Source organism: Pelotomaculum propionicicum (assembly GCF_004369225.1).
In the GTDB taxonomy this organism is placed as follows: Bacteria; Bacillota; Desulfotomaculia; order Desulfotomaculales; family Pelotomaculaceae; genus Pelotomaculum_B; species Pelotomaculum_B propionicicum.
The window spans coordinates 1-44278 of sequence record NZ_QFFZ01000031.1 but is presented as its reverse complement, the minus strand read 5'-3'; the positions used below and the strand labels follow the sequence as shown (position 1 = coordinate 44278).

The window sequence follows — 44278 nt, the reverse complement described above, 5'->3', positions numbered from 1 at the left end:
GGTTGATCGCCTCCTATAAGTGACCGCCTTCTTGGTTGCCCAGTTATTACCAGTTGAGTATCTGGGATCAGTTTTTTATTGCCTTTTTTGCTTTCCCAGGACAAAATATTTTCCAGTTTTCTCGAAAATGGTGCTTGACATTTTACCGCTGGGCTTTTTAATTGAATATAAAGAATAATTATGCGGGAGGGAGTGATTTTATTTTGGAAATAAAAAAACCTCTGGCGTGAGGTTTTTTAAGTACGATCTTCTTAGTTACGCGCAAAATCCCTGCGCCTGGGCGTCCGCGGGCGGTCTTCTCTGGAGGCCTGCCCTTCAGGCGGCGGCGCCACGTCCTTCTTGGAAAGCTTCAGGCGGCCTTGATTATCATAGCCAATAACCTTGACCAGAATCATATCGCCTTCCTTGACAACATCTTCAACTTTATTGACCCGGTGGTGCTCAAGCTGTGATATGTGCACCAGGCCTTCTTTGCCCTGCAGTCCAAGCACGCCAGGTATAATCTCCACAAAACAGCCGAAATCGGTTACTCTGGTAACCTTGCCGTTGTATATCTCTCCGGCCTGCACTTCTTTGGTCAGCACCTCGATGATCTGCAGCGCTTTCTTCCCTTTTTCCTGATCAACAGCGGCGATAAATACTCTGCCGTCATCTTCTATGTCTATATCCGCCCCTGTTTCTTCCACTATCTTCTTAATTATTTTGCCGCCCGGTCCTATGACATCCCTGATTTTATCCGGATCAATGGTGGTATGGATAATTCTTGGAGCATTCGGGGACAGTTCCGGCCGCGGCGCGGCGATCACATCGAGCATCTTGCCAAGAATATGCATTCTGCCTTCATGGGCCTGGGCCAGCGCCTGCTCAAACACCTCCTGGGTGATTCCCGGGATCTTTATATCCATTTGGAGCGCGGTAATTCCTTTGGCGGTACCTGCGACCTTAAAGTCCATGTCTCCCAGATGGTCCTCATAACCTTGAATATCTGTCAAAACCGTGAATTTATCTTCCTCCGAGATCAGTCCCATGGCCACCCCTGACACCGGCGCGCTGATCGGCACACCCGCGTCCATTAGGGCCAGGCAGCTGCCGCAGACGCTCCCCATCGAGGTCGATCCGTTGGACTCCAGAGCTTCTGAGACAATCCTGATCGTGTAGGGGAATTCTTCCTCCAGTGGAATCACCGGCGACAGGGCCCTTTCCGCCAGAGCGCCGTGGCCGATTTCACGCCGTCCCGCCGAACGCAGCGGCCTGGTTTCACCTACGCTGAAAGGCGGGAAGTTGTAATGGTGCATAAAACGCTTCGATTCCTCAACACCCAGGCCGTCAAGTATTTGCTCCTCTGAAATCGTCCCCAGGGTTACCACAGATAGAATTTGGGTTTGCCCCCGGGTAAAAAGGCCGGAGCCATGCGGGCGCGGCAGCACGCCAACTTCAACTGATATGGGGCGTACTTCTCTCAGTGAGCGGCCGTCTATACGTAGTCCCTCCACCGCGATCATGCGTCTTACCAGCTTCTTTTCCACCGCTTCAACTGTTTTCTTGATAGCAGCCTCTTCATCAGGGTTTTCTTCAAGAAACTGCTGCACCAGTTCAGTCTTTATTTCTTCCAGGTAAGACTCTCTCTGTTTTTTGGAATACTTATCGCTGACACATTGACGCAGCGCCTGGTCGAGTTTTTCTGTGGCCGCTTCTGTCACAGCCTGCTCCAGTTCCTGGGCGGGCTCCGCAATCTCCGGAGTTATCTTTTCCTTGGCCAGGCCCAATTCCAGCGCCTCTTCCCGGTACCTTTCAATGAAATCAACTATCTCCTTAACCACTCCGTGCCCATACTGGATGGCATCCAGCATCACACTTTCGGATACTTCGCGCGCCCCGGCCTCAACCATCATTACAGCTTCCTTGGTCCCGGCAACCACAAGGTGCATGTCGCTCTTTTCAGCTTGAGACAAGACAGGGTTAATTACTAACTCCCCGTCCACGCGGCCTACGATCACGCCGCCGATTGGGTATTTCAAAGGTATTTCTGAAATATGCAAAGCTGCCGACGCGCCTACCATAGCTGCAATTTCCGGTGCGTGGTCCTGGTCCACAGACATGACCGTGGCGATTACCTGAACCTCATTGCGCATCTCTTTCGGAAAAAGTGGCCGTATAGGCCTGTCTATCAGCCGGCCGGAAAGAATTGCTTTTTCACTGGGCCGGCCTTCCCTTTTGATAAAACCGCCGGGTATTTTTCCTACAGCATAAAACCTTTCCTCATAGTCAACTGTTAAAGGGAAAAAGTCTATCCCAGCCCTGATATAGCCGGCCATCGTGGCAGTCACCAGAACCGTTGTTTCTCCATAACGGACAAAAACCGCTCCACCGGATTGTTTGGCCAGCCTTCCCGTTTCAAGGATCATTGGGCGGCCGCCAACCATAATCTCTCTTTTTAAAACCTGATTCTCCAACATTTAAAGGCTATCCCCCTGTTGTTTTTGGTAAAATTTAAAAAACTTATATTAATTCGTTATTCCTAATATTATCTCCTTCTTCTAAAATAAAAAATACATTACAATACATAACAAAGAAGCGGGTAAAACCCGCTTTCTTCAAGTATTATTTTCTCAATCCAAGCTTTTCAATTATAGAACGATACCTGTCAAAATGACGATCTCGCAAATAATTAAGCAGTGCCCTCCTTTGACCAACCATCTTCAGCAAACCCCGGCGTGAATGGTGGTCTCCTTTGTGAAGCTTCAGGTGTTCAGTGAGGGTGTTAATCCTCTCTGTTAATATGGCAACCTGAACTTCAGGGGAACCGGTGTCATTTTCGTGAAGTTTGTACTTGGAAATAACCACCTGTTTCTGTTCTGTGGTCAAGGCCATGCCGCTCACCTCCTTTATTCAAAATCGCCGCAGGCCAAGCAAACCGCTGGAGAACATGTTCCCTAGCCTGCAGTTCACCGGAAATTTATTTTCCGATTATAGTTATTACCAGACGACCGCCTGGTATATCTTTGGCAACCAAATCAAAAACTCTTCCTGACTTGGAAAAGAAACCTCGAAAACGAGTGGCTGTCGGTATTCGTCCAGGCAACCCGCTGGCAGCGTTGACTATATCGGTTACCGTGATCTTTTCCTGCCTTAAATCCCGCAAACGTTTACGGGCATGTTCGGTGATAATCACCTTCATTAGAACTTAATACCTAATAGGCATGGAGCTTATTCGCTCTTTCGTCATCGTCCTGGTTGAGGAAAGCGTAAAGAGCGTCCTGAAAGGCCGTCAACCTGACATTCTCAACATTCGACTCAAGATAGATAGTCTCAAGCTCTTTCTTCAGAGACTGAAACTCTTCACTAAGGCAGATAAAAGCGATCTGATTCAGCCACTTTTTGACCTGCTCTTCTGGAAAGTCGAATTTAGGAATACCCATGTTAACGTCTCCTTTATGGTTATTCGGGACTGTTAACGCGTTAATTGTAGCATAATCCGGTAACAGTGTAAACGCTGCCTATAGAAAAATATATTGGGCCGTATGCTTTTTTATTCCCTGGCCTTCGACCATTCCGCCCTGACCTTGTGAATATCTCGCTCAATCTGTTTCATTAAATCTGAGGCGGAGGCAAATCTCTTTTCACCCCTGATCCGGCTGGTAAAACTGACTTTAATTTTCTGCCCGTAGAGATCCTGGCAAAAATCCAGCAAATGGACTTCAATATTTCTTTTTTCGTCCTGGAAGGTAGGTTTTACTCCTATATTCGCAACACCCAGGTAGGTGTCCTGATCTAAATACACCTTGGCCGCGTAAACCCCGTTGGCGGGGACCAGGATACCATGGTCCAGTTCCAAATTGGCGGTGGGGAAACCAAGAATGCTTCCGCCGCGGCTTTTCCCCGCCACCACCTGACCTTCCGTAAAAGGATAGTACCCCAGGTACTTGGCCGCCTGTGACACCTCTCCCTTAATCAGCAGGTTCCTGACCAAAGTGCTGCTTACCGCTTGTCCCTCTACCATAACCGGGGGTATAACTTTAAGCTGATAGCCGTAAATGGTGGAAAGCTCTTCCAGCAGGGCAGGGGTGCCGCGGCCGCGGTGCCCAAATGTATAGTTATAGCCGACCACTATCCCTTTGACGTCCAGTTCCTCAATCAGTATGCTCTTAACAAAGCTTTCAGGAGACACACCCGCCAGCTTGAGGTCGAAAGGCACCTGTAGAAGTATCTGTACACCCATTTTAGCTATTAATCTTTGTTTGGCATTTTGAGACAGGAGCTGGGGCGGGCAGTTTTCCGGGTTTAACACCGCCAGAGGATGAGGGTGAAAAGTGAACACAGCCGGTGTGCCCTTGATTTCTTTGGCCTGATTAACAAGTTCAAGGATCAGTTTTTGATGTCCTACATGCACACCGTCAAAATTGCCGAGACCGACAACCAGTTTTTTATGTTTGTATTTAAGATCATGCCAATGGCTGTATATCTGCATTAACAAAGACCCCCTAAATCACCTTGGCAATACACAAACAGGCCTGAATAATATTCTCTCATTATCCTGAGGATCAAAAGCTGTTTCTGCCACTGCCAGAAACCCTTCCGGTCCGGTCAGGCGAACCTTGTCGCCTGCGGATAGAGATCCGGGCAATTGGGCTACTCCCGGTAAATACAGTCTTGCTCCTGACTTAACCGCCTGAACAGCCCCGCTTTTTACAAGCACCTCGGGCAGGAAGTCCAGCGCTTTGTCTATGGCAATGACTTTTTCGGCCAGTTTACCTGTATTGTTTAAAACTGCAATTTCTTCAAGCGTTAGTGCGTCGGAGATACAATAGGGCCCGGCACGGGTTCTTACCAGAAAAGACATATAAGCGCCGCAGCCTAAACGAGTGCCCATATCGGTACAAAGCGCCCGCACATAAGTACCCTTGGAACAGGACAGGTGCAGCAGCGCCCTCGGGCGGGGCGTACCCCAACCGGTTCCACTGATATATTCTAGGGAATGTATACTTACAGCCCTCGCCGGACGTTCCACAACAAGCCCTTGCCTGGCTAACTGGTACAGTTTTTTGCCGTGCAGTTTTATTGCGGAAGTCATCGGAGGTACTTGTTCTATGCTTCCCGTGAAAAATGGTAAAACAGCCAAAACTGCGTCTCTATCTAAATGTGAAGCGTCCGCCTCACTGATAATTTCACCAAATGCGTCACCAGTGTCAGTCGCTTGCCCAAACACCATTTCAACCCGGTATTCTTTATCCGCATCGATTAGAAAACCCGCGAGCCTGGTTGCCGCACCCAGACAAACTACCAGCGCACCGGCGGCGCCGGGATCCAGTGTCCCGGTATGACCTGCTTTTTTTATGCTCAGGGTCCGGCGAACAAAATTGACAACGTCATGCGAAGTCATCCCGGGAGGTTTTAGTATATTAATAAATCCATTCAATTATTAATTCCCCCGGCCGCTAATACCGCCGCACTTACTATTTTCTCCTGAATATCCGCCAAATTGCCGCTCATGACACACCCTGACGCACGCGGGTGTCCGCCGCCGCCAAACATTGCCGACAGGCGGTTTACGTCAACGGTTCCTTTTGATCTGAAGCTTATCTTAAAATCGCCGCCCTCAGTTTCGCGAAAAAGTATTCCTACTTGAACACCCCTGATCGACCTGGCATAATTAACCAGACCCTCAGTATGTTCATCCTCTGCTCCGGAAATGTTGAGAAGTTTACGGGTCACGGTCATCCAGCACACTCGACCGCACGGACTTAAAGATAGTGTACCCAGGGCCAAGCCCAGCAGGTCAAGCACCGCTTTCGGTTTCTCTTCATAAAGTTCCTGGTTTATCTGGGCCGCCGGAACACCAAGCTCCAGCAATTCTGCCACCCGCCGGTGTGTATCAGGCTGCATGTTTTCATATTGAAATGAGCCGGTATCCGTAACAATAGCAGTATAGAGACATATGGCGGACTCCAGAGAAATATCCACCTTCATTAAATTAAACAGGTCGAAAATAATCTCACCTACTGCCGCAGCCGCAGGGTCTATATACCTGTAAGTGCCAAAAGACTTTGAACCGGCATGGTGGTCCAGGTTGATAACCACCACACCGCTTGACAACATTTCTTGATAGCCTTTACCAAGTCTTTCCGGCACCGAGCAATCAAGCACAATGAAAGTATCATATTCACCCGCCGGTGGCGCACCTTCCACGTATCTGTCCACACCCGGCAAAAAACCGTATATTGCCGGTACCCGGTCAGCACCGCCCATAGTTACCTTTTTACCCAGTTTCTCCAATGCCAGTCCCAAAGCCAGCATTGAACCCAGGGAGTCTCCGTCGGGCAGCACATGCCCGCATATCAGAACACTATCCGCGCGATCTATAGCCAGAGCTATGTCTGCCAGATTATTCATCAGATAATCCACCTTTGCCCTTAACCTCTTCCATCAGGGCAATTAACCTTGAGCCCTGGCTTATGGACCGGTCCAGTTTAAAAGTTATCTCAGGCGTGTATCGCAGGCGGATTCTTTTGCCAAGTTCACCCCGGATAAAGCCTTGCGCTTTTTGCAGGGCTGCCATAGTAGCCTTTTGATCTGACGGATTACCTAACACACTGGCAAATATGTTAGCATAACGCAAATCTTTTGAAATTTCAACAGCAGTGATAGTAACAAAACCTATTCTAGGATCTTTTAATTCTTCTCTTAGCAGTTCCGAAATTTCTTTCTTAATTGCTTCTGCCAACCTTTCAGGCCGGTAAGACATGCCGAGCACCTCATATCAGTCGTCAGACGCCGGACGTCAGACGTCGGACATCTTAAATTTATGATCCTTTCGTAAGTGCGAATACATTCGTACAAAAACCCAGCTAATTTTGCTGGTGTCGACTGAAAATCGAACTTTTATCCTGCTGCCGGGCTGCTTTAACCAGCCTGGCATCAGGAAAGCTGGCGTTTAATAGTCTCTATGTTAAAGGCTTCGATAATATCGCCTTCTTGGATTTCATTGAATTTTTCCAGGGCCAGGCCGCACTCGTAACCCTGTAATACTTCTTTGACATCGTCTTTAAAGCGTTTAAGCGAATCAAGTTTGCCTTCGAATATCACGATACCGTCACGTACCACTCTTACCCCGGCGTCCCTTTCGATTTTTCCTTCAACTACATAGCACCCTGCGATAGTGCCAATCCGGGAAGCCTTGAAAACCTTGCGGATTTCTGCCCGGCCCAGTGTTACTTCGCGATATTCGGGATCTAAGAGACCGCTCATGGCGGCTTTTACATCTTCTATAGCATCGTAGATGACCCGGTAAAGACGGATGTCTACTTTCTCATTCTCAGCCGCTTTTCTGGCGTTTACATCAGGCCGCACGTTGAAGCCGATGATAATGGCATTTGACGCTGATGCGAACATAACGTCAGTCTCGCTGATTGCGCCTACGCCGCCGTGAATTATGTCAACTTTTACTTCACCTGTGTTTAATCTTTCCAGGGCCTGACGCAGTGCTTCGACAGAACCCTGCACATCAGCCTTGACGATAATTCCCAACTCTTTGATTTGACCTTCCTGAATATGCTTAAACAGGTCCTCTAAGGATACCCGTGTGGTATTCTTTAATTCTTCCTCACGTTTTCTGGTCTGCCTCCTGGAGGCAATACTCCTGGCCAGCTTTTCATCTTCCGTGACGATAAATGTATTTCCCGCATGGGGCACTTCAGAAAAGCCAAGCACTTCAACCGGTGTAGACGGGCCAGCTTTTTTAATCCGGCGGCCTTTGTCATCCATCATCGCCCTGACTCGCCCGTAGGCCGGTCCGGCTATGATCGTATCGCCGATATTGAGTGTTCCGCTTTGTACAAGCACGGTTGCCACGGGACCGCGCCCTTTGTCCAGCTCAGCCTCTATCACAGTTCCTCTTGCCGGCCGGTTTGGATTGGCCTTTAGTTCACCCACCTCGGCTACAAGTAAAATCATCTCAAGAAGCTCTTTTAGGCCTTCTTTTTTGAGGGCGGAAACATTTACACAGATTGTATCCCCGCCCCATTCCTCAGGCACCAGCGCGTGTTCGGTCAGTTCCTGCTTGACCCGCTCAGGGTTGGCATCCGGCTTATCTATCTTGTTAATGGCAACAATGATGGGGACACCAGCTTCTTTAGCGTGGTTGATCGCTTCAACGGTCTGCGGCATTACACCGTCATCGGCAGCCACCACCAGGATCGCGATGTCGGTTACCTGGGCGCCGCGTGCCCGCATGGCTGTAAAAGCTTCATGGCCCGGTGTGTCGATAAAAGTAATTTTCTTGCCGTTGTGTTCAACCTGGTAAGCTCCGATATGCTGGGTAATCCCGCCCGCTTCGGTAGCAATAACGTTGGTCTCCCTGATGGCGTCCAGCAGTGAGGTTTTGCCGTGGTCAACATGGCCCATTACGGTAACCACACTGGGTCTGGGCTTCAGCAGTTCAGGAGGATCTTCCGGTTCCTGCATGAACAGCGCCTCAATGTCGACCGGCAGTTTTATTTCAACTTCATACCCAAACTCACCAGCCAATATTGACGCTGTATCCGTGTCAATCTCCTGGTTAATGGTAGCAAGCACACCAAGAGTCATCAGTTTCTTGATTAATTCCGCGGGGCTTTTATGAATTTTTAACGCCAACTCCTGGACAGTTACTGACTCTCCCAGCACGATAGGCTTTTTCTCAACAGGTTTCGCTGGTTTTTGAACCTGCTCCTGTGGTTTGGCTGCTCCCTTTTTACGGTGAGCAACAGCGCGAAGCCTTTCTTCCGCATGGTCCGCGATAGCGCTGCGCTTTTCAAAGCGGCCTTTTGATTCAGGCTTTTTGAAACCAGGCTTAGCCTGTTTGACTTTATCAGTACTTTTGGTTTTGTCTGCCGGAGCGCGGCCTTTATCAATGACTACAGGTTGGGGACGAATAACGGCTTGATCGCCTCTTGCTTTGAAACCAGCCCCTGCGCCAGTATACTGCGGGCGGTCCACAGGTTTTGGCCTCATGCCGGGTGCACCGCCGGGGCGTGCGCCTCTCTCGCCCTGTTGTGGCCTTGGTCCTGCCGCAGCGCCGCCGGTCCTCGGAGAAGGCCCCTGCCTTTGTTCTATTGGCCGGGAGGGATGGCTCGCAGCAGGCTGCTGTCTCTGTCCATAAGGCCGGGCATGCCCTGTGCCGGGCTGCTGCCTGTGTTCAATTGGCCTGGCCGGGCCGCGGTCCGGACGCTGTTGTTCCGGCTGAGGCCTGTCAAACTGAGGTCTGGCCTGCACCGGGGGGCGTTCATATTGTGTCTTTTCCGGGCGGGAAATATCCCTTGGGGGTGCTTCCTGACGAGGTCTTTCCTGCACCGGACGTTCCGGGCGTGGTTCAGGATGCACGCGCTCCTGAGGCGGACCAGCTGCCGGTCTCGCCGCAGGCTGGTCCATTTTCACCGGGCCCCTGGGCCTGTCTGTTTGTTTTGGCTTCTCCTGAAAGCGCCTGTCAGGGGGACGTGACGGCACCCGGTCAACCAGACCCGGGCCGCGGAAATACTCAGTCCTGCCTCCGGCTGTCTCTTTCTTGGGTTCATTTGGCCGGGGCTTATCTGACTTTTGGACCGGTTCTTTTTTCTTCTCAACTTTCTTCTCGCCGGCAACAGCGGGGGTTTTTGGCTCAGCCGCGGTGCCCCGGGCAGGCTTGGGCGCAGGTTTCTCCTTATTCCGGTAAATCTGCATCAACTGCCCTATTTCGCTGTCCTCCAGGGTACTCATATGAGATTTGACTAAAATCCCCATCTGACTCAGTTTACTGATTATTTCTTTACTTTCTATGTTAAGTTCTTTGGCAAGCTCGTGTACGCGTTTTTTTACCATTCAATCACCTCCAAAATAATTTTGACTCACAAATTTTAACCTCTCCCCTTTCTGAAGCCCGGAAAGATCCAGGCCGAGCATTTCACCAATTACTTTACCAGCCCCTTTTTCAGATCTTCCACTAATTCCTGCCCTATAGAACGCTGCAGGGCTTTATCCAGGCGTTTACCTTTAAGCGCTTTAGCCAGGCAATCCAATTCCGGGCAGATATATGCGCCTCGTCCGGACCGCTTTCCAGTGGGGTCAATCTCTATTTTATCTTCAGGTGTACGCACAACCCGGATCAGCTGCTTCTTGGGCTTCATCTCCTGGCATCCGACACACATGCGCTGGGGTATTTTTTTTACCTTAGGCACCGGCGTATCCCCCCTATTCATATTCAGACTCAAAGAGAACACCGTACTCATCAGGATAAATCTCTCTCATTTGAGATTCGCTCTTAATGTCAATTTTCCAGCCGGTTAATTTTGCAGCCAGGCGCGCATTCTGTCCTTCTTTGCCGATAGCCAGGGATAGCTGGTAATCTGGCACAATAACTCTAGCCACTTTCTCTTCTTCCCATATTTCAACAGCGACAACTTTAGCGGGGCTGAGCGAACTTGCCACAAACTTGGAAGGATCGGGATTCCATTTTATAATGTCTATTTTTTCACCGTTAAGCTCGTTGACAATATTCTGCACCCTCATTCCCTTCGGCCCCACACAGGCTCCGACAGGATCAACATTGTCATCCTTGGAGAAGACCGCCAGCTTGGAACGGGCGCCGGCTTCCCTGGCGACACCTTTAAGCTCCACAATGCCTTCCAGCAGCTCGGGCACTTCCAGTTCAAAAAGCCTTTTCAGTAAGCCCGGGTGAGTGCGTGAAACCAGGATCTGGGGGCCTTTGGTGGTTTTTCTGACTTCTATGATATAAACCTTGATGCGCCCTCCCTGCCGGTATTCTTCACCCGGCATTTGTTCTGAAGGGGCAAGGATTGCTTCCGTTTTTCCCAGTTCTATAAAAACGTTCTTTTGTTCCAGCCGCTGCACAACACCTGTGACTATATCACCCTCACGGTTGGCAAACTCCTCAAAAATTATGTTTCTCTCAGCTTCCCGGATACGCTGGACCACCACCTGTTTAGCGGTCTGAGCGGCAATCCGTCCGAAATTCCTGGGCGTAACTTCTGTTTCAACAATGTCACCCGGTTCATAACTCGGATTAATTTTTTGCGCATCTTCAACTGTAATTTCCTGCCGTTGGTCTTCCACTTGCTCCTTAACAACCCTCTGCGTGTAAACCCTAAAATCCCCGGTTTCACGATCTATGTGGACACGGGCATTTTGCAGCGAGCCAAAATTCCGCTTGTAAGCTGATAATAACGCTGCTTCAATAGCCTCCAGCAGTACGTCGACCGAAATGCCCTTTTCTTTTTCCAGATCCCTCAGGGCTTCCAAAAATTCGGCATTCATTATTTTTCCTCCCCGAAACTATTAAAATTCCGCTTTCAACCGTGCGGACGCTACTTGCTTGTAGGGTATGGTCATTTCAGTTCCTGCCACGTCAAAAGTTATGCTGTCCCCCTGCACAGATGTGATCCTGCCTGTAATATTCTTTTTGCCTTCTACTGCCGCATAAGTGCCGATCACAGCAAGCGAACCTTTAAAGCGCTCGAAGTCAGATAGTTTTTTTAACGGCCTTTCCATCCCAGGTGAAGAAACTTCCAAAAAATATGATTGGGGGATGGGGTCCTTTTCGTCCAGCAATTTATCAATTTTTTCTGAAATCAGGCGGCAGTCCTCAATGCCTATGCCTCCCGGTTTATCTAAAAACACGCGCAGGTACCAGTTGCCGCCCTCTTTTACAAACTCGACATCCACCAACTCCATACCGGATTCTGAGATGCAGGGGCTTACTAATTTCTCAACTATCTCTACAACTCTCATTTTAGTCAACAGCGCGTCCTCCCGGACAAGATTTAGTACTTAGGTGGTTTTAAAGAAACCTTTGGCGCATGATAAGACGAAAGAGTGGGCGTTACCCACTCCTTTACACAAAACAAAATCTCCCTTGCCATAAACCATGTAAAGTATATCACAGAAGATAATTGTTGACAAGGGCAAAATGGGGCTAAGCCCTGTGTTCAACCCTGTAAACTCCGGGTAATGTGGTCAGATGATGCAAAATATCTATCATATTAGCCTCAGGCGACGGTTTGATATAAACCTCAAGCAGCACCTTGCCGGCCTCCATCATTTTGCTCACTTCAACTTTTTGGACTATCCCCAGCCGCTCTTCGATATAAGTCCTGACTACCTTTACTTGTTCAGTTTGATCCGAAACTACTATACTTAGAAGGTCATATTTGCTTTTGCCGCGGATTAAATCCTCAAATGCCCCCAAAAGCACGAGAGTAAATAGGACTAACAGGGTGCCCAGTGTTGCCGCGAGGTAATAACCGGCGCCGCAGGCCAGCCCAACAGAGGCGACGACCCACAAACTGGCGGCTGTAGTCAGGCCGCGGATCAGCAGGCCTTCCCGCATGATCGCGCCGGCGCCCAGAAAACCTATGCCGCTTACTACCTGAGCGGCTATACGGGCCGCATCACCCTTGAATTGATAATGAAGCCCCTCGGAAACCACCATACAGACGGCTGCGCCTACAGCTACCAGGATATGCGTCCTGAAACCGGCGGAATATGTGCGGTAACCAACAAGCAGCCTCTCCCGCTCCAGGCCGATAAAGCCTCCAAGAATTACCGACATAACCAGTCTTAAGATTAAATCACCCTCGCTAATCCCAGCAAACATGGCAACACCCTCTTATTTTGGATGTGAGTCGTGGGAAGTGGGACGTGGGATACAGGCATTCCTCTCAAGTCTTAAGCTTTTTTAATTGCCTCATACTCTCACATCACTGCGATTTTTATTGTGTATGCAAGCTCCATTAATTCCTAAACATCGCGAGAGCGGTATACACCATAGTAAGACCCAATAGGAATACCAGGATCTCACGGCTCATGTCTCACGGCTCACGTCTCAAACTGCTCTTGCTTTTTCAATCGCTCTAGCAATAAAATCTACCGCGTCGCGGGCGGCGTCCGGCTTGCCCAGAGCAGCCGCGGCTTCAGCCATTTTTTTAATTTTATCCGGCTCGGCCAGGCAGGACTGGATGACACCGGTCAGGTTCTTTTCTTCTACTCTGACTCCGGCGCCCGCGGCTGTCATAAATTCTGTGTTTCTTTCTTCCTGACCCGGCAGCGGGTCGATGATGAATATCGGCAGCGCCTGTGCCATTGCCTCGGCGCAGGTCAGCCCCCCGGCTTTGCCAACCATAAAATCGGAAGCAGCCATGAGCTGGTGTATATTTTCAACGAAACCATAAACCTTGACCAGGCATGAAAGGGATTGCGCCACCCTGCTTAGTTTTTCATGCAGCGTTTTATTCGAACCGGCTACACAGATTAACTGGTAATCCATGCTGTCGCCAAGGGTTTTAAGCGAAGATTCCAACGGCCCCATGCCCAGACCGCCGCCCATAAGCAGTATGGCCGGCAGTTCGGGGTCAAGCCCCAGCTGCTCTTTCAACTTTCTTTTATCGCACCTGACACCGAACTCCGGGTTGATTGGAATGCCTGTGGGGCAAACCTGTTGAGGAGCGATGCCGTAATCGACACACTGGTCAACCAGCTTTTCAGATCCAACGATATAGTAGTCTACTTCCGGAAAAATCCAGAAAGAGTGGATAGTATAATCAGTTATCACCCCAAAAACAGGACCTTTAAAAGTACCCTTCTTTTTCATGTAAGAAACAATTCCCAGAGGAAAAGGGTGAGTGCATATAATGCTTTCCGGCTTAAAGTCACCTATGTATTTAACCAGCCTGGGAGCGGCTAAAATGTTCAAAATCCTGTTAAATTCAGTTTTCCCTCTGCCTGATAAGGGCCGTCCATGCTCTGCCTGACGGTACAGGTAACCATATATGACCGGAGACATTTTCAGCATTTCCATGTAGGTCCCCAGAACTACTCTTTCCAGGAACGGGCTGGCATAGCGAAAAGTGTCAAGTATTACCACTTCAGCTCCGGGATTAGCAGACAGCGCCGCTTTCTTCACCGCCTCGGCAGTGCGCATATGGCCCGCGCCTACAGTAACGGATAAAATCAGAACCCTGTTTAGCTTGCTTATTTTCGATACCCTCTTCCAGATTTCACGCTGGGAATAATAGCTGAGCTTACAGTTTGCCCAACAACTCCCGCACCACTGACTCAACTTGATCCAGGGGGACTAAGTACATTTCGCCTGTTTTGCGCACCCGCACCTCAACCTGCTTTTCGGCAACGGCTTTCGAGCCGATGGTTATGCGCAGCGGGTAACCAATCAAGTCGGCGTCCTTAAATTTGACTCCGGCCCGTTCAGCCCTGTCGTCCAGAACTGTTTCAACACCCCCGCTCCACAGCCGGCCGTATATTTCTTCCGCCAGATCAACCTGGCTGCTGTCCCTGGTGTTGACAGGTATGATCACTGTGTGGAACGGCGCAATTGAAGCCGGCCAGATGATCCCGTCCTGATCGTGATTTTGCTCGACGGCCGCGGCCATCGTCCTGGTTACGCCAATACCGTAACATCCCATAATAATGGTTTTGGACGTCCCATTTTCGTCTGAATAGGTGGCGCCCAATATTTTGCTGTATTTGTCACCGAGTTTAAAGACCTGGCCGACCTCAATGCCCCTGGCCTCTTTAAGCTCACTGCCACAACTGGGACAGGGCTCGCCGGCCTGTACCATCCTAATGTCCGTTAAGAGATCAATGGTAAAATCACGCCCGGGATTGACATTAATTATGTGAGCATCACCCTTGTTGGCGCCGGCCACAGCGTTGACCAGTGCCGCTACTTCCAAATCGGCAATGATCTTGATGCCCTTTAAGCCAACCGGACCGGCAAAGCCGACCGCGGCGCCGGTTGCCTTTTTCACAGTGTTTTCACCGGCTAAATCAAGCCGCAGGCAGCCCAGCGCGTTCAAAAGCTTTATTTCATTGACCTCCCTGTCCCCCCTGACCAGGGCTGCGACGACTCCATGCTCATTTTCGTAGAGTATTGTTTTAATAATTTTTTGCGGCTTTATATTTAGAAAAGTGCTTACCTGCTCTACAGTGCGCATGTTTGGAGTTTCTTTTACTGATAGAGGTTTTAATTCTTCTTTTTCTTTTTCGTTTTTAAAGACCTGGGCCGCTTTCTCTACGTTAGCGGCATATTCACAGTCTTCATTGCCGCAGAAAAGGACCGCTGCCTCACCTGAATCAGCCAGCACCATAAACTCGTGCGTATCGCTTCCCCCGATGGCGCCCGAGTCCGCCTCCACCGGCCTGAAAGTCAGGCCGCAGCGCTTAAAAATCTTGGTGTAGGCATGGTACATCTTCATATAGCTTACATCCAGACCTTCTTGGTCCCGGTCGAAGGAATAAAGGTCCTTCATAATAAACTCTCTGCCCCGCAGCAGGCCAAAGCGGGGGCGCCGCTCATCCCTGTATTTGTTCTGGATCTGGTACAAAAGCAGCGGCAGCTGCTTGTAAGAGCTGACTTCCCCTTTTACCAGGCTGGTGATAATCTCTTCATGTGTGGGGCCTAAAGCGAAATCGCGGTCATGCCTGTCTTTAAGCCGGAACAGTTCAGGGCCATACACGTTCCAGCGGCCTGAATCCTGCCACAGTTCCGCCGGCTGTATAATCGGCATCAGCAGTTCCTGCCCGCCCGCGGCATCCATTTCCTCCCGTATTATTTGCTCTATTTTCTTGAGCACACGCATGGTCAGAGGCAAATAATTATACACACCGGCCGCCACTCTTCTGATAAAACCAGCCCGCACCAACAGCTGGTGGCTTATTATCTCTGCCTCCGCGGGCGCCTCCCTCAGTGTAGGCGCCAGTAAAGATGTCGCTCGCATGAAACTCCTCCTGAATATTTTCTTCAAAAATGTTTATTCTTTTTGCCTCTATGGATTGAGAAACGCAATTAAATCTTGCTTTTTAACTTGAAAATTCAAATCCTAAAACCTGTTAATCTATTTTCAAATCCTGTTAATCCTGTCAAATTGTTTTTTCTTTTCACCTAGGTATAAACTATTATCACTTTAATGTTTCAATTTCTTTTAATAGCTCGTCCACCAGCCTGTCCTCAGGCACTCTGCGGACGATCTCACCTTTGCGAAAGATAAGTCCTGTCCCCTTGCCGCCGGCAATGCCGACATCCGCTTCACGCGCTTCGCCAGGACCGTTTACCTCACAGCCCATGACTGCGACCTTGAGCGGCTTGTCCAGACTCTGCAGCCTTTCTTCCACTTCACCGGCAATCTTAATCAAATCTATGCGGGTGCGGCCGCAGGTAGGGCAGGATATAAGCTCAACGCCTCTCCTGCGCAGCCCCAGCGCTTTTAATATTTCATATCCCACTCTTACCTCGTGGGCTGGGTTCCCGGTAAGAGAGACGCGAATAGTGTCACCGATTCCTTCATTTAATAATATACCTATACCCACAGCCGATTTGACTGTGCCGGAATTAAGCGTGCCGGCCTCAGTCACACCCAGGTGAAAGGGGTAGTCCACCTGAGCGGCCAAGAGACGGTAGGCCTCAACCATCAACGGCACGTTGGACGCTTTTAAGGATATTTTAATATCAAAGAAGTTCAGCTTCTCCAGGATTTCGATATGACGCAGGGCACTCTCCACCATAGCCCCGGCAGTGATCCCCCCGCACCTTGCCACAACTTCTTTTTCAAGGGAGCCTGTGTTGACCCCGATCCGGATCGGGATACCTCTGGCCGCTGCCGCCTTCACCACTTCTTCAACCTTATCCCTGCCGCCGATATTGCCGGGGTTGATCCTGAGAGCGGCAACACCGGCCTTAACAGCCTCCAGGGCCAGGCGGTAGTCGAAATGGATATCGGCGACCAGTGGAATGGTAATTTCTTTAAGAATCGCGGGTAGCACCGCCGCGGCCTCCCGGTCGGGTACAGCCACGCGGATTATCTCGCAGCCGTCCATGGCCAGCTGCCTGATTTGCTCTATTGTCGCCGCGGCGTCCCGGGTGTCGGTATTGGTCATAGACTGTACACTGACAGGCGCGTCACCGCCCACCTGAACATTTCCGATGAAAACCGCCCTTGTTTTTCTGCGAACCATAATAATACCCCATATTTTAGATGTGAGCCGTGGGAAGTGAGACGTGAGATTCTGGCATTCCTATTTTGTCGTTAGAATCTAATTTGTTATGCTGCTTAAGTCCGTCACAACGCTTGTCCGGATTTCTTTTTTGGGTCATTGACCCTAAAGGCTATCTTTCATTCCCACATCACACGTCTCAATTCCCACGGCCCATTTCTCACTTCTTACTGCAGGCCGGAGCCTTGATTAACTACAAATATATGCAGAATGTCGTTATAGGTGATGACTACCATTAGCAGTAAGAGCAGCCCGAAACCCACCAGGTGGATGAAATTCTCCCTTACCGGGTCAACCGGGCGGCCTCTAAGCTTTTCCCAGATCAGGAAAAGAATGCGGCTGCCGTCCAGGGCAGGTATGGGAAAGAGGTTGAACAGACCCAGGTTTATGCTCAGAATAGCCGCCATTTGGATCAGCATGAAAAAGCCTACATGAGCGGCTTTGCCTATCTCGGTAACCACTCTGACCGGCCCGCCCAGGTCCGGGGGAGCCTGGCCGAAGATCATCTTGGAAATGAAATCCATGATTGTCACTGTAATTTTCACTGTCCATTCGGCGCCCAGGGAAAGAGCTCTTAAAGGGCCTACCCTTTTATATTCCTCCATTGGGTAGATGCCTATTTTCCCCTGTCCTGCTTCATTTCTTTCTGTCTTCATGGCAAGCTGCAATTTTTCATTGTTTCTGATTACATCAACCGTTATCTCCTGGTCCGGCCTCGCGCCGATGACAGCCACCAGTTCCTCCCATGTGTTGATCGGCTGGCCGTCCACAGCCACAATTTTATCACCGGCCATAATACCCGCTTTTTGTGCCGGGGCGCCGGCGATTACCTCCCCTGCACCGCTAACGTTAGAAGGAACAGGCTCGCCTTGAAAGGAAATCATTACCGCCAGCAATAATATGGCTAAGAAAAAATTCATGATCGGGCCCGCAATAATCACTGATATGCGCTGGAAAACAGTTTTTTTATTAAAAACCCTGTCCTGATCCAGGACGTCTATTTCCTCGTTCGGCTCCATCCCGGCCATACGCACAAACCCGCCCAGCGGCAGCAGGCGAAGGTTGTATGTTGTATCCGCGCCGGGGACAGTGATAAGTTTCGGCCCGAAGCTAAGACTGAATTCATAGACCTTAATTCCTACCAACTTGGCGATCATAAAATGACCAAACTCATGAAAAAATATCAGCAGTCCAAATACAAAAATAGAAGCGACAGCAGTCAGCATTTAAACACCTCAGTTTAGTTTTAAATTAGACTCTTCTCGATTTGTTTTTTTGCCAAATCCCTTGCCCAGTAATCCGCGGCCATAATTTCTTCCAGCCCGGGATTGCTTAAAAGTTCGTGTTTTTCCATAACACATTCTACAATATATGGAATGTTTTTAAAAGAAATAGTTCCACCTAGAAATGATGCCACAGCCACTTCATTGGCGGCATTCAGTACCGCCGGCATGGTGCCGCCCGCCCTTCCCGCTTCATACGCCAGACTCAGGGAGGGAAACCTCTCAAGGTCAGGCGGCTCAAAGGTCAGCCCCTGCAAATCAGTAAACTTTAGCCTGGGAACGGCTCCGGACAAACGGTCCGGATAGGTGAGGGCATACTGTATGGGCAGCCGCATATCAGGCAGTCCCATTTGGGCTATAACAGAACCGTCAAGAAATTCAACGGCTGAATGGATAATACTCTGGGGGTGCACCACAACTTCTATCTTAGAATAGTTTACCCCGAACAGCCATTTTGCTTCAATAACTTCCAGACCTTTATTCATCAACGTGGCCGAATCAATCGTCACTTTATTGCCCATGTTCCAATTAGGGTGCCGCAAGGCCATATCAGCGGTCACCCCTTCGAGTTCTTTTAAGCTCAACTGGTGGAACGGGCCGCCTGAGGCGGTAAGTATTATTTTCTCCACCTGGTCTGAACCAAGGCCGTGCAGGCATTGCCAGACAGCTGAATGTTCGCTGTCAACCGGCAAAATGCCTGTTTTGTACCTGGCCGACAAATCCATTACCAGATGTCCTGCCACAACCAGAGTTTCCTTGTTGGCCAAGGCGATGTCTTTACCGGCGCAAATAGCCGCAATGGTTGGGAAAATACCGGCGGCGCCGGTCACAGACACGACTACAAGATCTGCTTCAGGCATAGTAGCAAGTGTCTCCAGGCCTTCCCTTCCCCGGTACAGATCGGGAATATAGCCAGGCGCTAGTTCGGTTTTTAAACTTGCCAGTTCTTCCTCACCTGACATGGCCGCGGCCAGCGGGCCGAACTCTTTAATCTGGCCGGCCAAAAGGCGCCAATTACTTCCTGCAGCCAGTCCAACAATTTTGAATTTTCCCGGCAGGCTCCTGACCACATCCAGCGTCTGCCTGCCAATAGACCCGGTACTTCCAAGAATAACAATTCTTTTCATGACTTACCCCAAAAAATAGTAATTATTTTCAGAATACAGAATTCAGTAGTCAGAAGTAAGAAGAAGGAATAATATTGTGAATTTTTTATTCTGAATTCTGAATTCTGACTCCTGTATTCTTTTAACATTCCTGTCATATTTTTTCTCACTTTTGAGGATACAGCACCCCGGCTTTGTAGAGTGACTGCACGGCGATTAAGATGATCGGCCCTAAAAACAGACCTGTCAGTCCAATAGTTTTCAAGCCGGCATACATGGCCAAGAGCGTTGCCAGGGGGTGCAGCCCGAGGTTGGCGGACACGATCTTTGTTTCCAGAACTTGTCTGACCAGGAGGACAAGCAAATACAGTATTGTTATTTTTATCCCAAAACCAGTCGCCCCGGTGGCAAAGGACCAGATCAGCCAGGGAACGTAGATTGTGGCTGGCCCCAAAACAGGAATCAAGTCGAAAAACCCTACTGCCAGCCCCATAATCAAGGCATAATCAGCGCCAATTATGTACAGTCCGGTAACACTAATGACAGTTGTGATAAATATCAGCAAGGCCTGGGCCTTAATATACGCCGCAAAGGCGGCGGCAACATCATTTGTGACGGCAATAGTCTTCTCACCCCAGGAGGCGGGCAGCAAGCGAAGTATGAAATCTGCTATCAGCCGCCTGTCGCGTGCCAGGAAGTAAGTGGCCAACAAGCATACCACCAGTACCGCTATGGTGCCTGGCACCATTGACACGAACAGCAGCAGTGAATTGGCGGATTTACTGACCAACCCCTGCAGGTTGGAGGCCAGGTTGGTTATGTTCTGCTCAATAGATGAGCTCACACTGGGTGGTAGTGTAACATAAAAAGCTGTCGCTTTTTCGATCAGCCCCTGGAAGTACCATTTTAATTCCATTGTCAGCGCCGGCAGTGAAACAGAGAGCTGGATCAGCTCAGAAACAAGCTGCAAAACAATAGTGGAAAGAATCACTGTGATAACGCCAAAAGCAACCAGCATAGAGGTAAGTGTGGCTAAACCGCGGGACATTTTCACCCTCTTCTGCAGAAACCTGATACCCGGTTCCATACAGAAACTTAAGACTAAAGCAATAATAAACGGGATCAGGATTGGCAGGACATATTTAAAAGCCGCACCAGCTATTAGTATTGCTATAAAAGCGTAAATAATTACCAGTAAGGTTTTGGGCACTCCTTAATTCACCTCAGCTTTTAATAAACAACAGGACGAAGTAGTATACCAGCGGAGCGGTAAAAAGAGTACTGTCAATACGGTCAAGGATCCCGCCATGGCCAGGGATTAAGGTGCTGGAGTCTTTTACACCGGCCTGCCTCTTAAAGGCCGATTCCAGCAAATCTCCCACTTCTGCCGCCGCGCTGAGTATTAAGCCTAAAATCAGCAGCTCTGTCAATGGCAGGAATGGATATATAAGTGAAAACAAACAGCCGATTACGCCGCCGCCCAGAAGACCGCCGGCCGCCCCTTCAACTGTTTTCTTGGGGCTCAACACCGGCGCTATCCTCCTTTTACCAAAGGCCTTTCCGACAAAATAAGCTGTTGTATCACAGGCCCAGGTTCCGGCAAGCGTAAAAATCAGCCAAACCCACCCGTCTGGCATCATCCTCAGCAGGTAAAAATAATTGAGCAGTCCAACATACATTGTGCTCATTAAAGTCCCTGCGCTGTCAAGCAATGTATAGCGAGGATACAGGGCAACCGCCGCAATAAGATGCATAAATAGAATAATTGTAATTGTCGGGCCGGGGTAGCCATCGCTATAAAGGTATGCGCCGCCGGTCAGGATTAAGCCTCCGGCCAGCGCAAGCCACAATGATGGTTTTAAGCCCAACTTATGTAGCATCCAGGTCATTTCCCTTAGACCAAGGACTGTAATCAGAACTGTCATAAGGATTAAAGGAACACCCCCGAACCATACCGCCAAAATTACCAGGGGAATTCCGATCAGGGCGCTGATTATCCTTTGCGATAGCACTTTTTCACCGACCCGTCAGGATGTTCTGCCACTCTTTAAACCGCCAAAGCGTCTCTCCCGCCTTTGGTATTCTACTATAGCCTCCAGTAAATGCACCCGGCGGAAGTCAGGCCATAGCACATTGGTAAGCCAAAATTCCGTATATGCCAGCTGCCAGAGTAAAAAATTACTAATCCTAAAGTCCCCGGAAGGCCTGATTAACAGGTCCGGGTCGGGCTGTCCGGCCGTGTAAAGGCTGTTGGAAATCACCTTGTCGTCAACCTGTTCCAGATTCAAAGAGTCATCTTTTACCTTTGCGGCAATAGCTCTGACAGCATCTATGATTTCCGTTCTGCCGCCGTAATTCACGGCTACGTTCAAGATCAGGCCATCGTTGTTTCTGCTGCGCTCCGCGGCCATACGAAGCGCCTCCAGCGTCTGAACCGGCATGTCCTGCAACCTGCCGATAGGGTTTATCCTCACTCCGTTTTTACATAGTTCTTCGGTCTCATCATTAAGGTATTCCACCAGCAAATCCATTAAAACATTTACTTCTTCCTGCGGCCTTTTCCAGTTCTCTGTTGAAAACGCGTATACGGTAAGCACTTTAATTTTCAGCTCGGAGCATATTTTAACGATATCCCTTAACGATTCCACACCGGCCCGGTGGCCAAAAGCCCTTGGCAGGCCCCGGCGGTTGGCCCAACGCCCGTTGCCGTCCATAATAATTGCAACATGAACCGGCAGCCTGCTAAAGTCGATTTTTTTTAAGAGGATATCAATCTCTGTCTGGTTGTTTTCTTTTGATTCATTCCGTCGCAAGAAACCGGTAAATCTGTTAAGCATTATTTAACCACCCGTGGCAGTAGTTTAATCGAAAAATCCGCAGCCGCAGGCGCTGCAGATGGACATTGGGTACAACCTTATCCTATATTTATCTATATAAACAACCCCCTCTTATGTGAGGGGGTTTTAGTACTATTCTTCAATGATTGCTCCCGTGGGACAAGCATCAACACAGGCGCCACACTCCGCACATTTTTCGGCATCGATCACATAGATGTCACCTTCAGAAATAGCTTCGTTCGGGCATGACTCCATGCAGGTTCCGCATGCCACGCACTCATCAGTAATTTTGTATGCCAAATTATCCACCTCCTCTCCCTGTATCTTCAAACACTACAGTTACCACCCCTCTATATTTGGATACCTTGTCAAAGCGAACCGCTCTCAGCGCACCTTCCTGCCTCGCTTTAACAGGCCGGGTGATCTTAATATCAACCTCATACCCTAGATTTTTACATATTTCCAGTGCTTTGTCCAGGGGTAATCCAATTATGTCAGGTATAACTGTCATTATTATACCTGCATAATCTCTTGTTCTTTGGTGGATAACAGGTTATCGATTTCCTTAATGATGCGGTCGGTCAGCTTCTGCACTTCATCCTGGTGGCGCTTAAGCTCATCCTCTGAGATTTTCCCTTCCTTCTGGTAAGCTTTAAGGTGTTCGTTGGTATCGCGGCGGACATTGCGCACAGCAACCCTGCCCTCTTCAGCTTTCTTCTTAATCACTTTCATTAAGTCCGTCCGTCTTTCCTGGGTAAGCTGGGGTATGGCCAGCCTGATCACCGTGCCATCACTAGCCGGGTTAATCCCCAGGTCGGATTTTAAAATTGCGCGCTCTATCTCAGGCAGAGCAGTTTTGTCCCACGGTTGGACGACCAGAAGTCTGGCTTCCGGCACTGTAATGTTGGCAAGTTGGTTGACAGGTGTCGGAGTGCCATAGTAATTTACCTGGATTTTGTCAAGCAGAGCGGGTGTTGCCCTGCCTGCACGCATTGAGGCAAACTCCTTCTTAACCACCTCAATGGTTTTTTTCATGTTGGCTTCAGCTTCTTTAATGATCTCCTTCGCCATTTAACTCACCTCCGATATATGTTCCGATTTTTTCCCCCAAAGTGGCCCTTTTGATATTGCCTTCTTGATTTAAATCGAAAACAATCAGCGGTATTTTATTATCCATACACAATGAGGCAGCGGTTGAGTCCATCACACCCAGACCCCTGCTGATCATTTCAATGTATGAAAGCACCTTGAACTTTTTGGCCTGTGGGTTTGTCAGCGGGTCACAGTCATACACACCATCCACTCTTTTGGCCATCAGGATCACCTGGGCCTCTATTTCAGCCGCCCGCAGGGCGGCGGTAGTGTCAGTGGAAAAATAGGGGTTGCCTGTTCCCCCGGCAAGTATCACCACTCTGCCCTTTTCCATATGCCTGATTGCCCGGCGCCTGATATAGGGTTCGGCAACTTCTCTCATCTCAATAGCTGTCATGGTGCGGGTATCAACATCATGTTTTTGCAGAGCGTCGTGCAGGGCCAGAGAGTTCATGACTGTGGCCAGCATACCCATATAGTCTGCTGTGGCCCGGTCCATTCCTTTGGCGCTTCCGGCGACTCCCCGCCAGATGTTTCCCCCGCCGACCACAATGGCCAGTTCCACTCCGCTCTCCGCCACTTCTTTTATTTGCCTGGCGATAGTATTAACAACGTCAGGGTCAATCCCATATCCCAGGGAGCCAGCCAGAGCCTCACCGCTCAGCTTTAGTACAACACGACTGTATTTTGGAGCTACCATACCAGGCAAAAACCTCCTGTCTCCCCAGTGTAAATTCTACAACTTCACCCAAAACTCCTTTTGGGAAAAATTTTATTTGCATGTATTTTGGGTCATCGCTTCTACCTCAGCGGCCAGATCGGATTGTTTCTTCTGAATCCCTTCTCCCAGCTCATACCTGGTGAAGCGCCTGACACTAATATTTTCACCGATTTTAGCAATTTTCTCAGTTATCAGCTGCTGGACAGACATACTAGTGTCTTTGATAAACGGCTGCTCTAAAAGACACATCTCTTTATAGTATTTTTCAATGCGCCCTTCAACCATCTTGTCAACGATCTTGGCGGGCTTGCCTTCATTCAGAGCCTGGGCCCGTAAAATCTCTTTTTCTTTTTCCAGTTCTTCAGCAGGGACCTCTTCCCGGCGCACATATTCCGGCTTTGCCGCGGCAACCTGCATGGCAATGTCCCTGGCCAGGATTTTGAACTCTTCAGTTTTAGCCACAAAATCTGTTTCGCAGTTGACTTCTACCAGCACGCCGATTTTACCGCCGCCATGTATGTATGACTCTACAACACCCTCCGCGGCTATTCTTCCAGCTTTTTTAGCTGCGGCGGCCAGCCCTTTTTCCCTTAAATATACAGCGGCCTTTTCAATATCCCCGCCTGTTTCGGAAAGGGCTTTTTTACAGTCCATCATTCCCGCCCCGGTCCGTTCACGCAGTTCTTTAACTAAACCAGCAGATATTGACATGTATTACCATCCTCCTTTACACTAACTAAATTGTCCCTATGTATGGTATTATAACCATATTTACGCAAGAGATGTCCAACACTCTTTAAGGAAAAACAAAAAAGTCAATATTGTTTATAAAAAGGCAAGAAAAAAAGGCAGGGGTTACTAAAAAATATTGGCCCCCGCCTCTCACTTATTCAGCGAGTTGTTCACCCTGTTTCCCTTCCAGGACTGCTTCGGCCATTTTGCCGGTTAAAAGACGAACAGCTCTTATTGCGTCATCATTGCCAGGTATCACATAGTCGATCTCATCTGGGTCACAGTTTGTATCCACAATGGCCACAATGGGAATGCCCAGTTTGCGTGCCTCGGCAACAGCAATCCGCTCTTTGCGGGGGTCTATTACGAACAAAGCCCCCGGCAGCCGGCGCATTTCCTTAATACCGCCTAAAAACTTCTGCAGTTTTTCTTTTTCGTGCATCAGTTCAGCTACTTCTTTTTTAGGCAATACTTCCAGCGTACCGTCGATCTCCATTTTTTCCAGCTCCTGCAGGCGGTCGATGCGGCGCCTGATGGTCTGGAAATTGGTAAGCATTCCCCCAAGCCAGCGCTGGTTGACAAAAAACATGCTGCAGCGTTCAGCTTCTTCTTTCACTGCTTCCTGCGCCTGTTTCTTGGTGCCGACAAAAAGTATGGTTTCTCCGTCCAGAGAAAGCTGTTTTACAAAATTGTAGGCCTCTTCTACCTTCTTGACCGTTTTTTGCAGGTCAATAATGTAGATGCCGTTGCGGTCCGTAAAAATATAGGGGGCCATTTTGGGATTCCAGCGGCGGGTTTGGTGCCCGAAATGAACTCCTGCTTCCAGAAGTTGCTTCATAGATATGACTGCCACTAATTTACACCTCCTCCCCCAGCGGTTTTGTACCTCCGTCTCCTTCATCTCCCGCAAGGCCCCGGTCAGGGGCACCCTTGTAAAGATCCAGAAACGTGTGTAATTCGCACCAATTGGTATTTTACCATATAGAAAACCCCGGTGCAAGCCGGGGTTTTGAATTAACTTAAATTGTCATGTTTAGTGCTGCTTAAGTCTTTCCAACTCGTCGATCAGCCTGTCGTTAAGGACGCGGATATAGGTGCCTTTCATACCCAGGGACTTGGACTCGATAACCCCGGCGCTTTCAAATTTGCGCAGGGCATTAACAATAACTGACCTGGTAATGCCTACGCGGTCGGCAATTTTACTTGCCACCAGCAGCCCTTCTTCTCCTTCCAGCTGTCCGAAAATGTGCTGCACCGCATCAAGCTCGGAATAGGAAAGAGTACCCAGGGCTATCTGTACCGCCGCCAGCTTGCGGGCGTCCTCCTCAATTTTATCTGCCCTGGCCCGCAGTATTTCCATGCCCACAACTGTCGCGCCGTATTCCGCCAGTATTAGATCTTCATCATTAAAATGATTGTCAAACCTGCCCAGGATCAGGGTGCCGAGACGTGATCCGGCGCCTACAATGGGTATAATAGTAGTGATTTTATTATTGTACCGGCAACGTTTATCAAGAAACACACAAGCATTTTTAGTCTGACAGAAGTTAGCATGAGTTTTGTTGATCCTCATCAAATTTTCGCTGTAGTCTTCTGGAAACTCGCCCCTACCCTCAACAATATCCTTCATAATATCACAGGTCCAGCCTTTCAAGTAAGCGTACCCCAAAACTTTGCCCTGTTGGTCAAGGATATAGACACTGCCTCCAATATTTTCGCTCAGAACTCTGGCAACTTCATTAAAATCAACTGCATGTCCCGCTGATTTCTGAAGCAGTTTGTTTATATCCCGGGTTTTTTCCAGTAATACCCTCATTCTGCCCCTTCTTCCTTTACAGAATGTATCGGCTTAAATCCTCATTCTTTACTAATTCACCCAGTTTTTCGACAACATGTTCCTTGCTGATTTCGATTTCTTTTCCAGAGAGTTCCGGCGCCTCGAATGAAATATCTTCCAGGAGCTTCTCCAGAATAGTATGCAGGCGCCTAGCACCTATGTTCTCCGTTTGTTCATTAACAGTATAAGCGATTTCTGCAATTTCCACAAGCGAATTTTGCGAAAATTTGACTATTACGCCTTCCGCGGCAAGTAATTCGGTGTATTGCTTAATGAGAGCGTTTCTTGGTTCTGTCAAAATTTGCTGAAAATCTTCCCGGGTCAGGCTTTCCAATTCGACACGGATCGGGAAGCGACCCTGGAGTTCGGGTATCAGGTCGGATGGTTTAGAAGTATGAAACGCACCCGCCGCAACAAACAAAACATGGTCGGTTTTAACCGGCCCGTATTTGGTCATAACCGTAGAGCCTTCAACAATCGGCAGAATATCCCGCTGGACGCCGCCCCTTGACACATCGGGGCCGTAGCCCTCCCGCCCGGCAATTTTATCTATTTCGTCAAGAAAAACGATACCATCTTCTTCAGCCCTTTTAACTGCCGCCGCAGTGACCTCATCCATGTCAATAAGTTTCTGAGCTTCCTGCTGGGTCAGAATTTTGCGCCCTTCTTTTACGGTAACCTTGCGCTTGCGCTTTTTCTTCGGCAAAAAACCCCCGAGCATATCCTGCAGGTTGACCCCCATTTCCTCCATACCTGAACCGGTAAACACTTCAAGCATGGGAGGTTTGTTGTCCTCCACCTCGATTTCTATAAATTCGTTTTCCAACTCACCTCTCGCCAATTTCTCACTGAGGATTTCCCTCTCAAACTGGACTCTTTTCACTCTCTGATCCTGGTGCATGTCGATTTGCTCCGGCTGTCTGGAGGTGCCGAACAGCATCTCCAGAGGGTTGCGCGGAGGGGATTCCTGTACAGGATAAGGAGCCAAAAGTTCCACCAGTTTTTCGTTGGCCAGTCTTTCAGCTCTGTCCTGAACAATGGCCAGCCTTTCCTGCTTGACCATCCGGATTGCCGTCTCGACCAGGTCCCGTACCATACTCTCAACGTCCCTGCCCACATAGCCGACTTCGGTAAACTTGGTGGCTTCAACTTTTATGAAAGGCGCTTTTACAAGCCTGGCCAGGCGCCTGGCTATTTCAGTCTTGCCTACACCCGTAGGCCCGATCATCAGGATATTTTTCGGGATTACCTCGTCTCTGAAGTCCTCGCTCAGCAGCTTACGGCGGTAGCGGTTGCGCAGGGCTACAGCCACAGCCTTCTTGGCCTTGTTTTGGCCTACAATATATTTGTCTAACTCCTCAACGATACGGCGCGGTGTCAAATCTTTCACTAATCCTAGCCTCCATGTATCTAAATTGTAGTATTGGGGCTTAAGAATTCAGAATTCAGTAGTCAGAAGTCAGAAGGAATTATTTTTATCTTTTATTCTGAATCCTGAATTCTGACTCCTGTATTCTGTTTTCTTATAATTCTTCCACTGTTATATTCTCATTGGTGTAAACGCAGATATCGGCGGCAATGGTCAGCGCCTCGCGGGCGATTTTCCCGGCGCCCATACCGGTGTGTTTGACCAAAGCCCTGGCCGCGGCGAGAGCGTAATTGCCGCCCGAGCCAATGGCTGCTACCCCGTCGTCCGGTTCAATAACCTCTCCCCCGCCGGATATGATTAATAAATCTTCTTTACTGGCCACAATCAAAAGGGCTTCCAGGCGCCTTAAAATTTTATCGGTGCGCCATTCCTTGGCCAGCTCTACCGCGGCCCGCTGGAGATTGCCGTGGTATTCCTCCAGCTTGCCCTCAAACTTATCAAATAAAGTAAAAGCGTCGGCAACCGAACCGGCAAAACCGGCTATCACTTTATCCTTATAGAGCCGCCTTATTTTCTTAGCCCCTTTTTTGATAATAGTGTTCTCTCCGAAGGTTACCTGGCCGTCACCGGCTACGGCAACCCTGCCATCTCTTTTTATGGCGACAATTGTTGTGGCGTGATACATTTCCTACTCCTTTCTTTGCCCGGTCCTGTTTATTTACTCCTCCGCCCGGGGATGAGCCTTCCTGTATACCTGTTTCAGCCTTTCACCTGTCACATGGGTATAAATCTGGGTGCTGGAAAGACTGGCGTGGCCCAGTAGTTCCTGTACAGAACGCAAATCAGCCCCGGCGTTTAAAAGGTGTGTCGCAAATGAATGGCGCAGGGTATGAGGGCTGACTTTCCTGTCCAGGCTTACCTTATCAATATATTTATTTATAATCTTCCTGATGCCCCGGCTGGAGAGCCTTTCTCCCCAGCGGTTCAGAAAAACGGCGTTATTCACTTTTTTTATAGGAGCGTTGGCCAGAAGCCTCGGCCGGGCCTGGGCTAAATATTTGCGCAGCGCTTCAACGGCCCGCGAACCGACAGGGACCAGCCTTTCCCGGGCCCTCTTCCCCATCACCCTGACGTAGCCGGCGCCAAGATCCAGATCCCACAGGTCAAGCATGACCAGTTCGTTCACTCTCAGGCCGCCCGCGTATAATGTCTCCAGCAGGGCCCGGTCGCGCCTGCCCAGTGGGTGGCTCACGTCGGGTGACTCCACCAGCAGCTCCACTTCCTCTTCGTACAGAAAGCGCGGCAGCCGTTTTTCCAGCTTCGGGCTCATGACTTTAGCCATCTGGTTTTCCTGTACAACTTTTTCCCTGAAAAGATAACGGTAGAACGAGCGCCAGGCCGCGAGCCGCCTGGCAATCGTGGTCCGGGCAAGCCCCGCTTCCCGCAGGGAGGCCAGATAATGCCGGAATCTCAGGTGGTCTATATCTGACGGCGTAACCGCCTGGTCATCTTTTTTCAAGAGAGAGGAAAAGAAATCCAGTCCGTGAAAGAGGTCTTTCTGGTAACTGTCAACAGTCCTGGGGGAAGCGTTCTTTTCCACCTTGAGGTATACTAAAAAATTATCAATATGCCCGTACATCTTTACAACCCCTTGAGACAAGGGGAGACAAGGGGACGGTTCTCCTGTCTCACTTTTCTCTCTTTACAGGTTTTGCTTGAACTTATCAATTGCATCCAGTGCCCTTTGCGCGATCATCTTGTACCTTTGCTTCTTATCCCTTATTCTTACATCTGCCGGAGGTAAAAGGCCGAAGTTTATATTCATCGGCTGAAAGCGCGCAGGGTCAGCGGTTGTTATATAATGGGCCAGCGAGCCGTGGGCAGTCTCCCTCGGGAAAACCAGGGGCTTTTGGCCTGTTAAAATCCGGGCCGCGTTAATGCCCGCCACCAGCCCGGCGGCGGCCGATTCAACATAACCCTCCACTCCGGTGAGCTGACCCGCGAAAAACAGTGTCTCGCGCATCCTGCTCTGAAAAGTTGGATTTAAAAGAACTGGCGAGTTGATATATGTATTTCTGTGCATTACACCGAAACGGGCTATTTCCGCTTTCTCGAGGCCGGGGATAAGGCTCAGGACCCGGCGCTGTTCATCCCACTTCAGGCTGGTCTGAAACCCCACCAGGTTGTACATGGTGCCTTCGTTATTCTCCTGCCTCAGCTGCACCACGGCATATGGACGCCTGCCGGTACGCGGGTCAACCAGTCCTACCGGCTTCATCGGGCCGTACAGCAAGGTTTCTTTCCCTCTTGCGGCCAGAGCTTCTACGGGCATGCAACCTTCAAAGTGCAGTTCACGCTCAAAACTTTTGCGCGGGGCTTTTTCCGCATTGACCAGAGCTTCCCAGAAGCGCTCGTACTCCTCTTTGTCAAACGGGCAGTTCAGGTAGGCGTCTTCACCTTTACCGTAGCGTGAAGAGCGGAAAACCCTGTCCATGTTTATCGATTCAGCCAGTACAATCGGCGCTACGGCGTCATAAAAGTATAAATACTCCTCACCTGTAAAACTGCGGATCGCTTTTGACAGCATGTCTGAAGTCAGCGGGCCTGTGGCGATGATCAGCGTTTCGCCCTCTGGCAGGCTCACCGCCTCTTCCCGGATAACCTCCACCAGAGGGTGGTTGTGCAGTTTTTCTGTTACACACCCGGCGAAAAGACTTCTGTCAACAGCAAGGGCGCCGCCGGCAGGCACACTGGTGTCATCGGCACAGGCCATGATCAGTGAGCCGAGACGTCTCATTTCTTCTTTTAATAAGCCTACGGCGTTTTCCAAAGCTGAGGCACGCAGCGAGTTGCTGCAAACCAGCTCAGCAAAGTCACCGCCTGTGTGGGCCGGTGTCAGCTTTGCCGGCCGCATCTCGATCAGCTTAACTCTGACTCCTCTGCTGACAGCCTGCCAGGCCGCCTCAGAGCCAGCCAGACCCGCGCCGACGATTATGGCGGTGGGACGTGAGACGTGGGACGTGGGAAGCCCGGGTATTCCTTTGGGGTCTGAATTATCTTTGAGACTGCCTTCTATAGTTATAACTTTAAATCACATCCTGGTTGCATTTCCTCTATTTTAATACATTAAAATAAAATCATTAAAAATAACTTAAAGCTTTGCGACTGAAGTCGCACAATTCGGACGTCGGTCGTCAGACATCGGACATCGGTATATTCTGCATTCCTCTTTTAGAGATTGAGCTTAAAGAACATCATTCACTCCCAATTCTCACGGCTCACTTCCGACGTCTCACATCACTTTGCTGTTGCCTTTTTCCCTCCGGTGCTTTTCTTGCGGGGTGCGGGCTTTTTCTCCGGTGTTAATTTATGGCTGCAGTTGGGGTTAATACAGCGAAGTGAGCTGGCTTTGCCGGCGCTCTTCTTTTCCACCATCAAATCGCCGCACGCAGGGCATTTGACCTTGGATGGCTGGTCCCAGGTGACAAAGTCACAGTCCGGGAACCGGCTGCAGCCAAAGAATTTCCTGCCTTTTTTACTGCGCCGGGCCACCAGTTCCCCCTCGCAGCGCGGGCATTTTACGCCAACCGGCTCTAACAGGGGCCTGGTGCTGCGGCACTCCGGGAAACCGGGGCAGGCCAGGAACTTGCCAAAACGGCCGAGCTTGATGACCATATTCCGGCCGCACTGTTCACATACCTCTTCGGTAACCTCATCCGCGACCTGGACATGGCCTATTTCCTCTTCTGCTTTCTCCAGGGTCGAATTAAACGGCCAATAAAAGTCATCCAGCACTTTTACCCAGTCCAGGTCCCCTTCTTCTATCTCATCCAGCTTTTCCTCCATGCCGGCAGTGAATTCAACGTCAATCACATCATGAAAGTGGTTTTTCAGGAGGCTGACCACTATATCACCCAGTTCGGTAGGGTAAAACTGTTTATTTTCCCTTACCACATAACCACGCTTGATAATTGTTTCAACAATAGGGGCGTAGGTACTAGGCCGGCCGATACCCTTTTCCTCCAGGGTCTTTACTAATGTAGCCTCTGTGTAGCGGGGCGGCGGCTGAGTAAAGTTCTGCTTAGGGGTAAGCTTGCGGGCTTCCACCTCTTCCCCTTCTTTTAATTCGGGCAGCAGGCTTTCCTCATCTTTTTCATCATTGTCCCTGCTTTCCGTATATACCTTCATGAATCCCGGGAACTTGATTACTGAACCAGTCGCCCTGAAAACACAGGGGCCGGCGTTTATATCCACGCTGGTTGTGTCAAAGACAGCATGGCTCATCTGGCTGGCCAGAAAGCGGGACCAGATCAACCTGTACAATTTATATTGATCATTGGTTAAATATCCCTTAATCTGATCCGGTTCACGGTAAATCGAAGTCGGCCTGATGGCCTCGTGGGCATCCTGAACTCCCTTCCTGCTCCCGGTCTGAGCAGTTTCCCGGCCGACATAAGGGGCGCCGAAGCGCTCGCCGATATACCTGGCGGTCTCCTCCCTGGCTGACGCCGACACCCTTGTGGAATCAGTTCGGATATAAGTGACCAGGCCGGATGTACCCTCTTTGCCCAGGTCAAGCCCTTCATAAAGCTGCTGTGCCACCATCATGGTCTTGCGCGCGGTAAAATTCAGCTTTCTGTAGGCTTCCTGCTGCAGAGTGCTGGTGATGAAAGGCGGCGCCGGGCGGCGGCTCTTTTCCTTTCTAACAACCTTTGCTACCACGTAGTGGGCGCCTTTCAGGCTGTCCAGCACCTCTTGCATCGCCTGTTTGTCGTTGATATCAATTTTTTTGTCCTGGTGCTTGACTAGTTTACCTTCAAAAGGTGTGTGTCCGGTTTTTACAAACAAACCGGTCAGCGTCCAGTACTCCTCGGGCTCAAATGCCTGTATCTCCGCCTCGCGGTCACAGATCAGCCGGACGGCAACCGACTGCACCCGGCCTGCGCTTAAGCCTTTTTTTACTTTACGCCAGAGCAGGGGGCTGAGGTTATATCCGACCAAACGGTCCAAAATGCGGCGGGCCTGCTGGGCGTTGACCCGGTTGAAATCGATCAGCCTGGGCTGCCGGGCCGCTTTCTGGATGGCCTGTTTGGTAATCTCGTTAAATTCGATGCGGCAGGGCTGGTCGCCGGATATCTCGAGCAAATTCTGCAGGTGCCAGGCTATCGCTTCCCCCTCCCGGTCCGGGTCAGAAGCTATAAGCACCTGGTCGGCCTTTTTGACAGCAGTTTTTAAATCCTTGATGGTTTCACCCTTGCCGCGTATGGTTATGTACTTTGGTTTAAATCCATTCTTCACATCCACCCCGAATTGACTCTTCGGCAGGTCCCTGACGTGGCCCATAGAAGCCTTTACCATGTATTTTTTTCCCAGGAATTTGCCGATTGTTTTTGCTTTGGCGGGTGATTCAACAATAACAAGCGTCCTTGACAAAAACCACACCTCATTTTTTTGCCTGGCTTAGATCGCCGTTTATTATGCAACTTTTTCAAAAATCTATGCCTGGGCATGTTCTTTTAGAAAGCGCCGCGCCCGGTCCTGACATAGAGCCTGCCGGGCATTTGTTTCACCAAACCTTTTATTTCAAGATACATCAGGGCCGCCATAGCCTTCTGGGGCAGCAAGCCCGACCTGCCGATCAACTCATCAAGAGCAACCGGGTCCAGCGAGAGCAGGCTGTAAAGCGCCTCTTCCTCACTGCTCATTTTTAGACCTGAATGGCCTGCTGCTTCCGGCAGGGGAAAAATATTTTCCAGACCCAACTCATCTATAATATCACCAGCGCCTTCCACCAGTCTAGCGCCCTGTTTAATCAGCCGGTGCGGCCCGCGTGTGAGTGGGTTGACCACATTGCCGGGCACAGCCATGACATCGCGCCCCTGTTCCAGAGCAAAGTCGGCGGTGATCAGGGCACCGCTTCTTTCGGCAGCCTCAACCACTACGGTTCCCCGGGCCAGCCCGCTGATGATCCTGTTGCGCACAGGAAAGTGCCAGGCCTCGGGGACCGTGCCGGGCGGGAACTCACTGAGCACAGCCCCGTTGTTAATGATTTTCTCCACCAGACGGTGGTTTTCTCTCGGGTATACCACATCCGGGCCGCAGCCCAGTACTGCTATGGTCCTGCCGCCTCCCGCCAGCGCGCCTTTATGCCCAGCGGTATCAATACCCCTGGCCATGCCGCTGACTACTGCTACTCCAACCGCCGCCAGATCCTTGGCTAGTTTTTCCGCAACCGCCAGGCCGTAGGGGGAAGGTTTGCGGGAGCCCACTACTGCCACCGCCAGTTTATCAGTTGATTTAATGGATCCCCTGACGAAAATCACCGGAGGAGGGTCGAAAATCTGGAGAAGGTTCTCCGGATACGACGGCTCAGTATGACAAATATAAGAAATCCCTGCTGACTCCAGTTTGGCCGCAGTCTGGGCGAGGTCCAATCCGGACCTGCGCCGCGCCAGGCCTTCCGGTCCTTCGTCGCCTATACCGGGAGCGCCGGACAAATCTTTAACATTGGCTTCCCAGGCGGCCCGGGGCGAGCCGAAATGTCTTACCAGCGACCATAGCCTTGACCCGGCGCCGGGCAGCAGACACTGCCACCCCAGCCAGTATATGCGCTCATCCAAAATATTTACCCCTTAAAATATGTATACTTATTATTCCCCTTCTTTTCGGGGGCAAATTAATATCTCCTGCACACTGGCAAAATTTACTTTTTAATTATCTTTAATTATTTCGTCTAAAGACTGCCTGGTATTTAGTACCCCGGCATAAATATCTCCCATAGATTTAATGCGCTCAAAGATTGTGTCTATGGTAAAATGACCTGGCCTGATCCTGCCCTCTGCGACTTCCTCCCACAGCAGTGGGGTTGAGACCGGAGCGCCGGGCAGCGGGCGCAGGCCGTACTGAAAGGCCATGGTTTTGCCCCTGCCGTTCTGGAGGTAGTCCAGGTAGACTTTGCCCGCCCTCTTTTCAACTTTTCTTTCCATGGTGGTTTTGTCAGGGTGAACTTTTACCACCAGTTCAGCTACATATTTCATCGCCCCGGTAACCTGCCGCCACGAATAAACCTGCTTAACCGGCACAAAAAGATGAAGGCCGCTGGCTCCCGAAGTTTTAGGATAACTTTTAATTCTGAATTCATCCAAAAACCGCTTTACCAGCAGGGCTATCTCCAGCACATCCTCAAAAGACGCGCCGCCCGCCGGGTCAAGATCCATCACAGCCAGATCTGGGGTCTCCAGGCTTTCCACCCTGGCCAGCCAGGCGTGCATTTCGATGCAGGCCTGATTGGCCAGCCAGAGCAGGGTAGGCTGGTCGTTGCAGATAATGTAATTGACAACCTTTTCAGAGTGCTCTACCGGATATCTTTTAATCCAGGGCGGGGCGTAATCAGGACACTTCTTCTGGTAAAAAGCCTCGCCTTCAATCCCGTCCGGGTACCGTTTCATAACCAGCGGGCGGTTGCGGAGATGGGGCAGGATATATGGAGCAATATCAGTATAGTATTTAACCAAGTGGGCCTTGGTTAAACCTTCAGGCCAGATCAGCTTATTAAGGTTGGTAAGTTTTAAGTTATGCTCTCCCACGGACACATAGGATTCATTCAAAATTGACACCTCTTTCCAGTCTTTGACTCATTCCTCAACCGCATGACATTCCGCCGGATTTTTATCCCAGCGGATACCCTTGTAAACGGGGTGGCGCAGATAGCCCTCACCTGTGGCTGTAAGGTATTCAATGGAACAGACAAGCAGTGGGCGTACAAATTTTGTACGCCTCCTCTCTTCTCTGGGGATTGTAAGAGTTTCCTTACTATTTTCAAGTTTTCGTAAACCCTCCAGCAGGGCTTCAGACTCCCGTTCGCCGATGCCGCTCCCCACCTTGCCCTGGTAGACCAGCTCGCCTTCCCTGTAGCCGCCCAGTACCAGGGAACCCAGCCTCCTGCCTGAAGACTGAGGCTGGTAGCCGCAGACAACCAGCTCCACCTCCCTGGTATGGCGAAATTTTTGCCAGTACGCCGAACGGCGCCCCGGCAGGTAAACGCTGCCGAGTTTCTTTGCCACAGCCCCCTCCAGCCCCTGAGCTACACATGCTTTAAAGAATTCTCTGCCGCTCCCGTTGATGAACTGTGAGACACAAATTTCATCACCTGGTTCAACTATATCAGCCAGCACCTCTTTGCGTTTTTCAATCGCAAGTTCCAACAAACTTTTGCCGCCCGCGTAAAGCAGATCAAAGGATATGAAAACGGCCGGGCACTCGCTGGAGGACCGGCCGATTCTTTTCAGGTCATTCATTCTGCCCCTGGACTGCAATCCTGCAAAGGAGGGCTTGCCATTTTCAAAGACCACTATTTCCCCATCCAGCACAGCCGGTGTCTGCTTGACCCTCGTGTGCAGCCAGGATAGTTCCGGAAACCTGCTGGTGAGGTTAATGCCATTGCGCGACCATAACACAGTGGCGCCACCCTCAAGATAGGCCAGGCAGCGGTAGCCGTCCCACTTCACTTCGAAGATATGGCCGGCGCTGTCAAATGGTGCAGCGCTGACAGCCAGCATGGGGCGCAGGAGCGGTAATTTATCTCCGTTCATTGTCGACTGCCTCCAAAATTTTTGCAGGTATTTATTTGCTCTAAGAAGTCTTTCTGCGGACGCCCTTTTCTTTCTTTATTATTTTTGCCGCACCAGTCTCTTTTTCAGCTTTAGGTCCATCAGCGCCTTTGCCCTGCTTTAATCTATCCTCTTTGGCCAGGTTGATACTGGCCCTGAGGGCTTCCATCAGGTCAACCACCTTGCCCGTTTCAGGCCTGGCAGGTACTTCCACGGCCTCACCTGTAATTTTTGACTGGATTACTTCCATTAACTTTTGTCTATAGGTGTCGGTGTATTTTTCCGGGCGGAACTCAGCAGAAAGGTTGTTAATCAGGTTGACCGCCATCTTCACTTCGTTATCGTGCAGGCTTACCTGGTAGTTCATCTCAGGCAGCACGCCCGCCGGCCTGATCTCGTCCGGGTAATGCATGGTGCTCATTACCAGCGTGCCGCCGCTGACTCTCAGGGCGGCAAGGCTCACGCGGCTGCGGATAACCACCCTGGCCACAGCCACCTTGTTTGTTTCTTCCATCGCCCTTCTCAGCAGCTCATAAACCTTGGCGCCTCCTTCCCCCGGGGCGAGGTAATAAGCTTTTTCGTAATAAACCGGGTCAATCTCGGCCAGGTCGACAAAGTCAAGTATCTCCACACTTTTCCCCGCTCCGTTTGGCATTTCCCGGCCAAAGTCCTCTTCACCCAAAATAACATATTTCCCTTTTTCATATTCATAGCCCCGCACGATCTCCTCCATGGGCACTTCGGTCTGGCAGCTGGGGCAAAACCTCCTGTACTGCACCGGCGTTTTGCATTTTTCATGGAGGTAATTAAATTTAATATCCTTTTGTTCAGTCGCGGCATAAAGCTTAACCGGCACATATATAAGGCCGAAACTGACGGCGCCTTTCCAAATCGCGCGCATTTCAAACACCTCGTAGATTTCATTTATTTATTCCTCTATTATTTCCACCGGTGTTAAACTGATGCTACTTTAGCCGCGAGCTTGTACTGGCATTTTTAACATAATGACGCGATCAAAAAACCCGGGGTTTTCACCCGGGCTCTCGACTACGACAGTGTTTGTGATGTTGCCGTTGGTGACTGGGAGGTCACCTGAATTTTTGCTCCATTTCCCTCGCCGCGCCCGAACATGGACTGAATTTGGGCTATCACCTGCGGCGCCAGGTCTATCAGGCGGTCATAAATGGCATTGCCGTCTACCGGCAGCAGCCTTACCTGGCCGTTGCCCACCACCAGAAAGCCGATAGGTTTTACTGAAACACCTGCCCCGCTGCCGCCGCCGAAGGCAGGCATAGTTGAGTCCCCTTCATTTTGCTTGCGCTCACCGCCCAGATCGAACTCGCCGCCCCCGGCGGCAAAACCACAGGCTACACGTGAGATGGGAATTATCACAGTCCCGTCAGGCGCCTCAACCGGATCCCCGACAACTGTGTTCACGTCGACCATCTCTTTGATGCTTTCCATGGCCGTCTTCATTAATCCTTCTATAGGATGCTTCTGCTCAGGCAAGTCAACTCACCCACCCAATGTATTATTTGAGTTTTACGACCAGCATTTTAAAACCCGTAAAAATAATATGGCCAATTCTAACTTCAAATATGCAGTCAACAGATGTGTTAAAACAAACTTTGTCATAACTGGGCTTAATGCTTACTACAGGCCTGACACCCGGGTAAAACAAGCAGTAGATCAAAGACAGCAGAAAACCTTTTAAACCCCAGGCCGTACCCACTAATATTCCGGTTTGGGAGGGCTCTTCCGATCCTATTTCAGTCTGCCAGTGGAAACGGCTGAGTTTAACCCGTTGCAACATGAATAGAACAGTCGGGTAGTATTTTTTAAACTTGCGCACCGCGTTAAGAAACAACTCCACCATCTTGGCCGGACCAGGGACGGGAATTTTCGCCTTCTCCTCCGTAATCGCCCTGCCGCCTTTCCCTTCAAGTTCAGTCCGGATCTTAAAAGCCGGCCTTAACACCGGCCGCAAGAGAGAGCCCAGGCTAAACCTTCTCCCGGTTTTTTCTCTTTCGACAGCATGTTTTTTAATGATGGGTATTTCAAGTTTGTAATGGATAATACCGCGCCAGAGCGAGAAATCCAAAGCGAAATGATCATCCTTCCCCGACCTCCGGTAGCGCAGCTGCATTGTTATTTTAGAAAGGAAAATGACAAGTAAAAAGAATGCCGCGAGAATAACCAGTAGGTATGCCCTGCCCACCTTCCTCCCTCCTTGGGTATATTTTTCCACCTTTGGGCGGGAATATACTTAACCTGTCCTATCTGATTTTCCAAATCATGTATCAGATGAATCTAAATTTACATATACTAATAAAAATTAAATAAAAACCCATAGGGGCTCAAAAGAGAAGGATTAAATATGTATAAGGAAGATTTACAGAATCTTATAAAGTTTATGGACTATAAAATCAGTAAATTTATTGAGCCGGTTTCAGATGATAATAATGTCTACGAAACATATATTAAGGGCGAGCAAAAAGCCTGTTTAGATGTTAAAAACATACTATCCCGGTTATTGAACACTAAATTTCAGATTACTCCAATGAGTAAAGATGATATTATTGACCTTATCTTCATTTTTGAATCAAAAAAAAGAAAATGCCGTATCAAATCTTTGAACACAGCAAACGGCTTGCAGAATATTATCTTGGAAGGGCAAACGCATTTGTATGAAGAAGTTAAAGGGATATTAGAGGAGTTTCTCCTTGAGTATGAAGAGTCTTCCACCCATCATTGAGCGGAAATTAGAGACGGTTTTGATGCATAATAAAGCCGCCGGCCTGAGGCCCGGCGGCTGTTTGTGTTATTTGTTCCAGTAATCCAATCCCACGTTTCGCCTGGCTTTCTCCAGGTAGACGGTGGCCACCTGTCTTGCTTTGCGGGCGCCTTCCCGCATGGTGTCCACTACGAATTGCCTGTCTTCGGCCAGCTTTTTCCGCTCATTCCGGTAAGGTTCGAAATAATCCCAGATGACACCCAAGATTTCTTTTTTCACGTCGCCGTATTTCAGGCCGGGGGTGAGGAACCTCTCCTTGAGCTCTTTTTTGCCCCTATCATCCAGAAACAGCGCATAGATTTCATACAAGGGGTTTCCTTCAATAGGCTTCGGCTGATCCACCGGGGTAGAGTCCGTCTTGATGCTCATTACCTTTTTCTTCAGTGATTTTTCATCGGTGAAAATCTCAATAGCGTTGCCGTATGACTTGGACATCTTCTGGCCGTCAATACCCGGCACCACCGCCAGTTCGTCTTCAATATCCGGTTCCGGTATCACAAAGGTATCGCCGTAAGTATTGTTGAACCGGATGGCGATATCCCGTGTAATTTCGAGGTGCTGCTTCTGGTCTTTCCCCACCGGTACCTTTTCGGCCCCGTACAGCAGGATGTCGGCAGCCATCAGCACCGGGTAGGAGAATAAACCCTGGCTGGCGGGGATACCTTTGGCGGTTTTGTCTTTATAAGAATGGTTTCTCTCAAGCAAACCTACACCTGTTACATTGGAGAGAAGCCAGGTCAACTCGGTCACTTCCGGCACGTCGGCCTGCACCCAAAAAACCGATTTAGCCGGATCAAGCCCCAGGGCCAGAAAATCACAGGCGGCTTCGTAAGTCTGGCGCCTTAAGAAAGGGGCGTCGAATACTGAAGTAAGAGCGTGGTAGTTAACCAAAAAACAAAACAATTCATTGTTTTCCTGGTAATCCACCATCCTTTTCATCATTCCGAAATAGTTGCCCAGGTGCAATGAGCCCGAGGGCTGAATACCTGAAAGTATGCGCATGTTTACCTCCTATTAATCAGTATGAGTTGTTTGTTTAAAATGTGATGCTTGAAATAAATCTTGCGAGAGAATATAAAGCTATGACAATAGGTCTTACAAAAATATTAAAGATATAGCCTATAGCCCCTGAAAACACCAGCAGGATTAAAATGATAACACCGTATGTTTCTAGCTGGTACAGCCAGTTCTGCCGGCCGGGCAGGATGCCGGCCAGAATTTTCGAGCCGTCCAGGGGAGGCACAGGAATCAGGTTAAAGATAGCCAGCACTATGTTAATATGAATAATGTACTCCATGATATCACTGAAATAACGCATTTTAAATCCAGCCAGAGCGCCCCAGACAATCGCCCCGGCTATAGCCAGCAGCAAGTTCATGGTGGGACCGGCCAGGGATACGTAAAGCATGCCTTTCTGAACATCCCCTTTAAGGTTGTAAGGGTTCACGGGCACGGGCTTAGCCCAGCCAAAACCGGCCAGAAAGAGCAGGATCAGGCCTACAGGGTCCACATGAGCCAGCGGGTTAATCGTAAGCCGGCCGTGGTCGCGTGCCGTATTGTCTCCCAGACGGTAGGCAACATAGCCGTGGGCGTACTCGTGAAAGGTCAGGCCAATTACTATCGCCGGCAGCATCAGTGCTATGCTTTCCAGGCTGGGGAAATTAAACATCGTTTATCGCTCCTTCGTAACCGGACAGGTATTCCTTCGCATAGATGAGTTCTTCCTGTTTGGTCCGCACCAGTCCGTCAATGCGCGCCTGCCAGACCGCATCCAGCGCCATCTTGAAAGCCGGCCCCGGCTTAAAGCCCAAAGCGCGGAGATCCTTGCCGTTAATAGAGGGCTTATCGTAAAATACAGCGGTAAGGACCTGCCGGAACCTCCTCCTGGTGACATAGTTGACGAGATAAGCTAGTATCAGCGGGTAGCATTCCCTCGGCACGTTCATAACCCGCCTGGCCAATACACTAGTGTTCAGGCCTTCCGGGTGGTTAAGTCCTTCCATTACGCCGCGCCAGCCCTTCAAAGCGGCTGAAACCTTTTCCAACTGCCTTTTGTTAAGGTGGTACCTTAGGCAGATCTCCCTGGCTTTCTCGCTGTCCGTCTGGTGCAGGATCGCGATCAGGTAGACCATCCACGGCTCGTCCGGTTCCTCCAAATCCCAGGAACGCAGTACCTTAATGGAAAGGTGCAGCTCGTCGAGCACTACTTTGTTAGCGGCATACAGCACACCTGGAAATAGATATTCCCACAGCTGCAGCTCAACCAGGCGCGCCAGACCCAGACTCGGGCGCGGCTCCATCAGCAGGTGCCTTATTTCTTCCCAAACCCGCTCCAGTGAAACCCTGGCGAGCATATTGTTTTGTACGGCCTCTCTGGCCAGTTTTAAAGTCTGCGGTTCAAAACTTATATTATACCGTTTCTCAAACCTTATTCCTCTTAAAACCCTGGTCGGGTCTTCAATAAAGCTCAGATTGTGCAGGACACGCAGCAGGCCCCGCTCCAGGTCCTCCCTGCCGCCAAAGAAATCCACCACATCGCCGAAATCATCCTTGTTCAGTGAGACCGCCATGGCGTTTATGGTAAAATCGCGCCGGTACAGGTCCTGGTGCAGTGAAGAAGTTTCCACCTGAGGCATGGCCGCGGGGTACTGGTAAAACTCAACCCGCGCCGTAGCCACGTCCACCTGCCGTCCGTCGGCAAAATATACAGTGGCGGTATGAAATTTGGGGTGGACCCGCACCCTGCCGCCGTATTCCAAACTCAGTGCCCGGGCCAGTTCCATACCGTCCCCTTCAACCACCAGGTCTATGTCCAGGCATTCCATGCCCAGCAGCAAGTCGCGCACAATGCCGCCCGCCGCAAAAACCTTATAGCCCAGCCTGGCGGCCACCTCCCCGGCGCGTTCCAGGATCAGTACATACTCAGCCGACAGCCCCCGGTACATCAGTTCCCGGATGTTTTTGTCCGATTTGTCGGGTTTGGCGCTGTTGTGCAATTTCTCATGCCTTGCCTGCACCTCACCGTGCAGCGTGCGCAGAACATCGGTCCGGGATACGATCCCCACCAGTTTGCCTTCTTTGAGCACCGGCAGCCTTCCTATGTCATGCTCAATCATCAGTTCACGGACCACTGAAACAGGCGTCCCGGGGCCGGCAGTGACCAGGTTGCTGGTCATGAACCCTTTTACAGGAGCGTGCCCGAGGCCGTGGTGGGTAGCTTTTTCTACATCGCGGCGGGATATCACGCCCACCACCTGGTCGCCTTTTACCACCGGCAGGCCGGTATGGCCGTACCTGAGCATAATCCGCCCGGCCTCTTCAATAACCATTTCCTGAGTTATAGTTTTTACCGGGCTGGACATTATATCAGCGGCAGTAGTCGGCGGCCTGGCTTTAGAGCGGATTGTCTCAAGCAGAAGCTCCGCCACATCTTCAACTTTTGCCTTTTTAATGATGGCAGAGGCGGCTGACGGGTGCCCCCCTCCACCGAAAACGTCAAGAATATCCTTAACGCTGACCTCAGGGATATTGCTGCGGGCCACTAGATAGACCCTGTCGTCCATTTCCACTACAGTGAACACAGCGTCCAGGTGGGCAAAATCAACAAGTTTATGGGTTAAAAGGTCAAGCCCTCCCACAAACTCATCTACAGTTCCTTTGGCGATCAGAAATTTAATCCCGTTAATCTCATAGCGTTCAGCCGACACCAGGAGGGCTTTCAGTAAAGCCCGCTGCCCTTCGCTGAGCGGGCGCTCCAAAAAATCCGCCACCACGGCCAGGTTGGCTCCCTGAGACAGCAGGTAGGAAACAGCCGCTGCATCCCGCGGTGTCGTGCTGGAAAAAACGAGAGAGCCAGTGTCCTCATAGATACCCAGCGAGAGCACAGTTGCTTCTACTGGTGTAATTTTTAAATTTTTCTTTATAATTTTTTCCACCAGCAGTGTTGTGGTTGCCCCTACCATTTCAACCACTTCCAGTTTGCCCCTGGCGTCACCTTCGCCGCGGGGGTGGTGGTCATAGATGTGGATATCGATATCCGGCTTCTCCAGCAGCTGGGCCAGCTTGTCCAGTCGGCCCGGCGACTTCGTGTCAACCAGAATAACCCTTTCAATCAAGCGGGGTTCAATGTCCCTTACTGTCCTCACGTTTAGAGTGTCCTTGTGCAGGGCCATGAACTCCTCAACATTTTTGAGAAGCGGGCCGGGGAAAACCATTACTGCGCCGGGGTACAGCTTCTGCGCGGCTACCATGGAAGCGAGAGCGTCCATGTCTGTATTAGTGTGGGTAGTAATTATTTCCACCGCAGGCCCTCCGCTTACAAAATATGCAATATATTATATCACACTACCGCACCCAAAAAAAGCACGCTAGGGAACGCTCAGAGCTGACGCATGAAAATGTTTTTTAAATCTTGCGGGGTCTGGAATTGACGTTTTCGCAACTATTGCCTATTCGGTTATTCCAAAAATCACCGGTTTATCCGTATCAACACATCCTTAACTAAACCGTTTCTGCTCGTTTTAGCATGCCGGACATCTTCAACGGAAAGACGAGTAGCGCCGCGCAACCGCTGCCTAAGCTGTCTGTATCAGTTCAATTCGCTATGCCGCCAAACGGCTTGTTTTCCAATTTTCTTCGCGCACTAGTCGCAATTGACCGGGAGATTCGGTCAGCCGGCGAAGCCGCCCTGTATCCAACTCACTATAGGTCATAGCTTCATAAAACTTCTTGATGAAAGACTGAACCCCGACTGTTTTGACATGTTCCGTCAGGTAAAGCGAATGAAGCGCCATTTCATTTAACATACGGGCGATATGCATGAGGTAATGATACCCCCGCATCGCATTCCAGTCATGTGAAAAAATGT

General features: G+C 50.0%; 44 protein-coding genes. 1 reads left to right on the top strand and 43 read right to left on the bottom strand.

Annotation, left to right across the window (positions count from 1 at the left end):
* Nucleotides 1-251: 251 nt before the first annotated feature.
* The 39 genes from Pmgp_RS12945 to Pmgp_RS12760 all read right to left on the bottom strand — a co-directional run bounded on the left by Pmgp_RS12945 (nt 252) and on the right by Pmgp_RS12760 (nt 38835).
* Nucleotides 252-2456 (bottom strand): polyribonucleotide nucleotidyltransferase, encoded by a 2205-nt coding sequence (locus tag Pmgp_RS12945; RefSeq protein ID WP_134214405.1) that lies wholly within the window; start codon nt 2454-2456, stop codon nt 252-254.
* A 145-nt stretch (nt 2457-2601) separates the two neighbouring features.
* Nucleotides 2602-2871, bottom strand: coding sequence for a 30S ribosomal protein S15 (rpsO, locus tag Pmgp_RS12940; protein WP_134214404.1), 270 nt, complete (start codon nt 2869-2871; stop codon nt 2602-2604).
* An 85-nt stretch (nt 2872-2956) separates the two neighbouring features.
* Nucleotides 2957-3178, bottom strand: a complete 222-nt coding sequence (locus tag Pmgp_RS12935; protein ID WP_134214403.1) for a hypothetical protein — start codon at nt 3176-3178, stop codon at nt 2957-2959.
* Between the two features lie 13 nt (nt 3179-3191).
* Entirely contained in the window at nt 3192-3419 is a 228-nt protein-coding gene (locus tag Pmgp_RS12930) for a hypothetical protein (RefSeq protein ID WP_134214402.1), read from the bottom strand.
* Between the two features lie 110 nt (nt 3420-3529).
* The gene (locus tag Pmgp_RS12925; RefSeq protein WP_134214401.1) at nt 3530-4468 is read right to left on the bottom strand and encodes a bifunctional riboflavin kinase/FAD synthetase; all 939 of its coding nucleotides are present in this window, start codon (nt 4466-4468) and stop codon (nt 3530-3532) included.
* 18 nt (nt 4469-4486) lie between these two features.
* On the bottom strand, nt 4487-5416 hold the full coding sequence (gene truB / locus Pmgp_RS12920) for a tRNA pseudouridine(55) synthase TruB (protein ID WP_134214400.1): 930 nt from the start codon (nt 5414-5416) through the stop codon (nt 4487-4489).
* Complete coding sequence (locus Pmgp_RS12915; protein ID WP_134214399.1) at nt 5413-6390, bottom strand: DHH family phosphoesterase; 978 nt, start codon at nt 6388-6390, stop codon at nt 5413-5415. Before Pmgp_RS12915 ends, truB begins: the two co-directional genes overlap by 4 nt.
* Nucleotides 6383-6742 carry a 30S ribosome-binding factor RbfA gene (gene rbfA / locus Pmgp_RS12910; protein ID WP_134214398.1) on the bottom strand — a complete coding sequence of 120 codons (360 nt, stop codon included), beginning with the start codon at nt 6740-6742 and terminating at the stop codon, nt 6383-6385. Before rbfA ends, Pmgp_RS12915 begins: the two co-directional genes overlap by 8 nt.
* A gap of 173 nt (nt 6743-6915) precedes the next feature.
* Nucleotides 6916-9831: a translation initiation factor IF-2 gene (infB, locus tag Pmgp_RS12905; protein ID WP_134214397.1), complete on the bottom strand. Its 2916-nt coding sequence runs from the start codon at nt 9829-9831 to the stop codon at nt 6916-6918.
* 89 nt (nt 9832-9920) lie between these two features.
* Nucleotides 9921-10187 carry an RNase P modulator RnpM gene (rnpM, locus tag Pmgp_RS12900; protein WP_134214396.1) on the bottom strand — a complete coding sequence of 89 codons (267 nt, stop codon included), beginning with the start codon at nt 10185-10187 and terminating at the stop codon, nt 9921-9923.
* Between the two features lie 13 nt (nt 10188-10200).
* Nucleotides 10201-11283: a transcription termination factor NusA gene (gene nusA / locus Pmgp_RS12895; RefSeq protein ID WP_134214395.1), complete on the bottom strand. Its 1083-nt coding sequence runs from the start codon at nt 11281-11283 to the stop codon at nt 10201-10203.
* A 21-nt stretch (nt 11284-11304) separates the two neighbouring features.
* Complete coding sequence (gene rimP / locus Pmgp_RS12890; RefSeq protein ID WP_134214407.1) at nt 11305-11757, bottom strand: ribosome maturation factor RimP; 453 nt, start codon at nt 11755-11757, stop codon at nt 11305-11307.
* Between the two features lie 184 nt (nt 11758-11941).
* Complete coding sequence (locus Pmgp_RS12885) at nt 11942-12622, bottom strand: MgtC/SapB family protein (RefSeq protein ID WP_134214394.1); 681 nt, start codon at nt 12620-12622, stop codon at nt 11942-11944.
* A gap of 228 nt (nt 12623-12850) precedes the next feature.
* Nucleotides 12851-13945 carry an MGDG synthase family glycosyltransferase gene (locus Pmgp_RS12880; protein WP_134214393.1) on the bottom strand — a complete coding sequence of 365 codons (1095 nt, stop codon included), beginning with the start codon at nt 13943-13945 and terminating at the stop codon, nt 12851-12853.
* A 100-nt stretch (nt 13946-14045) separates the two neighbouring features.
* Nucleotides 14046-15758: a proline--tRNA ligase gene (locus tag Pmgp_RS12875; RefSeq protein WP_134214392.1), complete on the bottom strand. Its 1713-nt coding sequence runs from the start codon at nt 15756-15758 to the stop codon at nt 14046-14048.
* 181 nt (nt 15759-15939) lie between these two features.
* Nucleotides 15940-16992 carry a flavodoxin-dependent (E)-4-hydroxy-3-methylbut-2-enyl-diphosphate synthase gene (gene ispG, locus Pmgp_RS12870; RefSeq protein WP_134214391.1) on the bottom strand — a complete coding sequence of 351 codons (1053 nt, stop codon included), beginning with the start codon at nt 16990-16992 and terminating at the stop codon, nt 15940-15942.
* A 206-nt stretch (nt 16993-17198) separates the two neighbouring features.
* Nucleotides 17199-18257: an RIP metalloprotease RseP gene (rseP, locus tag Pmgp_RS12865; protein ID WP_134214390.1), complete on the bottom strand. Its 1059-nt coding sequence runs from the start codon at nt 18255-18257 to the stop codon at nt 17199-17201.
* Nucleotides 18258-18277: 20 nt separating this feature from the next.
* On the bottom strand, nt 18278-19441 hold the full coding sequence (locus Pmgp_RS12860) for a 1-deoxy-D-xylulose-5-phosphate reductoisomerase (RefSeq protein WP_134214389.1): 1164 nt from the start codon (nt 19439-19441) through the stop codon (nt 18278-18280).
* Between the two features lie 145 nt (nt 19442-19586).
* Entirely contained in the window at nt 19587-20630 is a 1044-nt protein-coding gene (ytvI, locus tag Pmgp_RS12855) for a sporulation integral membrane protein YtvI (protein ID WP_134214388.1), read from the bottom strand.
* Nucleotides 20631-20643: 13 nt separating this feature from the next.
* Nucleotides 20644-21432 (bottom strand): phosphatidate cytidylyltransferase, encoded by a 789-nt coding sequence (locus Pmgp_RS12850; RefSeq protein WP_134214387.1) that lies wholly within the window; start codon nt 21430-21432, stop codon nt 20644-20646.
* A 15-nt stretch (nt 21433-21447) separates the two neighbouring features.
* Nucleotides 21448-22257 (bottom strand): undecaprenyl pyrophosphate synthase, encoded by an 810-nt coding sequence (gene uppS / locus Pmgp_RS12845; RefSeq protein WP_134214386.1) that lies wholly within the window; start codon nt 22255-22257, stop codon nt 21448-21450.
* Between the two features lie 132 nt (nt 22258-22389).
* Nucleotides 22390-22557 (bottom strand): DUF362 domain-containing protein, encoded by a 168-nt coding sequence (locus Pmgp_RS12840; RefSeq protein WP_134214406.1) that lies wholly within the window; start codon nt 22555-22557, stop codon nt 22390-22392.
* Nucleotide 22558: 1 nt separating this feature from the next.
* Nucleotides 22559-22768: a hypothetical protein gene (locus Pmgp_RS19510; RefSeq protein ID WP_153189221.1), complete on the bottom strand. Its 210-nt coding sequence runs from the start codon at nt 22766-22768 to the stop codon at nt 22559-22561.
* A 2-nt stretch (nt 22769-22770) separates the two neighbouring features.
* Nucleotides 22771-23328, bottom strand: a complete 558-nt coding sequence (gene frr / locus Pmgp_RS12835) for a ribosome recycling factor (RefSeq protein ID WP_134214385.1) — start codon at nt 23326-23328, stop codon at nt 22771-22773.
* Nucleotides 23309-24049 carry a UMP kinase gene (gene pyrH, locus Pmgp_RS12830; RefSeq protein ID WP_134214384.1) on the bottom strand — a complete coding sequence of 247 codons (741 nt, stop codon included), beginning with the start codon at nt 24047-24049 and terminating at the stop codon, nt 23309-23311. Before pyrH ends, frr begins: the two co-directional genes overlap by 20 nt.
* A gap of 72 nt (nt 24050-24121) precedes the next feature.
* Nucleotides 24122-24781, bottom strand: coding sequence for a translation elongation factor Ts (tsf, locus tag Pmgp_RS12825; protein WP_134214383.1), 660 nt, complete (start codon nt 24779-24781; stop codon nt 24122-24124).
* Between the two features lie 175 nt (nt 24782-24956).
* Nucleotides 24957-25655 carry a 30S ribosomal protein S2 gene (gene rpsB, locus Pmgp_RS12820; RefSeq protein WP_134214382.1) on the bottom strand — a complete coding sequence of 233 codons (699 nt, stop codon included), beginning with the start codon at nt 25653-25655 and terminating at the stop codon, nt 24957-24959.
* A gap of 180 nt (nt 25656-25835) precedes the next feature.
* Entirely contained in the window at nt 25836-26618 is a 783-nt protein-coding gene (gene codY / locus Pmgp_RS12815) for a GTP-sensing pleiotropic transcriptional regulator CodY (RefSeq protein WP_134214381.1), read from the bottom strand.
* Nucleotides 26619-26634: 16 nt separating this feature from the next.
* Entirely contained in the window at nt 26635-28029 is a 1395-nt protein-coding gene (gene hslU / locus Pmgp_RS12810) for an ATP-dependent protease ATPase subunit HslU (protein WP_134214380.1), read from the bottom strand.
* Between the two features lie 133 nt (nt 28030-28162).
* Complete coding sequence (gene hslV / locus Pmgp_RS12805; protein WP_134214379.1) at nt 28163-28693, bottom strand: ATP-dependent protease subunit HslV; 531 nt, start codon at nt 28691-28693, stop codon at nt 28163-28165.
* Between the two features lie 33 nt (nt 28694-28726).
* Entirely contained in the window at nt 28727-29647 is a 921-nt protein-coding gene (xerC, locus tag Pmgp_RS12800) for a tyrosine recombinase XerC (protein WP_134214378.1), read from the bottom strand.
* Nucleotides 29648-29710: 63 nt separating this feature from the next.
* Nucleotides 29711-31045 carry an FADH(2)-oxidizing methylenetetrahydrofolate--tRNA-(uracil(54)-C(5))-methyltransferase TrmFO gene (gene trmFO, locus Pmgp_RS12795; protein ID WP_134214377.1) on the bottom strand — a complete coding sequence of 445 codons (1335 nt, stop codon included), beginning with the start codon at nt 31043-31045 and terminating at the stop codon, nt 29711-29713.
* Between the two features lie 260 nt (nt 31046-31305).
* Complete coding sequence (gene topA, locus Pmgp_RS12790) at nt 31306-33441, bottom strand: type I DNA topoisomerase (RefSeq protein ID WP_134214376.1); 2136 nt, start codon at nt 33439-33441, stop codon at nt 31306-31308.
* An 83-nt stretch (nt 33442-33524) separates the two neighbouring features.
* Entirely contained in the window at nt 33525-34628 is a 1104-nt protein-coding gene (gene dprA, locus Pmgp_RS12785) for a DNA-processing protein DprA (protein WP_134214375.1), read from the bottom strand.
* Nucleotides 34629-34718: 90 nt separating this feature from the next.
* Entirely contained in the window at nt 34719-35624 is a 906-nt protein-coding gene (gene ligD / locus Pmgp_RS12780; protein WP_427910036.1) for a non-homologous end-joining DNA ligase, read from the bottom strand.
* 18 nt (nt 35625-35642) lie between these two features.
* The gene (gene ligD, locus Pmgp_RS12775) at nt 35643-36599 is read right to left on the bottom strand and encodes a non-homologous end-joining DNA ligase (protein WP_134214373.1); all 957 of its coding nucleotides are present in this window, start codon (nt 36597-36599) and stop codon (nt 35643-35645) included.
* Nucleotides 36600-36639: 40 nt separating this feature from the next.
* Nucleotides 36640-37518, bottom strand: coding sequence for a non-homologous end joining protein Ku (gene ku / locus Pmgp_RS12770; RefSeq protein ID WP_134214372.1), 879 nt, complete (start codon nt 37516-37518; stop codon nt 36640-36642).
* 146 nt (nt 37519-37664) lie between these two features.
* The gene (gene ytfJ / locus Pmgp_RS12765; protein WP_134214371.1) at nt 37665-38126 is read right to left on the bottom strand and encodes a GerW family sporulation protein; all 462 of its coding nucleotides are present in this window, start codon (nt 38124-38126) and stop codon (nt 37665-37667) included.
* Nucleotides 38127-38148: 22 nt separating this feature from the next.
* Complete coding sequence (locus tag Pmgp_RS12760) at nt 38149-38835, bottom strand: DUF2953 domain-containing protein (protein ID WP_134214370.1); 687 nt, start codon at nt 38833-38835, stop codon at nt 38149-38151.
* 159 nt (nt 38836-38994) lie between these two features.
* On the opposite strand from Pmgp_RS12760, the gene Pmgp_RS12755 reads away from it, so the two are divergent.
* The gene (locus Pmgp_RS12755) at nt 38995-39372 is read left to right on the top strand and encodes a hypothetical protein (protein WP_134214369.1); all 378 of its coding nucleotides are present in this window, start codon (nt 38995-38997) and stop codon (nt 39370-39372) included.
* 66 nt (nt 39373-39438) lie between these two features.
* Here the strand turns inward: Pmgp_RS12755 and trpS are convergent, their stop codons facing one another.
* From trpS to Pmgp_RS12735, 4 genes are all read right to left on the bottom strand, one after another.
* Nucleotides 39439-40413, bottom strand: a complete 975-nt coding sequence (gene trpS / locus Pmgp_RS12750; RefSeq protein WP_134214368.1) for a tryptophan--tRNA ligase — start codon at nt 40411-40413, stop codon at nt 39439-39441.
* Between the two features lie 34 nt (nt 40414-40447).
* Complete coding sequence (locus Pmgp_RS12745; protein ID WP_134214367.1) at nt 40448-41080, bottom strand: site-2 protease family protein; 633 nt, start codon at nt 41078-41080, stop codon at nt 40448-40450.
* Nucleotides 41073-43712, bottom strand: a complete 2640-nt coding sequence (locus tag Pmgp_RS12740; protein ID WP_134214366.1) for a CBS domain-containing protein — start codon at nt 43710-43712, stop codon at nt 41073-41075. Before Pmgp_RS12740 ends, Pmgp_RS12745 begins: the two co-directional genes overlap by 8 nt.
* Nucleotides 43713-44012: 300 nt before the next feature.
* Nucleotides 44013-44278: hypothetical protein (locus Pmgp_RS12735; RefSeq protein ID WP_205078032.1), on the bottom strand; the 266-nt coding region annotated here is incomplete at its 5' end.

Coding starts and splice junctions, on each gene's coding strand:
- Pmgp_RS12945 (WP_134214405.1), bottom strand. CDS start 2,456: ATGTTGGAGAATCAGGTTTTAAAAAGAGAGATTATGGTTGGCGGCCGC.
- rpsO (WP_134214404.1), bottom strand. CDS start 2,871: ATGGCCTTGACCACAGAACAGAAACAGGTGGTTATTTCCAAGTACAAA.
- Pmgp_RS12935 (WP_134214403.1), bottom strand. CDS start 3,178: ATGAAGGTGATTATCACCGAACATGCCCGTAAACGTTTGCGGGATTTA.
- Pmgp_RS12930 (WP_134214402.1), bottom strand. CDS start 3,419: ATGGGTATTCCTAAATTCGACTTTCCAGAAGAGCAGGTCAAAAAGTGG.
- Pmgp_RS12925 (WP_134214401.1), bottom strand. CDS start 4,468: ATGCAGATATACAGCCATTGGCATGATCTTAAATACAAACATAAAAAA.
- Pmgp_RS12915 (WP_134214399.1), bottom strand. CDS start 6,390: ATGAATAATCTGGCAGACATAGCTCTGGCTATAGATCGCGCGGATAGT.
- rbfA (WP_134214398.1), bottom strand. CDS start 6,742: ATGTCTTACCGGCCTGAAAGGTTGGCAGAAGCAATTAAGAAAGAAATT.
- infB (WP_134214397.1), bottom strand. CDS start 9,831: ATGGTAAAAAAACGCGTACACGAGCTTGCCAAAGAACTTAACATAGAA.
- nusA (WP_134214395.1), bottom strand. CDS start 11,283: ATGAATGCCGAATTTTTGGAAGCCCTGAGGGATCTGGAAAAAGAAAAG.
- rimP (WP_134214407.1), bottom strand. CDS start 11,757: ATGAGAGTTGTAGAGATAGTTGAGAAATTAGTAAGCCCCTGCATCTCA.
- Pmgp_RS12885 (WP_134214394.1), bottom strand. CDS start 12,622: ATGTTTGCTGGGATTAGCGAGGGTGATTTAATCTTAAGACTGGTTATG.
- Pmgp_RS12880 (WP_134214393.1), bottom strand. CDS start 13,945: ATGCGCACTGCCGAGGCGGTGAAGAAAGCGGCGCTGTCTGCTAATCCC.
- Pmgp_RS12875 (WP_134214392.1), bottom strand. CDS start 15,758: ATGCGAGCGACATCTTTACTGGCGCCTACACTGAGGGAGGCGCCCGCG.
- ispG (WP_134214391.1), bottom strand. CDS start 16,992: ATGGTTCGCAGAAAAACAAGGGCGGTTTTCATCGGAAATGTTCAGGTG.
- rseP (WP_134214390.1), bottom strand. CDS start 18,257: ATGCTGACTGCTGTCGCTTCTATTTTTGTATTTGGACTGCTGATATTT.
- Pmgp_RS12860 (WP_134214389.1), bottom strand. CDS start 19,441: ATGAAAAGAATTGTTATTCTTGGAAGTACCGGGTCTATTGGCAGGCAG.
- uppS (WP_134214386.1), bottom strand. CDS start 22,257: ATGCTTAACAGATTTACCGGTTTCTTGCGACGGAATGAATCAAAAGAA.
- Pmgp_RS19510 (WP_153189221.1), bottom strand. CDS start 22,768: ATGACAGTTATACCTGACATAATTGGATTACCCCTGGACAAAGCACTG.
- frr (WP_134214385.1), bottom strand. CDS start 23,328: ATGGCGAAGGAGATCATTAAAGAAGCTGAAGCCAACATGAAAAAAACC.
- pyrH (WP_134214384.1), bottom strand. CDS start 24,049: ATGGTAGCTCCAAAATACAGTCGTGTTGTACTAAAGCTGAGCGGTGAG.
- tsf (WP_134214383.1), bottom strand. CDS start 24,781: ATGTCAATATCTGCTGGTTTAGTTAAAGAACTGCGTGAACGGACCGGG.
- codY (WP_134214381.1), bottom strand. CDS start 26,618: ATGAGGGTATTACTGGAAAAAACCCGGGATATAAACAAACTGCTTCAG.
- hslV (WP_134214379.1), bottom strand. CDS start 28,693: ATGTATCACGCCACAACAATTGTCGCCATAAAAAGAGATGGCAGGGTT.
- xerC (WP_134214378.1), bottom strand. CDS start 29,647: ATGTACGGGCATATTGATAATTTTTTAGTATACCTCAAGGTGGAAAAG.
- ligD (WP_134214373.1), bottom strand. CDS start 36,599: ATGAACGGAGATAAATTACCGCTCCTGCGCCCCATGCTGGCTGTCAGC.
- ku (WP_134214372.1), bottom strand. CDS start 37,518: ATGCGCGCGATTTGGAAAGGCGCCGTCAGTTTCGGCCTTATATATGTG.
- Pmgp_RS12755 (WP_134214369.1), top strand. CDS start 38,995: ATGTATAAGGAAGATTTACAGAATCTTATAAAGTTTATGGACTATAAA.
- trpS (WP_134214368.1), bottom strand. CDS start 40,413: ATGCGCATACTTTCAGGTATTCAGCCCTCGGGCTCATTGCACCTGGGC.
- Pmgp_RS12745 (WP_134214367.1), bottom strand. CDS start 41,080: ATGTTTAATTTCCCCAGCCTGGAAAGCATAGCACTGATGCTGCCGGCG.